Source organism: Bradyrhizobium sp. UFLA05-109 (assembly GCF_054185165.1).
The window spans coordinates 1-41,858 of sequence record NZ_JBBIAR010000081.1; the positions used below are offsets into that span (position 1 = coordinate 1).

General features: G+C 64.1%; 43 protein-coding genes and 1 riboswitch. Of the genes, 25 read left to right on the plus strand and 18 right to left on the minus strand.

Annotation, left to right across the window (positions count from 1 at the left end; genetic code table 11):
* The 9 genes from Q3C01_RS38340 to Q3C01_RS38380 form a co-directional block, all read left to right on the plus strand.
* The coding region (locus Q3C01_RS38340; RefSeq protein ID WP_458150492.1) for an SDR family NAD(P)-dependent oxidoreductase at positions 1-401 on the plus strand (401 nt) is incomplete at its 5' end.
* Positions 402-460: 59 nt separating this feature from the next.
* Positions 461-1,462, plus strand: coding sequence for an NAD(P)H-dependent flavin oxidoreductase (locus Q3C01_RS38345; protein WP_458150493.1), 1,002 nt, complete (start codon positions 461-463; stop codon positions 1,460-1,462).
* A 225-nt stretch (positions 1,463-1,687) separates the two neighbouring features.
* On the plus strand, positions 1,688-3,208 hold the full coding sequence (locus Q3C01_RS38350) for a flavin monoamine oxidase family protein (RefSeq protein ID WP_458150533.1): 1,521 nt from the start codon (positions 1,688-1,690) through the stop codon (positions 3,206-3,208).
* Positions 3,208-3,630 carry a c-type cytochrome gene (locus tag Q3C01_RS38355; protein WP_458150494.1) on the plus strand — a complete coding sequence of 141 codons (423 nt, stop codon included), beginning with the start codon at positions 3,208-3,210 and terminating at the stop codon, positions 3,628-3,630. The genes Q3C01_RS38350 and Q3C01_RS38355 overlap by 1 nt, the downstream gene beginning before the upstream one ends.
* Positions 3,631-3,654: 24 nt before the next feature.
* The gene (locus tag Q3C01_RS38360) at positions 3,655-4,149 is read left to right on the plus strand and encodes a RidA family protein (RefSeq protein ID WP_458150495.1); all 495 of its coding nucleotides are present in this window, start codon (positions 3,655-3,657) and stop codon (positions 4,147-4,149) included.
* A 95-nt stretch (positions 4,150-4,244) separates the two neighbouring features.
* Entirely contained in the window at positions 4,245-5,681 is a 1,437-nt protein-coding gene (locus tag Q3C01_RS38365) for a M20/M25/M40 family metallo-hydrolase (RefSeq protein WP_458150496.1), read from the plus strand.
* Between the two features lie 135 nt (positions 5,682-5,816).
* Positions 5,817-6,227: a hypothetical protein gene (locus Q3C01_RS38370; RefSeq protein WP_458150497.1), complete on the plus strand. Its 411-nt coding sequence runs from the start codon at positions 5,817-5,819 to the stop codon at positions 6,225-6,227.
* 210 nt (positions 6,228-6,437) lie between these two features.
* A complete protein-coding gene (locus Q3C01_RS38375; protein WP_458150498.1) occupies positions 6,438-8,012 on the plus strand; it encodes an alkaline phosphatase D family protein in 1,575 nt (524 codons plus the stop codon).
* A 155-nt stretch (positions 8,013-8,167) separates the two neighbouring features.
* Positions 8,168-8,986: an aldo/keto reductase gene (locus Q3C01_RS38380; RefSeq protein WP_458150499.1), complete on the plus strand. Its 819-nt coding sequence runs from the start codon at positions 8,168-8,170 to the stop codon at positions 8,984-8,986.
* 57 nt (positions 8,987-9,043) lie between these two features.
* On the opposite strand, the gene Q3C01_RS38385 is transcribed toward Q3C01_RS38380, so the two are convergent.
* Complete coding sequence (locus Q3C01_RS38385; protein ID WP_458150500.1) at positions 9,044-9,268, minus strand: hypothetical protein; 225 nt, start codon at positions 9,266-9,268, stop codon at positions 9,044-9,046.
* A 106-nt stretch (positions 9,269-9,374) separates the two neighbouring features.
* Complete coding sequence (locus tag Q3C01_RS38390) at positions 9,375-9,821, minus strand: hypothetical protein (protein WP_458150501.1); 447 nt, start codon at positions 9,819-9,821, stop codon at positions 9,375-9,377.
* 171 nt (positions 9,822-9,992) lie between these two features.
* Here Q3C01_RS38390 and Q3C01_RS38395 point away from each other — a divergent pair, with 171 nt between their 5' ends.
* Positions 9,993-11,273 carry an amidohydrolase family protein gene (locus Q3C01_RS38395; protein WP_458150502.1) on the plus strand — a complete coding sequence of 427 codons (1,281 nt, stop codon included), beginning with the start codon at positions 9,993-9,995 and terminating at the stop codon, positions 11,271-11,273.
* 88 nt (positions 11,274-11,361) lie between these two features.
* On the plus strand, positions 11,362-11,634 hold the full coding sequence (locus Q3C01_RS38400) for a helix-turn-helix domain-containing protein (RefSeq protein ID WP_458150503.1): 273 nt from the start codon (positions 11,362-11,364) through the stop codon (positions 11,632-11,634).
* Between the two features lie 8 nt (positions 11,635-11,642).
* On the opposite strand, the gene Q3C01_RS38405 is transcribed toward Q3C01_RS38400, so the two are convergent.
* Positions 11,643-12,878 carry an aminotransferase-like domain-containing protein gene (locus Q3C01_RS38405; RefSeq protein WP_458150504.1) on the minus strand — a complete coding sequence of 412 codons (1,236 nt, stop codon included), beginning with the start codon at positions 12,876-12,878 and terminating at the stop codon, positions 11,643-11,645.
* Positions 12,879-12,930: 52 nt separating this feature from the next.
* Positions 12,931-13,464: a DUF3124 domain-containing protein gene (locus tag Q3C01_RS38410; protein WP_458150505.1), complete on the minus strand. Its 534-nt coding sequence runs from the start codon at positions 13,462-13,464 to the stop codon at positions 12,931-12,933.
* 67 nt (positions 13,465-13,531) lie between these two features.
* Here Q3C01_RS38410 and Q3C01_RS38415 point away from each other — a divergent pair, with 67 nt between their 5' ends.
* From Q3C01_RS38415 to Q3C01_RS38430, 4 genes are all read left to right on the plus strand, one after another.
* Positions 13,532-15,256 (plus strand): cation:proton antiporter domain-containing protein, encoded by a 1,725-nt coding sequence (locus Q3C01_RS38415; RefSeq protein ID WP_458150506.1) that lies wholly within the window; start codon positions 13,532-13,534, stop codon positions 15,254-15,256.
* Positions 15,257-15,427: 171 nt separating this feature from the next.
* Positions 15,428-16,504 (plus strand): 3,4-dihydroxy-2-butanone-4-phosphate synthase, encoded by a 1,077-nt coding sequence (gene ribB, locus Q3C01_RS38420; RefSeq protein ID WP_458150507.1) that lies wholly within the window; start codon positions 15,428-15,430, stop codon positions 16,502-16,504.
* A gap of 128 nt (positions 16,505-16,632) precedes the next feature.
* Positions 16,633-17,847 carry an acyl-CoA dehydrogenase gene (locus Q3C01_RS38425; RefSeq protein ID WP_458150508.1) on the plus strand — a complete coding sequence of 405 codons (1,215 nt, stop codon included), beginning with the start codon at positions 16,633-16,635 and terminating at the stop codon, positions 17,845-17,847.
* A 140-nt stretch (positions 17,848-17,987) separates the two neighbouring features.
* Positions 17,988-18,911, plus strand: coding sequence for an MBL fold metallo-hydrolase (locus Q3C01_RS38430; protein WP_458150509.1), 924 nt, complete (start codon positions 17,988-17,990; stop codon positions 18,909-18,911).
* A gap of 28 nt (positions 18,912-18,939) precedes the next feature.
* On the opposite strand, the gene Q3C01_RS38435 is transcribed toward Q3C01_RS38430, so the two are convergent.
* Both Q3C01_RS38435 and Q3C01_RS38440 read right to left on the minus strand, forming a co-directional pair.
* Positions 18,940-19,794: a DUF1499 domain-containing protein gene (locus Q3C01_RS38435; protein WP_458150510.1), complete on the minus strand. Its 855-nt coding sequence runs from the start codon at positions 19,792-19,794 to the stop codon at positions 18,940-18,942.
* A 260-nt stretch (positions 19,795-20,054) separates the two neighbouring features.
* A complete protein-coding gene (locus Q3C01_RS38440; protein ID WP_458150511.1) occupies positions 20,055-21,683 on the minus strand; it encodes a fatty-acid--CoA ligase in 1,629 nt (542 codons plus the stop codon).
* 64 nt (positions 21,684-21,747) lie between these two features.
* Here Q3C01_RS38440 and Q3C01_RS38445 point away from each other — a divergent pair, with 64 nt between their 5' ends.
* Positions 21,748-22,842 (plus strand): extensin family protein, encoded by a 1,095-nt coding sequence (locus tag Q3C01_RS38445; RefSeq protein WP_458150512.1) that lies wholly within the window; start codon positions 21,748-21,750, stop codon positions 22,840-22,842.
* Positions 22,843-22,876: 34 nt separating this feature from the next.
* On the opposite strand, the gene Q3C01_RS38450 is transcribed toward Q3C01_RS38445, so the two are convergent.
* Positions 22,877-23,560, minus strand: a complete 684-nt coding sequence (locus Q3C01_RS38450; protein ID WP_458150513.1) for a L,D-transpeptidase — start codon at positions 23,558-23,560, stop codon at positions 22,877-22,879.
* 344 nt (positions 23,561-23,904) lie between these two features.
* Between Q3C01_RS38450 and Q3C01_RS38455 the strand changes: the two genes are divergently transcribed.
* On the plus strand, positions 23,905-24,882 hold the full coding sequence (locus Q3C01_RS38455; protein WP_458150514.1) for a magnesium transporter CorA family protein: 978 nt from the start codon (positions 23,905-23,907) through the stop codon (positions 24,880-24,882).
* Between the two features lie 188 nt (positions 24,883-25,070).
* Positions 25,071-25,289 (plus strand): hypothetical protein, encoded by a 219-nt coding sequence (locus tag Q3C01_RS38460; RefSeq protein WP_458150515.1) that lies wholly within the window; start codon positions 25,071-25,073, stop codon positions 25,287-25,289.
* Between the two features lie 122 nt (positions 25,290-25,411).
* On the opposite strand, the gene Q3C01_RS38465 is transcribed toward Q3C01_RS38460, so the two are convergent.
* From Q3C01_RS38465 to pdxH, 3 genes are read right to left on the minus strand one after another with little or no spacing between them, the layout of a single operon-like run.
* The gene (locus tag Q3C01_RS38465; RefSeq protein WP_458150516.1) at positions 25,412-26,182 is read right to left on the minus strand and encodes a class I SAM-dependent methyltransferase; all 771 of its coding nucleotides are present in this window, start codon (positions 26,180-26,182) and stop codon (positions 25,412-25,414) included.
* Between the two features lie 26 nt (positions 26,183-26,208).
* Positions 26,209-26,961 (minus strand): SDR family NAD(P)-dependent oxidoreductase, encoded by a 753-nt coding sequence (locus Q3C01_RS38470; protein ID WP_458150517.1) that lies wholly within the window; start codon positions 26,959-26,961, stop codon positions 26,209-26,211.
* A 14-nt stretch (positions 26,962-26,975) separates the two neighbouring features.
* Entirely contained in the window at positions 26,976-27,617 is a 642-nt protein-coding gene (gene pdxH / locus Q3C01_RS38475; RefSeq protein WP_458150518.1) for a pyridoxamine 5'-phosphate oxidase, read from the minus strand.
* A gap of 113 nt (positions 27,618-27,730) precedes the next feature.
* Here pdxH and Q3C01_RS38480 point away from each other — a divergent pair, with 113 nt between their 5' ends.
* Both Q3C01_RS38480 and Q3C01_RS38485 read left to right on the plus strand, forming a co-directional pair.
* Positions 27,731-28,141, plus strand: a complete 411-nt coding sequence (locus tag Q3C01_RS38480; protein ID WP_458150519.1) for an RT0821/Lpp0805 family surface protein — start codon at positions 27,731-27,733, stop codon at positions 28,139-28,141.
* A 112-nt stretch (positions 28,142-28,253) separates the two neighbouring features.
* Positions 28,254-29,207: a DnaJ C-terminal domain-containing protein gene (locus Q3C01_RS38485; protein ID WP_458150520.1), complete on the plus strand. Its 954-nt coding sequence runs from the start codon at positions 28,254-28,256 to the stop codon at positions 29,205-29,207.
* 343 nt (positions 29,208-29,550) lie between these two features.
* On the opposite strand, the gene Q3C01_RS38490 is transcribed toward Q3C01_RS38485, so the two are convergent.
* Both Q3C01_RS38490 and Q3C01_RS38495 read right to left on the minus strand, forming a co-directional pair.
* Positions 29,551-30,321 carry an anti-sigma factor family protein gene (locus Q3C01_RS38490; protein ID WP_458150521.1) on the minus strand — a complete coding sequence of 257 codons (771 nt, stop codon included), beginning with the start codon at positions 30,319-30,321 and terminating at the stop codon, positions 29,551-29,553.
* A 112-nt stretch (positions 30,322-30,433) separates the two neighbouring features.
* Positions 30,434-30,922 carry a sigma-70 family RNA polymerase sigma factor gene (locus Q3C01_RS38495; protein ID WP_449378652.1) on the minus strand — a complete coding sequence of 163 codons (489 nt, stop codon included), beginning with the start codon at positions 30,920-30,922 and terminating at the stop codon, positions 30,434-30,436.
* A 173-nt stretch (positions 30,923-31,095) separates the two neighbouring features.
* On the opposite strand from Q3C01_RS38495, the gene fabI reads away from it, so the two are divergent.
* From fabI to Q3C01_RS38520, 5 genes are all read left to right on the plus strand, one after another.
* Entirely contained in the window at positions 31,096-31,911 is an 816-nt protein-coding gene (gene fabI / locus Q3C01_RS38500; RefSeq protein WP_458150522.1) for an enoyl-ACP reductase FabI, read from the plus strand.
* A 13-nt stretch (positions 31,912-31,924) separates the two neighbouring features.
* Positions 31,925-32,524 (plus strand): histidine phosphatase family protein, encoded by a 600-nt coding sequence (locus Q3C01_RS38505; protein WP_458150523.1) that lies wholly within the window; start codon positions 31,925-31,927, stop codon positions 32,522-32,524.
* Between the two features lie 177 nt (positions 32,525-32,701).
* Positions 32,702-33,790 (plus strand): chorismate synthase, encoded by a 1,089-nt coding sequence (aroC, locus tag Q3C01_RS38510; protein WP_458150524.1) that lies wholly within the window; start codon positions 32,702-32,704, stop codon positions 33,788-33,790.
* Positions 33,791-33,854: 64 nt separating this feature from the next.
* The gene (locus Q3C01_RS38515) at positions 33,855-35,051 is read left to right on the plus strand and encodes an adenylate/guanylate cyclase domain-containing protein (RefSeq protein ID WP_458150525.1); all 1,197 of its coding nucleotides are present in this window, start codon (positions 33,855-33,857) and stop codon (positions 35,049-35,051) included.
* A gap of 444 nt (positions 35,052-35,495) precedes the next feature.
* The gene (locus Q3C01_RS38520) at positions 35,496-36,677 is read left to right on the plus strand and encodes a radical SAM protein (RefSeq protein WP_458150526.1); all 1,182 of its coding nucleotides are present in this window, start codon (positions 35,496-35,498) and stop codon (positions 36,675-36,677) included.
* Positions 36,678-36,757: 80 nt separating this feature from the next.
* Here Q3C01_RS38520 and Q3C01_RS38525 read toward each other — a convergent pair whose 3' ends face one another.
* The 6 genes from Q3C01_RS38525 to Q3C01_RS38550 form a co-directional block, all read right to left on the minus strand.
* On the minus strand, positions 36,758-38,236 hold the full coding sequence (locus tag Q3C01_RS38525) for an FAD-dependent monooxygenase (RefSeq protein WP_458150527.1): 1,479 nt from the start codon (positions 38,234-38,236) through the stop codon (positions 36,758-36,760).
* Positions 38,237-38,738: 502 nt separating this feature from the next.
* Positions 38,739-39,044 carry an ATP-dependent Clp protease adapter ClpS gene (clpS, locus tag Q3C01_RS38530; protein ID WP_458150528.1) on the minus strand — a complete coding sequence of 102 codons (306 nt, stop codon included), beginning with the start codon at positions 39,042-39,044 and terminating at the stop codon, positions 38,739-38,741.
* 39 nt (positions 39,045-39,083) lie between these two features.
* Positions 39,084-39,425 (minus strand): DUF190 domain-containing protein, encoded by a 342-nt coding sequence (locus Q3C01_RS38535; protein ID WP_458150529.1) that lies wholly within the window; start codon positions 39,423-39,425, stop codon positions 39,084-39,086.
* A 2-nt stretch (positions 39,426-39,427) separates the two neighbouring features.
* Positions 39,428-39,856 carry a fluoride efflux transporter CrcB gene (crcB, locus tag Q3C01_RS38540; protein ID WP_458150530.1) on the minus strand — a complete coding sequence of 143 codons (429 nt, stop codon included), beginning with the start codon at positions 39,854-39,856 and terminating at the stop codon, positions 39,428-39,430.
* 5 nt (positions 39,857-39,861) lie between these two features.
* A complete protein-coding gene (gene crcB, locus Q3C01_RS38545; RefSeq protein ID WP_458150531.1) occupies positions 39,862-40,251 on the minus strand; it encodes a fluoride efflux transporter CrcB in 390 nt (129 codons plus the stop codon).
* Positions 40,252-40,276: 25 nt separating this feature from the next.
* Complete coding sequence (locus Q3C01_RS38550; RefSeq protein WP_458150532.1) at positions 40,277-41,539, minus strand: MFS transporter; 1,263 nt, start codon at positions 41,537-41,539, stop codon at positions 40,277-40,279.
* Positions 41,540-41,575: 36 nt separating this feature from the next.
* A riboswitch (Fluoride riboswitch) is annotated at positions 41,576-41,652 on the minus strand.
* Positions 41,653-41,858 lie beyond the last annotated feature (206 nt).

The window sequence follows — 41,858 nt, forward strand, 5'->3', positions numbered from 1 at the left end:
GCTATTCCGGCTTCCTCGCGGGGCGCGAGGCGGCACGGTTGATGCTGCCGCGCGGCGGCGGCAACATTTTCTTCACCGGCGCAACCGCGTCGTTGCGCGGCGGCAGCGGCTATGCCGCGTTTGCCAGCGCCAAGTTCGGCCTGCGCGCGGTCGCCCAGGCGATGGCGCGCGAATTGGGACCGAAGAACATCCATGTCGCGCACCTCATCATCGATTCTGGTGTCGACACCGAATGGGTACGGCAGCGCCGCCTCGAGGCGCTCGGCCCCGGCGCGCTCGACAATCCCGATCTCCTGATGCCGCCGGCCTCGGTCGCGGAGTCCTATTGGCAGCTCTATCAGCAGCCCAAGAGCGCCTGGACCTTCGAGATGGAGATCCGTCCCTTCGGAGAGAAATGGTGACCGCGGCGCAGGACTACGGCTAAACTCGCGCCAGGCAAATCATCCCGGAGGACGTCTACGTGAAGACCGCGATCACCGAACTGTTCGGCATCGAGCATCCGATCATCCAGGGCGGCATGCATTTCGTCGGCTTTGCCGAACTCGCCTCCGCCGTCTCCAATGCCGGCGGGCTCGGCATCATCACCGGACTCACCCAGAGGACGCCGGAGCTGCTTGCCAAGGAGATCGCGCGCTGCCGCGAAATGACCGACAAGCCGTTCGGCGTGAATCTCACTTTCCTCCCGACTTTCTCGGCGCCGCCTTATCCGGAATACATCGCCGCGATCGTCGAGGGTGGTGTCAGAATCGTGGAGACCGCAGGCCGCAGCCCGGAACAATACATGCCGGCGCTGAAGGCAGCCGGCGTCAAGGTGATCCACAAATGCACCTCGGTGCGCCATTCCCTGAAGGCCGAGCGAATCGGCTGCGACGCGGTCAGCGTCGATGGCTTTGAATGCGGCGGACATCCCGGCGAAGACGACATCCCCAACATGATCCTGCTGCCGCGTGCGGCCGAGGAGCTGAAGATCCCCTTCGTTGCCTCCGGCGGCATGGCCGACGGCCGCAGCCTCGTCGCCGCGCTGTCGCTGGGTGCCAGCGGTATGAACATGGGCACGCGCTTCATCGCCACCAAGGAAGCCCCGGTGCACCAGAACGTGAAGAACGCGTTGGTCACTGCGACCGAGCTCGACACCCGTCTCATCATGCGCGCGCTGCGCAACACCGAACGCGTGCTGAAGAATGCCAATGTCGATCGTCTGCTCGAGATCGAGCGCGAAAAGGGAGGAAAGCTGAAAATCGACGACATCCACGACCAGGTTGCGGGCGTCTATCCCAGGATCATGATCGAGGGCGAGATGGATGCCGGCGCCTGGAGTTGCGGCATGGTCGCAGGCCTCATCCACGACATTCCTTCCTGCAAGGAACTCGTCGACCGCATCATGAGCGAGGCCGACGAGATCATTCGCGACAGGCTGATGGGCTTCCTCGACGGCAAGGCGGCAACGCGCAAGGTCGCGTGACGTCGAATCTGCGGCGCAAACGATGAGGACCGCGATCAGCGATTCTCATCGCGCCGCGCGAAGGCGCGCTGATCAACAACGCGTGTGTTGCCTCGCTACGCGGCGTGCTGTTTTCTGACGGCTCAGGACTGGGCCCTTTCCCGTAACGCCATGCGAAGCGAACCCGTGACCGTCAGGCGACGTGATCTTCTTGCGTTGATCGGCACGGTGGCCGGCAGCGCGGCCATGTACCATGCGATGACGAGCCTCGGGCTCGCATCGGAATCGCGGTACAAGGGGCCGATCCGACTGGAAGGCGATCCCAAGGGCGCCTCCGTGCTCGTACTCGGTGCGGGCCTTGCCGGCATGACCGCGGCGCTGGAGCTGCGCAAGGCGGGGTACAGTGTCCAGATCCTCGAATTCAACAGCCGCCCCGGCGGCCGCAATTGGACGCTGCGGGGCGGCGACGTCTTCACCGAGCTCGGCGGCCACAAGCAGGTGTGCGAGTTCGAGGACGGGCTCTATCTCAATCCGGGGCCGTGGCGCATTCCCTATCATCACCGCGCGCTGCTCGACTATTGCAGGCGGCTGGGCGTCGCGCTCGAGCCGTTCAACCAGCTCAATCACAACGCTCTCTTGCATTCGGTGCGCGCCTTCGGCGGCAAGCCCCAGCGTCTGCGCGCCGTAAAGGCTGATTTCCAAGGCCAGATCGCCGAGTTGCTTGCAAAAGTGACGCAGCAGGGCAAGCTGGATGAGAGCGTGTCGAAGGAAGATCAGGAGATCCTGCTCCAGGCGCTGCGCTCCTGGGGCGCGCTCGACAATGGCTATGGTTACAAGGCCAATCTGATCTCGGCGGAATTCCGCGGCTACACCAAGGATCCCGGCGGCGGATTGACGGCGATGCCGGAGCCGAGCGAGCCGGTTGGCCTGTCGGAAGTGCTGAAGTCGCGGCTCTGGCGCTATTTGCGCGGCTTTGCGCACTACAATTTCCAGACCACGATGTTCCAGCCGGTCGGCGGCATGGACATGATCGGCAAGGCCTTTGCGAAGGAGGTCGGCGATCTCATCCGCTACAACGCCAAGGTGACGCAGATCCAGCAGGACGCCCGCGGCGTCACCGTGAGCTATGTCGATGCCAAGAAGCCGGGCGCGGTGCAGCAGGTGCACGCCGACTGGTGCATCTGCACGATCCCGCTGACGATCCTGAGCCAGTTGCCGCTCGACGTCAGCGCCGCCATGAAATCGGCGATCGATGCTGTTCCCTATGCCGCGTCCGTGAAGATCGGCCTGCAATTCAAACGCCGGTTCTGGGAGGAGGACGAGGCGATTTATGGCGGCATCAGCTACACCGATCTGCCGATCCGACAGATCGCCTATCCGAACTACGACTACAACCGCGCAGGGCGCGGTGTGCTGCTCGGCGCCTATCTGTTCGACGGTCCGAACTCCTACGAATTCAGCGCGATGTCTCCGGCGGAGCGGGTCGCACGCGCCGTCGAGTTCGGCGCCGTCATTCACCCGCAATACAAGAGCGAATTCGAAAACGGCATCGCGGTCGCCTGGCACCGGGTGCCCTTCGTGCTCGGTTGCAGCGGCGACTGGAGCGATGAGGCGCGCGCCGCGCACTACGACAATCTCTGTCAGATCGACGGCCGCATCGTGCTCGCGGGCGAGCACGCCTCGGCGCTGCCGGCCTGGCAGGAGGGCGCGATCCTCTCCGCGCTCGACGCGATTGCGCGGCTGCATGACCGCGTGGTGAGAACGTGATGAGTAAGGGTTTTCGATGGGAGCGATGGCCGGTGCGGCTTGCCATGTCGGCACTCATGATGCTGTCGGCAACGGCGCGGGCGCATGACGGCCCCGAAAACCGCATCTTCAGCTCGGGCTTCAATTTCGCGGAGACGACGGGTGAGGAGCTGTTCGCCAATATCTGCCAGGGCTGCCACATGCCCGATGCCGGCGGGGCCTCCGGCGCCGGCGCCTATCCGTCGCTCGTCGCCGACAAGAATCTGGAAGCGCGCGGTTATCCCATCTATCTCGTGCTCAACGGCCGGCGCGCCATGCCGCCGTTCGGCGAGATGATGACCGACGCGCAGATCGCCGCCGTCGTGAATTATCTGCGCACGCACTTCGGCAATGCTTACGATGATGTGGTGACGGCGAACGAGGTGAGGGACGCGCGTCGCTGACGCACCGGCAAGAAGGGGGAACCAATGAATTTCAAAACCGGCGCCGTCATTGGCGCGTTGCTCGCGATTTCCCATGCGGGTACGGCTCACGCCGAGGTCATCCGGCATCCCATTCCGAACTCTACCTTTCCGATCGCGCAGGCCGTGCAGGTCACCGGCAATGCTACGACCTATTATGTCAGCGGCCAGGTGCCGCCGGTCGCCAACAAGGATGCCGATGCCCAGAGCCGAGAGGCCTATGGCGACACCAAGACTCAGACCGTCGGCGTCCTAAACCGCATCAAAGGCATTTTGGAGGGGCTCGGCCTCACCATGGGCGACGTCGTCAAGATGCAGGTCTTCCTGGTGCACAATGCGTCTGCACCGATGGACTTCAAGGCCTTCATGGAGGGCTACACCCAGTTCTTCGGCGGCAGCCAGCCCAACCTGCCGGCCCGCTCGGTGGTCGGGGTCGCCGCGCTCGCCAATCCAGGCTTCCTGGTCGAGATCGAGGTGATCGCGGTGAAGGACGCGAAATAGGCCGGGGGCCGTTGCAAAAACGGCAGAACGATCGCGCTTGCCAAAGCGCGCCTGCGCTGTCTGAATTCAGCGAGGCCGCATTCTGGGAGCACGAGATGAAGAAGACGATCACCAACGACGATTTCTCGTGCCGTAACGCGCTGCTCGCGGTGGCTTGCACGGCGCTGCTGCTCACCGGCGGGGCGGCCGCCGAAGGCCTGAGCCCGCAGCAACAGCTCTCCCACGACGTCTACAAGGAGCTCGTCGAGATCGATACCACCACCGCGACTGGCGACACTGCGCGCGCGGCCGAAGCGATGGCGGCGCGGCTGAAGGCGGCGGGCTTTCCCGATTCGGACGTGCACGTCTTCTCGCCCGCGCCGCACAAGGGCAATCTTGTCGCCCGCCTGCACGGCAGCGGCGCCCGCAAGCCGATCCTGCTGGTCGCGCATCTCGATGTCGTGCCCGCGCTGCGCGAGGATTGGTCGGTCGATCCGTTCAAGTTCACCGAGAAGAACGGCTACTACTACGGTCGCGGCACAGCCGACGACAAGCACATGGCGTCCGCCTTCATCACCAGCATGATCCGTTTCAAGCAGGAGGGCTACAAGCCCGACCGCGACATCATCGTTGCGCTGGAGACCGACGAGGAGATATTCGACCGGGACGGCCTCGGCATCCAGTGGCTGATACGGAACAAGCGCGACCTCATCGATGCCGAGTTCGCGCTCAACGAGGGCGCCGGCGTGGGCCTGAAGGACGGCAAGCCGATCCGCGTCGGCGTCCAGACCAGCGAAAAAATCCCCGTCAGCTTCCAGCTCGACGTCACCGATCCCGGCGGTCACAGCTCGGTGCCGCGCAAGAGCAACGCGATCTACAAGCTGGCCGAGGGCCTCGTGCGCCTGTCCAAGTTCAACTTCCCGCTCAAGCTGAACGCGACGACGCGCGGCTATTTTGAGAAGAGCGCGCAGTTCGAGAACGACCAGACCGCGGCCGACATGCGCGCCGTGATGTCGGATAAGCCTGATCCTGCGGCGCTATCCTTTGTCCGGCTCGCTGCGAACCCGGTCTACAATGCCCAGCTCCGCACGACCTGCGTTGCGACGATGCTCCAGGGCGGGCATGCCATCAACGCGCTGCCGCAGTCGGCGAGTGCCAAGGTCAATTGCCGCATCATGCCGGGCGAGCCGGTCGAGGAGGTCAAGGCGACGCTGGAGCAGGTGCTGGCGGATCCCGACATCAAGCTGACGCAGATCGATACGGCTGTGATCAGCGCGCCCAGCGAGCTGCACGAGGAGATCATGGGCGCGATCGAGAAGCTCTCGGGCGAATTCTTCCCCGGCGCCATCGTGCTCCCGGTCATGAGTTCCGGCGCCACGGACGGCAGCTACCTGCGCAATGCGGGCATCCCGACCTACGGCCATTCCGGCATGGCGATCGACATTGGGGAAAACCGCATCCATGGCAGGGACGAGCGTGTTCCCGTGACGTCGTTTTACAACGGACAGGAGTATCTCTACCGGCTGGTCAAGACGCTAGCCGGCGGTTCCTGAGCGTGCGAAAGGCCTGAGAATCCGAGGTCGGCTTCGCTGGCCAGTAACCCTGACCACAATCTGCCGCTGGAAATCCGGCTCACGCCTCCTAAATAAGGGTAAAATTGGCCCTTAATTGATTTCAGGAGGCATCTCTTGGTCCTGAAAGGCGTTTCTTTCGGTCTCGCCACCGCGCTCATGCTGGCATGCAGCAGCGCGGCGATGGCTGACGACTACAAGCCTGACGACTATCTCGGCCTCGATCTCTCCAAGGCGGTGCTGTCGCCGAAGCGGCTCGGCCCTGCGACGCAATTCGCGCCGGTCCGGGTGGAAGCAAGAAGTGACGCGGCGCGTGCCGTGCCTGACGTCACGCCGAAGATGGTCGCGACCGAGCGCGTGAAGGCGCCGGAGCCGTGGGTTGCTCACGCGAAGAGCGCGCAACCGCGTGGCGCTGCTCGTGCCAAGCTGGTGCATCGGCACACGAATCCGCTGGATGCGCAGGCGATGGACACGCGCGTCCAGACCTGGCCGTGCAGATCGGGCGGCATCTGCAACTGGAAACGCTGAGCGTGGTCCGGCCCGAAGGGCCGCGTTAGCGCAAAGTGTGAAACGGTTTTCCCTCGCGACAAACGCGGAACGCGTTTGCGCGGAGATCATGCTCAAATAATTAGGCGTCATCCGCCCGTCGCAAAACGGTAGGCGCGGAGTCAAAAAACCGTCGGTTTGGAGTCAAGGAGCTCAGGCACCTTTCGTCGCGATTCGGCGAAGGTTTTCTGAATGGCAACGCTCCGCGCCTCGCGCGCATGGACCCGGCGGCAGTTTCTGGTCCGCTCCACATCCTCCCTCGCGCTCGCCGGTCTCGGTTCTCTCGCCAAACCATATCTCAGCCGCGCCGCTGATCGACCGCTGATTGCAGGCGGCATGCAGTCGGGCGACGTGTCCGAAGGCTCTGCCGTCATCTGGGCGCGCGCCGATCGGCCTGCGCGGATGCAGGTCGAATGTGCCACCGCCGAAAGCTTCAAGACGATCCTGTGCACGGCGTCCATTGACGCGCTGCCGGATGCCGACCTCACCTCGAAGGTGCTGCTGCGCGACCTCCCGCCCGGACAGGACATCTTCTACCGCGTGCGCTTCGACGACATCGCGACCGGCGTTGCCGGCGAGACGCGCACCGGACATTTTCGCACCGCGCCGGCTGCCGGCAGGTCGATCTCGTTCGTGTGGTCTGGCGACACCGCCGGGCAGGGATGGGGCATCGATACGTCGCGCGGCGGCATGCGCAGCTATCGGACCATGCTCGACAATCGCCCGGATTTCTTCATTCATTCCGGCGACCACATCTATGCCGACTGCACCATTCCTGCCGAGTTGAAGCTGCCGAACGGCGAGATCTGGCGTAACCTCGTCACCGAAGAGAAATCGGAAGTCGCGCACACGCTGGCGCAGTTCCGCGGCAACTACAGATACAACCACCTCGACGAGAATTTCCGCGCCTTCCATGCGGAGGTGCCGATGTTCGCGCAATGGGACGACCACGAGGTTACTAACGACTGGTCGCCCTATGGCAGTGTCGACGAGACAGGATTTGACGCCGACGGCACCTCACGCCTCGTCGCGCGCGCGAGGCGTGCGTTTTTCGACTTCATGCCGGTCCTCGAGATTCCGCAGCAGCAAGGCCGTATCTATCGGAAGATCGCTTACGGATCGCTGCTGGACGTCTTCATGATCGACATGCGCAGCTACCGCGACGGCACCTGGAACAAGGGCGAGGACCACGACGGCTGGATCCTGGGCCGTGATCAGCTCGCCTGGCTGAAGCGGGAACTTGCCGCTTCGCGCGCGACCTGGAAGGTGATCGCGGCCGACCTGCCCATTGGCCTGATCAGCCTCGATGCCGTCGCGCTCGGCGACGGACCGCCCGACCGGCGCGAGCACGAGATCGCGGATCTGCTGTCCTTCATCAAGCGCGCCAGCGTGCGCAACATCGTCTGGCTCACGGCCGACATGCACTACACCGCGGCGCACTACTACGATCCCAACCGCGCGGTGTTCTCCGATTTCGAGCCGTTCTGGGAATTCGTCTCAGGTCCTCTCCATGCCGGCACCTGGGGGCCGGGTGAGCTCGACAACACCTTTGGACCGGTCGCGCTGTACCAGCATGGCTGCAATGCCGAGCAGGGCGAGAACCTTGCGCCTTGCTTCGGACTCCAGTTCTTCGGCCGCGTCGACATCGACGGCGGCACGGAGGTCATGACAGTGACGCTGAAGGACGTCGACAATCGCGACCTCTGGTCGGTCGACATCCACCCGCAGCCGCAAGGGCGATCTGCTGTGGTGGCACAGCATTCGTAAGAGGCTGGCGCCAACTAACCCGATCTTGATTGGCCGCGCGGTGGCCGCCCCGCTATAGTGGTCGTCCCGCCACCGCCCTCCATTACCGAAAAGTCTGTATGCGCGGCCTTTGTTGGTGCGCGTCCGGCGGCCTGGAATTCGTCAGGAGTGTTTCCATGGAAAGTCTGAAAACCCAGGGCATCGGCATGCCCAAGCTCGGCCTCGGCACGTTCCGCATGCAGGGCGATGTCTGCCGCGCCGCAGTCGAAAGCGCGCTGTCGCTCGGTTATCGCCATATCGATACCGCCGAGATGTACGCCAATGAAGAGCCGATCGGTGCGGCGATTGCCGGCGCCGGCGTGCCGCGCGGCGAGCTGCACGTCACGACGAAGGTCTGGCACGAGAACCTCGCGCCGGAGGCGATCCGCCGCGCCTTCGACGCCAGCCTGGACAAGTTACGGCTCGACCACGTCGACCTCTATCTCGTGCACTGGCCGTCGCGCAATGCGAACTGGCCGGCGGTTTTCGAGACGCTGATGAAGCTGAAGGAAGAGGGCCGCACCCGCGCCATCGGCGTCGCCAATTTCAATACTGCGCTGCTCAAGCTCGCCGTCGAGGAGATCAAGGCGCCGATTGCCTGCAACCAGATCGAATATCACGTGATGCTCGATCAATCGAAGGTCATCGACTATCTCGCCGCAAAGTCGATTCCGCTGGTCGCATACTGCCCGCTCGCGCAGGGACGCATCGCCTCCGATGCGGTCTTTGGCGAGATCGGCCGCAAGCACGAGGCGACCGCCGCGCAGGTCGCGCTGAAGTGGTTGCTCGATCAGAAAGGTGTCGCGGCGATTCCGAAGGCGTCGCGGCGAGAGAGCCAGCAGGCCAATCTCGACGCTCTGAAGATCACACTCGACGACGACGATCGCAGAAAAATCGCGGCGCTGCCAAAGGACAGGCGCTGCGTTAGTCCCGGCTTTGCGCCGGCGTGGGACTGATCTCACAATAAATGGACGCAAGGAAATGGCCCCGTCGGGGCCATTTCAGCGTGCGCATCAATAGTCGTAGTGGCGATGACCGCGCTTGATCACCACGACCCTGTCGGCGTGATGATGCCAGCCACGATGCATGCCGGAGTCGCGGTGCTCGCGGAATTCGGCGCGGGCGCCGTAGGGGCCGTGATGATGGTTCTTGATCACCACCGTCTCGGCGCTCGCCATCGTCGGCACCGCGATCGCAAGTGCACCGATGGCAGCGACGACATAGCCAAGCTTCCTCATAATATCCTCCTCCAATGAACGCCAATTTAAACCGCGCATGCGCGTGAACGTTCCGGAGGAACTGCAAGGAGAATTCTGAACGGCTGTTCAGCTTCGGCCTTCGCGCTCACGTGCTGTTGCCGCAGCGGTGCTGCGCAGGTGTCGGCACGCCGGTCTTCACGAACTTGCCGTCGCGGATGGTGTAGTCGCCGCGCTCGCCGCGATTGTACATCGCGCGCAGGTTACCGTCCTCCTGCAACGCGAGGCCGAACTCGCGCGCCTGATGCAGCGATGGGAAGAACACCATGATGTTGAGTTGGCCGTCTGCGTCGGTCGAAGCACCAACGACTTCGTTCTCGTCTGTGGCATCACCGAAGTTGCGGCGGTACATCACCCTGCCGTCCGGCCTGACCTCGTAGGTGAGCACTGCGCCCTTGTCGCGGCCGGGCGGGAGCGAGCAATCGATCGCCCAGGTGCCGAGCAGCCCCCAATTGATAATCGTTGCCGCCAGCGTCTCGGCACCGGCTGTGTGTATGAGCGCAAGCCAGACCAGCGCCGCGCTGGCCCCGCGCATCAAGAACAATCCCGTCACTTCTGAAAATCCCCGCTATTGCCTGCCGCAATGGCTTGAAGCCTAGCATTGTTATGCCGCACTGCAACTCGGCACGCTTATGCATGGTGCTTGCACCCGCACACCGCGGGGCGCATCATCTCCACAACAAACAGATGAAGGGGGAACGTCGCCATGACCGGGTTGTCGCGTCGCCAGCTTCTCATGTTCGCCGGATCGTCTGCAGCGGCGGCCCTCTCGGGCCGAGCCGAGGCGGCCATGGGGCCGGCCGACAAGTTCGATCTCGTTATCAAGAGCGGTGATGTGATCGATCCTAGCCAATCGTTTCGCGGCAAACGCGATATCGGCATCCGCTGGGGCGTGATCGAGGCGGTCGAGCCGGAGATTCCGGCGGAGCGTGCCCTGAAAAGCATCGACGCTTCCGGCAAGCTGGTAATGCCCGGACTCGTCGACTTGCATTGCCACGTCTATCCCTATGGCTCGGCGATCGGTATTCCCGCCGACGAGCTGGTGCAGTTTCAGGGTACCACCACCGTGGTGTCGGCCGGCGATGCCGGCGTCAACAATCTCGCGGCGCTGCGCCGCTACATCGTCGCGCAGTCACGGGCGCGCATCTACGCCTTCGTGCATATCGCCAACAACGGGTTATCGGCATTCCCGGTCGCCGAGCTCTACAACATCGACAATGCGCAAATGGAAGCGTGCGCGATGGCGCTGGCGGAAAATCCGGACTTTCTCATCGGCGTCAAGGTGCGGATGTCCGAGAACGTCATCTTCAAGCACGGGCTCGAACCGCTCAAGCGCGGCATCCAGGCCTGCGAGCTCTGTGGCTGGCCGGCCAAGATGATGGTCCATATCGGCGGCGTCGAGACCAAGGAGCTGATGTCCGACATCCTCAACCTGCTGCGCCCCGGGGACGTGCTGACGCATTCCTATTCCGGCGCGCCGAACATGTCGGGCGCTTTTACCAACATCGTGCAGGACGGCCGGCTGTTGCCGGCAGCGCTTGCCGCCAAGCAGCGCGGCGTGATCTTCGATGTCGGGCACGGCGGCGGCAGCTTCGATTTCACGGTCGCCGAGGTCGCGATTCCCGGCGGCTGCACGCCGGACACCATTTCGTCCGACATCCACGTCTTCTCCGGCAACTCGCCGGGGATACCGTTCCTCCCCAACGTCATGAGCAAGTTCATGACGCTCGGCTTTACGCTCGAGCAGGTGGTGTCTATGACGACCAGCGCGCCGGCGAAGATCATCAACCGGGCGCCCAAGCTCGGCACCCTTCAGCTCGGCGCCCCCGGCGACGTCGCGATCATGGAGCTGGTCGAGGGCCCCGTTACCTTCGTCGACACCCGCAACAACAAGCGCGACGGCAAGGCCTACCTGAAGCCGGTGCAGACCGTGATCAACGGCGTGCCGTTCGGCCGGCCCTACCAGGCGCCGTTCGCGGTGCGCTAGCCGATCGCTCCGCTATTTGATCCGCGTCAATGAGACGGCCCGAAGTCGCGCCATAATGCGCTTTCGGGAGGCGATCGTGGATAGATCAATGCTGGATGAAGTCACCGATTTTGCGGGCGAAGCGCTGCCGGGCGGTAACGCCGTCCCGCCTTACTCGGAAACCGAATTCTTGGCCGAGCTCGGCGAGCGAGTGCGCTCCTCGCGCATGCGCTGCGAGCTCTCGCGGCGGGAGCTTGCGCGCAAGTCGGGAATTTCCGAGCGCTACATCGCGCAGATCGAGGCGGGCAAGGGCAACGTCTCGATCGTGCTCTTGTTGCGGCTGGCGTCCGCGATCCACGGCAGTCAGGCGCAGGCCGCCTGACGCCTGTCTCAAGCGCGTGCCTTCTCGACATTCGCGATCCGCGCCGGCACGCCGAATTCCCTGCGGCAGATCTCGGCGAGCACGGCGACGCCCTCGCGGATTTGCTGGTGTGTGGGACTGGCAAAGCAGAGCCGCAGCCGCGCACCTGAATGGCTCTTGCTGGTCGACCATTCCGGACCCGGATTGATCGAGACGCCGGCCGCGAGCGCGGCCTGGTACAGTTTTAGCGTATCGACATGGTCCGGCAGCTTCACCCAGAGGAAGATGCCGCCCTTGGGCTCATCGAACTCGGCCGCGGTTCCGAACTGCTCGTTCAGTGCTTCCATCAACGTGTCGAGTTTTGTGCGCAGCGTACGGGTGAGTGCCGGCACGTGGGTCGAAAAGTGCCGCCGGCAATATTCGGCGAGCACCATCTGCTCCAGCGCGCCGGAGCCGGCGTCCGTCTTCAGCGCAAGCATCCGCGACATCACCTCCCAGGGCGCAACGATGAAGCCGACGCGGAGCGCTGGCGCGATCGATTTGGAGAATGATCCGATATGGATGACGCCGCCCGTATCGCTCATCGCGTGGATGGCGGGCGGCCGTTCTCCTGACCAGACGAGGTCGGCATAGCAATCATCCTCGAAGATCGGGACACCGTAGTCGGCCGCAAGCCGCAACAGCTCTGCGCGGCGGCTTTCCGGCATGATGCTGCCAGTCGGGTTCTGCACTGTCGGGATGGTATAGATGTATTTCGGCCGGATGCCGCGGCTTCTCAGGTCAGCAAGCGCAGACGCCAAAGCGTCCATACGCATGCCCTCGCCGTCGAGGGGAATGCCGACCGTATTGACGCCGAGCCGTGTCAGGCGGTTCAGCGCGCCCTGATAGGTTTCCTGCTCGACGATCACGGTATCGCCGCGCGCGAGCAGCGTGTGGTTGACGAGGTCGAGCGCCTGCAAGGAGCCCGAGACGATCAGGAGATCGTCGACCGTACAATTGATGCCGGCGTCGCGCTTCAGCTTCGCGCTCAGGAATTCGCGTAACGGCAGGTAACCCTGCGGACCATGCGCCAGTCCGTAAGTGGCGAGGCTGCGGCCCTCGCGCCGCAGCACCGCATCGACCGCCGCGATCAGGTCATCGACCGGCACCTGCTCGGAATCATTGTTGCCGCCGACGAAGCTGTATTTGGCAAGCCCGGTCCAGCGTGCAGAAGGAGCAGGCAGCCCCGGCGGGAACAGGGGCGCGAAGTCGAAGTGGGCAGTCATGGGCAGTTTCCTCTGTTCTTGTTGAGCCAGCCAGCATTGCGCCAGCTGGCTGTTACTTCTTGCCGACCGTCCGGGTCGGGCGGCCTTGGCTGATGAAAGCGTAGTGCGCATTGGCGACGCCGCCAACCATCAAGGCCTCGACCACGGGCTCGGCGATCTCGCCGGTGGCCGCCCAGTCGACGATGAAGTTGGCGCCGGTGCCGCCGCGCACGTCCTCGGTCGGGATGACGACGGAGATCGTCGCGAGCGGCTTCAGGGCGACCGGCGATTTCAGGTAGCTCTCGATCATCTTGCCGGCGGTGTCGAAATAGGCGATCCGCTTCAGCACCAGGGGCTGGGTCTCCGACGCATTGTGGACGCTCAACGTCACCGAGAAGTCGACGCGTAGCTTGCCCTGGCTCATCGCGACGCTGGAATAGGCCGGTACGTAGAAGCCGCCGAAGGCGACGAGTTCCTCCTTGGGCATCGCCGTCAGCGAATCTGCAAAAGCCTGTTCGATATTCGCCTTCGGCTGCGCCGCGGCAGGCAGCGCCATGCCGAGCAGGCCGCCTATCAATGCGAGCACGATTGGCAACACGATCGGCATGTGACGAATTGCTCGTTTGCCGCGCTGCGAGCCGCCTCTAGGGTGCGGCAAAAAGGACTGCTTTGAAATGCACGAACTCATTGGTGATATCACTCTTTGTATCTTGTTCGCTTGGATGCTCGGGCTTTTGGCCCATTTCTCCCGTCAGCCGCTGATCCTGGCCTACCTTATCGCCGGCTTCTGCATAGGTCCATTCGGCGCTGGCTGGGTCAAGTCGCAGGAATCGATCAGCATCATTTCCGAGCTCGGCTTGATCTTCATGCTGTTCATGATCGGGCTCGAGATCGATTTGAAGAAGATCGTGCGGGCGGGACGGGTGATCCTGTTCGCGGCCGGTGGCCAGCTCCTCGGCGGCTGCCTGCTTGGCATCCTGTTTTTCGCCGCCATCGGCTTGACGCTCGGCGGCGGTCATTTCGATGCGCTCTATCTCTGCGTCGCCTGCGCGCTCTCCAGCACGGTCATCATCGTCAAGGTGCTCTATGAGAAGCGCGAGCTGGACACGCTGCCCGGCCGCATCACCCTTGGCGTGCTGGTGCTCCAGGACATCTTCGCCATCCTGTTCCTCGCCGTGCAACCGAGCCTTGCCGATCTGCAGGCGAGCGTCATCCTGCTCTCGATCGTGCGCGTCGCAGTGCTGGTCACGGCCGCGCTCCTCGTCAGCCGTTTCGTGCTGCCGCGCCTGTTCCACCAGATCGCCCGCCGCCCCGAGCTGATCCTGCTCGGCGCGCTCGCCTGGTGCTTCCTGGTCGCCGAGACCGCAGAGCGGCTGTCGCTGTCGCGCGAGATGGGAGCGCTGATCGCCGGAGTCTCGCTTTCGACTTTCCCATATGCGCTCGACGTCACCGCCAAGGTCACCACCTTGCGCGATTTTTTCATCACGCTGTTCTTCGTCGCCCTGGGCATGACCATTCCCGTGCCGAACATGTCGGTGATCGGGCTTGCCCTGATGATCGCGGCCTTCACGGTGGTGAGCCGGCTGGCGACCACCTTCGTGCCGCTCTATCTGATGCAGCAGGGCCTGCGCGCCAGCCTATTGCCGGCGATCAACCTGGCGCAGATCAGCGAGTTCTCGCTGGTCGTGATCCAGACCGGGGTCGCCGACAACCACATCGCCCAGGAGACCGCCAACGCCGCCTCCTTCGCCTTCGTGGTGCTCGCGGTGCTCTCGACCTTCGTGATGGTGAGGAGCGACGAGATCACGCGCCGGGCGATCGGCCCCCTGAAGCGGTTCGGCCTGCGCGACCTCGATCACGCTGACGCCGAGGAGGGACACGAGGGCGGCCATGGCGAGGCGCGGCGCATCATCATTCTCGGCTTTTTCCGTGCGGCGAGCGCGCTGCTCGCGGAGATCGAGCGGCAGGCGCCGGTGCTGCTGGAGCAGATCACGGTCGTCGATTTCAACCCCAATGTGTACCAGACGCTGCTTTCGCGCGGCCTGCACGTCATCTACGGCGACATCAGCAATGTCGACACGCTTGTTCACGCCGGCGTCGGCAAGTCCGAGATGATCATCCTCAGCGTGCCCGACGCGCTGTTGAAGGGGGCTACCAACGAGAAGCTCGTCCGCCACGTCCGCGTGCTCAACCCGAAAGCACTGATCGTTGCAACCGCCGACCTGTTGTCCGACGTCGGCGAGCTCTACACGGCGGGCGCCAACTATGTCACCGTCACCCGCCTCGGGGATGCGCATGAGCTGTTCACGGTCATCGAGGCAGCTCAAGCTGGCCTTCTCGAGGACAAGCGGACCGAGCTTGACCTGCGATTGAGCGAGCGGCGCGAAGTGCTGCCATAGGCTCGCTCGGCGGCCTTCCAGGCGGCCGGGCTCGACCTATATCTCTGGTATTTCCGGTGCAAGCCTGGGTGCTGGCGGGACCTCCCGAAGGCATAAGCGGTTGCGTCCGGGACACTAGCGCGCGGATCGAAGTCCGGCTAAGCCTCCGGCCACCATAGCCAGAGATTGGACATGCCCGATACCGTACAGGAAGTCTTGCAGGCCTTTGCCAAGGGTGAGCTCGTCGTCGTCACCGATGACGAGGACCGGGAAGGCGAGGGCGATCTGATCGTCGCCGCTTCGCTCTGCACCGCCGAGAAGATGGCGTTCATCATCCGCCATACCTCGGGCATCGTCTGCGCGCCCGTCACCACAGAGGACGCGCGCCGTCTGCGGCTCGATCCGATGGTTGCCCACAACGACTCCGCCCACACCACGGCCTTCACGGTCTCGATCGACTACAAGCCCGACGGTGGCACCGGCATCTCCGCCGAGGAGCGGGCCTCATGCTGCCGCGCGCTCGCCAATCCCAATGTCGGCGCCGGCGATTTCGCCCGTCCCGGGCACATCTTTCCGCTGATCGCCAAGGATGGCGGCGTGCTGCTGCGCTCCGGCCATACCGAGGCCGCCGTCGACCTCTGCAAGCTCTCGGGCCTGCCGCCGGTCGGTGTCATCAGCGAGCTGATGAACGACGACGGCAGCGTGATGAAGGGCGAGCAGGTCGCGCAATTTGCCGCCCGGCACAAGCTCAAGCATGTCACGATTGCCGACCTGATCGCATACCGCCAGGCGCGCGAAAAGCTGATCGAGCGGGTCGCGACCTTCGTGACCGAAAGCCCGATCGGGCCGTTGCAGGGCTATGCCTACCGCTCGCCTTTCGATTCCATCGCCCATGTCGCCTTCGTCTACAACGGCGTCGGCGACGGCAAGAACGTACTGACGCGCTTCCACAAGCCGAACATCGTCAAGGACATCTTCACCGGGCACAAGCGCATGCAGCTCGTGCTCGATCATTTCAAGACGGCTGGTCGTGGCGTCCTGGTCTACTTGCGTGATGGCGCCGCCGGCGTTCCCGTGGAGCCCTTGCCGGATGAGTCGACGGCGGAGGCCGACCGCAACCGGCAGTGGCGCGAGGTCGGCGTCGGCGCGCAGATCCTGCGCGATCTCGGCGTCACGTCGATCCGGCATCTGACGTCGTCGGTGCATGACTACAAGGGCCTCTCCGGCTTCGGCATCGAGATCGTCGCCAACGAGCAGCTCGAGACCTGACGCGCGGTCATTCCGTGCGCGCGCCACGCGGCTCCGGAATGACCGAAACCAGGACGCAATTGCAACTGGCGCTGCGGCGCTTTAATTTAATGGTCAATTAGACGGAACCAGACGCGAAAGGACGTTTCATGAGCGTGCGCCCTCAGGCCAAGGACAAGCCGGCTGCGGCTTCTTTCCAGTGGGACGATCCGTTCCTGCTCGACGAGCAACTCACCGAAGACGAACGCATGGTGCGCGACACCGCGCGAGCCTACGCCCAGGACAAGCTGCTGCCGCGGGTCACCAAGGCTTATCTGGAAGAGAAGACCGATCGCGAGATCTTTAACGAGATGGGCGAGCTCGGCCTGATTGGCATCACGCTTCCGGAGGAATATGGCTGCGCCAATGCGGGCTACGTCGCCTATGGCCTCGTCGCCCGCGAGATCGAGCGGGTCGATTCCGGCTACCGTTCGATGAACTCGGTGCAGTCCTCGCTGGTGATGTATCCGATCTACGCCTATGGCGACGAGAGCCAGCGCAAGAAGTACCTGCCGAAGCTCGCCAGCGGCGAATGGGTCGGCTGCTTCGGCCTCACCGAGCCCGACGCCGGTTCCGATCCCGCCGGCATGAAGACCCGCGCCGAGAAGGTCTCGGACGGCTATCGCCTCACAGGCAGCAAGATGTGGATCTCGAATGCGCCGATCGCCGACGTGTTCGTGGTCTGGGCCAAGTCGGCCGAGCACGACAACCAGATCCGCGGCTTCGTGCTGGAGAAGGGCATGAAGGGCCTCTCCGCGCCGAAGATCGGCGGCAAGCTGTCGTTGCGCGCCTCCATCACCGGCGAGGTCGTGATGGATGGCGTCGTCGTTCCCGAGAGCGCGCTGCTGCCCAACGTGTCCGGCCTGAAGGGTCCGTTCGGCTGCCTCAACCGCGCCCGCTACGGCATTTCCTGGGGCGCGCTCGGCGCGGCCGAGGATTGCATGCACCGCGCCCGGCAGTACACGCTCGACCGCAAGCAGTTCGGCAAGCCGCTCGCCGCGACCCAACTCGTGCAGAAGAAGCTTGCGGACATGGAGACCGAGATCGCGCTGGGCCTCCAGGCAAGCTTGCGCGTCGGCCGCCTGATGGACGAAGGCAAGTTCGCGCCCGAGATGATCTCTATCGTCAAGCGCAACAATTGCGGCAAGGCGCTCGACATCGCCCGCGTCGCGCGCGACATGCACGGCGGCAACGGCATCCAGATCGAGTATCACGTGATGCGCCACGTCCATAACCTCGAGACGGTCAACACCTACGAGGGCACGCACGACGTCCACGCCCTGATCCTCGGCCGTGCGATTACGGGCATCCAGGCGTTTTTCTGAGCGCGCGCCTGCGTGCGGCGCCATAGAACTCTCCAAGCGTCATGGCCGGGCTGTGTCCCGGCCATCCACGTTCTAGCCCGCACGAAGAACGTGGATGCCCGGCACAAGGCCGGGCATGACGAAGTCAGCAAGGCACGAGCATGTCCGACAACGACGACGTCCCGTTCAACCGCAATTTTCCGCTGAAGCCCGGCGTCGTCGAGGAGGTCCGTCCCGGCGTGCGCCGCGTGCTTTGCAACAATCCGAGCCCGTTCACCTTCACCGGCACGGTCAGCTACATCGTCGGCCAGGGCAAGGTTGCGATCATCGATCCAGGTCCCGACAACGAGACCCATGCGGCGGCGCTGCTCGATGCCGTCAGCGGCGAGACCGTGACCCACATCCTGGTCACCCACACCCATCGCGACCATTCGCCGAACACTGGCCGCATCAAGGCGGCAACCGGCGCGACTGTCTATGCGGAAGGCCCGCATCGCGCCTCGCGCCCGCGTTTCGAGAGCGAGAAGCACAATCCGGAATCGGGCTCCGATCGTGACTTCGTGCCCGACGTAAGGGTAGGGCATGGCGACGTCATCGAAGGCTCGGGCTGGCGGCTCGAAGCCGTCGCCACACCGGGCCACACGGCCAACCACCTCGCCTTCGCCTGGCCCGAACGGAAATTCAGCTTCGTCGGCGATCACGTGATGGGCTGGTCGACCTCGATCGTGGCTCCGCCCGACGGCTCGATGATCGATTACATGGACTCGCTCAACCGGCTCGCTTCGCGCGAGGAGGATCTCTATTTCTCCGGCCACGGCGCCGAGATTCCTGAAGGGCCGCGCTATGTGCGCTTCCTGATCCGCCACCGCAAGGCGCGCGAAGCGTCGATCCTGCATCGCCTCGCCAAAGGCGAGGCCGACATCCCGACCATGGTGCGCGCGATTTATATCGGCATCGATCCGAGGCTCACGACCGCGGCCGGCTATTCCGTCCTGGCGCATCTGGAGGACCTCGTTGCGCGCGGCGTGGTGACGACGGACGGGGATCCCGTGATCACGGGGACGTACAGGATGGCAAGCGACTGATCGTGATGCCGGGAATGACGCTATCGCGTCATTTCTTCACCGTCTTCGCCGGCGGCTTGACCGGCACGACTGGCGTCTTCTTCGCCGGCTTGAGCGCGTCGGCGTCGGCTGCAGTGTTGAGATCGTCGATGAACTTGCTGACGCGCGCGGCGTTGCTGCCGAGGTCGCTGTCGAAGTAGCGCGAGGCGGAGCGGATATCGACGCGGGAATCGTCGCCGTCAGGCACGACGCGGATCGAGACATCCTCGCGAAAACCCATGATAGGCGTGCGGGCCACTGCCTCGATGCGGCCGATGCGGCGCGGCAGCTGCGGTGGACGCTCGTCGATGATCAGCCATTTGCGCTTGTTGGCGATCTGGAGCGACAGTGCATAGGCGCGGTCGACGGAAATCTCGAGCTCGATCGGCTCGATGTCAGGATAGAAATGGCGTTGCTGCTCGGCCGAATAGAGGCCGGCATAGACGGCCGGATTGGCGCCGTCGCCGGTGCGAAGTCGCGCCAGCGCCTCAAAGCGCGGCGGGTCGATCGGATCGGTCGTGATGTCGTGGATCGCCGGCAGCCTGCGGTATTGGAAGGCGAGATAGGCGGGATAGGCGAGGATCAGCGCGTTGATCAGGAAGGCGAACAGAATGCGCGCCATGCCGCGCGACCCGTTCTGCCAGATCGCCGCAAAGCCCGCGAGCCCGAACAGGATGGAGAGCCCTGCGATCGAAAGCCCGCCGAAGAAGGTCGCCAGCGCCGGCTTGATCTCCAGGAAGCCGAAGCGGACGACGAGGATCGAAACCAGGACCGCCACCACCGCGAACACGGCCAGATTGCGCGCCCAGCTGGCGAGCCCGGACACGGGCTCCGACTGGTAGGGAGCGGAAAACCTGCGGGCCATAATGTTCCATCACCGGTGTCAGTCGCCGGTTGCGGGGCACGGGCGACGGGAGCAAGCTGACCTAGCGCATTTTCCGCAGGGCTGTGAAGCGGTTTATCCCCGCCTTTATCCCCGTTCCGGCTCCCCTGTGGTGGTCGAACAAGCGGATGTTCTTCAGCCGGCCGGAGGCGGACTTTCGCTGCTCGCAATTGCAAGCGCTCGAAAATGGCGCGGCCCCTGCCGATGCCGTAGGGGCCCGCCGCCGATGCTCTTGCGATCCCCTACGCCACCGCGTTCGGGAAGCGGTAATCCCTGAACTGGTCGCGCAGCGCGGTTTTCAGGATTTTGCCGGTCGCGGTATGCGGGATGCCGTCGACAAAGGCGACGTCATCGGGCATCCACCATTTGGCGATCTTGCCGTCCATGAATTTCAGGATGTCCTCGCGTGTGGCCTGCTGGCCCTGCTTGAGCTGCACGATCAGCAGCGGGCGCTCGTCCCATTTGGGATGGAAGACGCCGATCACGGCCGCTTCCGCCACCGCGGGGTGGCCGACCGCGAGGTTTTCCAGATCGATCGAGGAAATCCACTCGCCGCCCGACTTGATCACGTCCTTGGAGCGGTCGGTGATCCGCATGTAGCCGTCCTGGTCGATGGTGGCGACGTCGCCGGTGTCGAAGAAGCCCTCTTCATCAAGGATGTTGGCGTCGACGCGGTAATAAGCCTTGGCAACCGCGGGCCCCGACACCTTCAGGCGGCCGAACGTCGTGCCGTCCCAAGGCAGTTCCTTTCCGGCGTCGTCGGTGATCTTCATCTGCACGGCGAACGGCGCATAGCCCTGCATTTGGAGCACATCGAGCCGCTGCTCGCCCGTCGCGTTGGCAAACGGCGGCTTCAGCGCCGATACGCTGCCGATCGGGCTCATCTCGGTCATGCCCCAGGCGTGGCGCACGCTCGAGCCCATGTCGAGGAATGCCTTGATCATCGAGCGCGGCATCGCCGAGCCGCCGCAGATCACCATCTTCAGATGCGGCAGCTTCAGATTGTTGGCGGTCATGTGTTGCAGCAGCATCAGCCACACGGTCGGAACGCCTGCGGTGTGCGTCACCTTCTCGGTCTCGAGCAGCTCGTAGACCGACGCGCCATCGAGCTTGGCGCCGGGCATTACGAGCTTGGTGCCCTGCGAAGGCGCGGAGAAGGCGATGCCCCAGCTGTTGGCATGGAACAGCGGCACCACCGGCAGCATTGTCTCGGAGGCGCTGGTGCCGAGCGCGTCGACATTGTTGGCCATCAGGGCGTGCAACACGTTGGAGCGATGCGAATACAACACGCCCTTGGGATCGCCCGTCGTGCCGGAGGTGTAGCACATGGCGGCGGCCGTGTTCTCGTCAAAATCCTTCCATGCGAACTTGCCGTCGGCCCTCGCGATCCACTCCTCATAGGCGACCGCGTTCTTCAGCGTGGTCTGCGGCATATGCGCCTTGTCGGTGAGGACGACGTAGCGCTCCACGCTTCCGAGCTTGTCGGCGATCTTCTCCAGGATGGGCACGAAGGTGATGTCGGTCATCACGATGCGGTCCTGCGCATGGTTGATGATCCAGGCGATCTGCTCGGGGAAAAGGCGGGGATTGACGGTATGGCAGATGGCGCCGATGCCCATGATGCCGTACCAGACCTCGAGGTGGCGCCAGGTATTCCAGGCGATGGTCGCGACGCGGTCGCCGAGCTTGATGCCGTCGCGCTCCAGCATCTGCGAAACCTTCAGGGCGCGCGCGTGGATTTCGGCATAGTTGGTGCGATGGATCGGCCCTTCGACCGAGCGTGTGACGACCTCCTGCTTGCCATGAATCCTGGCGGCATGTTCGATGATCCGGTGGCAGAGCAGGGGCCAATCTTGCATCAAACCAAGCATTCCGACGTTCCTCCGAGTAGGGCTGGACTTGTTATCGCTGTCAGCTCTGGGCCAAATAATTGTCATGAATTTTAGCCTGCCGGACTTTTGCCGCAAATGGTCTTGTCGCGGCTATATGTCCGCCGCCGCAGCAATGGTTACCGCCGCGCTGGTGTTGTCGCTTGCGCCTGCCGAGGCGCGGAAATATGCCGCGCCGCTCGACCTGTTCGGCTTCGGCTGGCCGCGATCTCGCGGCACCGTTCATCCGGCCAAGATTCCGGCCAAAATTCCCTTGCCGAGACCGCGTTCGGATGATGCGCCCAAGGAAGTGGCCAAGCCCGCAACGCAGCAGCCGGCGGTCGAAGGAAGACCTGCGGCCGACAAGCCGGCCGAACCTGCGGCACCGCCAGAAAAGCAAGCCTCGGCCTGCCGCCTCGCCCTGACCGAGGAGATTGCGATTGCGCCCTCGATTCCCGACATTCATGGCCCAGGCGGCTGCGGGGGCGTGGATCTGGTGCGGCTCGAGGCGATCGTGCTGCCGGACAAGCGCAAGGTGCAGGTCAAGCCGGCCGCGATCCTTCGATGCAGCATGGCATCGGCCATTGCCGACTGGGTTCGCTCGGACATGGCGCCGCTTGCGGCGAACCTCGGGAGCACCATCAGCGATCTCGACAATTTCGATTCCTTCGAGTGCCGTGGCCGCAATCGCATCGTCGGCGCCATGCTGTCCGAGCATGGCCACGCCAATGCGCTCGACGTGCGCGCGTTCAAGCTTGCCAACGGACAGTCGATCGGGCTGACCGACCGCAGCGTGCCACGGGAGTTGCGCGAGCGCGTCCTGCATTCGGTCTGCGCACGCTTTTCAACCGTGTTGGGGCCGGGATCGGACTGGTATCACGAGGACCACATCCATCTTGATCTGATGCAGCGCCGCAATGACTACCGGATCTGCCAGTGGAACGTCTGGGATCCGCTGCCGCAGGTCGCCCCGCTGCTGCCGGCCGAGCGGCCGGAGGAAGCCCCGCCGCGGGAGGTGGCGGCCAAATCGGATGCAAAGCCGGAGGAGACCAAGGATGGCGCGGAGCAGGGCGATGCGGCGAAGTCCGGCGCGCCACAGCCGGACGAGCCTGCCGGCGCCGCCCAGGCGCCCCGAAAGTCGGCAACAAAAAAGCGCCGGTAGCGAGCCGGCGCCTTTTCGAAAGCCTCAGGAAAGCTCAGTACTGTGAAGTGCTGTTGCCGCCACCACGCAGGGCGAGCTGCGAATTGTACGGGGAGTCGCCGTGCTTCGGCTCGAGCACGACAACGATGGTGCCGACCTTGACGCGGTTGTAGAGGTCGATCGCGTCCTCGTTGGTCAGGCGGATGCAGCCCGAGGAGATCGAGGCACCGATATATTCAGGCTGGTTCGTACCGTGGATGCGGAACAGCGTGTCCTTGCCGCCCGAGTAGAGATACATCGCGCGCGAGCCCATCGGATTGTCCGGACCCGGCGCCACATAGGTCGGCACGCCCAGACGCGAGATTTCGCCGGGGGTCGGATGCCAGGCCGGCCATTCGGTCATGCTGCCGATCTTGGCGATGCCCGACCAAGCCATTGCTTCTTCGCCGACGGTAATTCCGTAGCGAATCGCCTTGCCGCCATCCATCACGTAGTAGAGGTAATGATTGTCGGAATCGACCACGATCGAGCCCGGCGATTCCTTGCGGTGGTAATCGACGATGGCGCGGCGAAACGGTTCGGCGACGGGGGTGTTTTCATACCGAATTTTGGCAAGGAGTTCCTTGTCCTTCGGCTTGAAGGCCTTGGTATCGGTCGCCTCGTAATGCGTGGCCTGCATGCAGCCCGACAGCATCAGGCCGGCGGCCAAAATTCCCAACTTAACTTTCAGCGACGACATTGGCAGGTTCCAATCGAAACAAATACCCATGCGCAGACCCTGAGCTTACCGCCCAAGTTCCACGATTCCGATGGAGCTATTATCGGTTGAAACCTGCCACAATTCCAGCTTTTAGGGCTTTATCCCGCGCTGCAAGGCCCAAGCTGTGGCTTTTTTGCCGCAAGTTTTGAGGCCCTGCGGTCATTTTTGGGCAAGAAATGCCCTGCTCTCGGTTCCGCGCCATGGTTACGCCACCGGCCGGCCACAAATGCAAACACCTCGTTAATGTGATTGTCATCCTGCACCTGTCAGAATCGCGCTAAGGGCCGTAAATCGGCCTTTTCGGTCCCCCGCTGGAGTTGTTCATGTTTTCGGTGTTCGTTCCCTCCGAGTCCTCCCTGAAGAAGGCCGTCGTCGAAGATCTCGCGGTGCTGCCGGAGAACGCGGTGTGGATCGACCTATTCAATCCCACCGCCGCCGAGGACAAGGCGGTGGAACGGCTCGCAGGTATCGCGATCCCGACCCGGGAGGACATGCAGGAGATCGAGATCTCCAGCCGCCTCTATATCGAGAACAGCGCGCGCTACATGACGGCGACGCTGATGTGCCACTCCGATACCGACATGCCGCGGACCACGGCGGTCACCTTCATTCTCGGCGATCATCGCCTGGTGACGGTACGCTACGATCTGCCGAAGCCCTTCGCGCTGGTCGAGGCCAAGCTGGCCCGCTCCTGTACCCCCGCCATCACCGGCGAGATGGTGCTGATGGAACTTCTGGATGCCGTGATCGACCGCTGCGCCGACATTCTGGAACGCTGCGGCGCCGACATCGACCAAGTCTCGCACGACATCTTCGAGCCCGAGAGCGAGCGCCACGGTCACGCCAAGCAATATTCCCAGATTCTGATCGCGATCGGCCGCAAGGGCGACCTGACCTCGAAGGTTCGCGAAAGCCTGGTGTCGATCGGCCGCGTCGTCACGTTCCTCTCGGCCATCGTGGAGGGCGTGAAATGGTCCAAGGACATGCGCGAGCAGCTCAAGACAATGCAGCGCGACGTGGCTTCATTGACCGACCACGCTTCGTATCTCTCCAACAAGATCACCTTCGTGCTCGACGCCATGCTCGGCGTCGTCAATCTCGAGCAGAACAACATCATCAAGCTGTTCTCGGTGATGGCCGTGGTCCTGATGCCACCGACATTGATCGCGTCGATTTACGGCATGAACTTCAAGGCGATGCCGGAGCTCGAATGGGCGCACGGCTATCCGATGGCGCTGGTGATGATGATCGCTGCGGCGATTGTTCCGTACTGGATATTCAAGTGGAAGAAGTGGCTGTGAGATAGCTACCGAACTGTTACGCCGCTCACGGAGAGACGGTGAACGCGCGTTGTGAAATGTGGCGCTACGTAGACCGTAGCTGGGTCACATTCTCTGCCTCATTTCCTCAGCTAAAATTTGAGCGTTGGGCTGAACGTTTGGGCGAAACTTGTCTGCGATAAGCAGCGCGTAAGCCGCGAGGAACAGCCATGGTTGAAAAACGCATAACGACGCCCCGCAACGTCATCGATCTGGCGAGCTATCGCCAGGTCCTGGCGAACGGCAAGGCGTCGTCGATGTCGGCACGGCTGTGCCGGCACTGTGGTGCTCCGCTGCTCGATGGTGAGAACGACGACGACTGCTCGACCGCATTCAATGCAGCCGCTCCGCGGCTGCGCGAGACATCGCGTCGGATTCGTGCCGATTGAGAAACGGGAGGGGTTAAGGCAATCCGGGTCTTGCGGCGGCTTTGTCTGGATTGCCTTGCTTCCGTCCCCAAACACGGATCATTCTGGGAAGCCCGCCGCATCGCCGTGCAATTCCAGCGCCCTTAGCGCCTCACGATCTCGGCCACGGCTAGCAGCGTTTCGGTAATCACACCGTCGCGGCAGAATGGCCTAAGACGCTCCTCGACATCGCGCAGCATCGCCTCGACGTTGTCACCCAATGCTCCGGGCGATGACGAGGAAAAGGTGAGCACACGCCGCGCCAGGTCACTTACGCTGATCTCGTGCCTCGTCTCGACCCTGATCACATCCGCTACCGTGAATGCGCTGCCACGGAAGAACGTCGGCAGGTCGCGGTGTGTTCGCTCGCCGCGGCCAGCATCCTCCCAGAGGCCTGCCGGCGACCAGTTGCGGCGCACTGCATTGTAATCGTCGAGCCACGGATTGCGGCCATCGGGGGTTGAAAACGATGCGCAGATGGCGATCGCGCCGTCCTGCGCGACCAGCCGCTCGAACACTGCAAGGATAGGCGTACGATCCATCCAATGCAGGGCGCGCCCGATCGTCACGAGGTCGAAGAGGCCGATGTCGGCGGGAAGCATCTCGGCTTTGCCCTCGATCAGCCCGAGATCCTGGCCGGCGCGCGCGGCCGCACGCCGTGCGGCATCGAGCATGTCCGGTTCCGGGTCGACGCCGACAATGCGGCCGACATAAGGCGCGAAGCCGAGCGCGAGCAATCCGGGCCCGGTACCGAGGTCGATCAGCGCGGATCGCTCGGTGAGGGCGAGCCTCTGCGCGACGCTCCGAAAGAATTCCGGCGGATAGGGCGGCCGCAGGTTCTCGTAGAGCGCCGCCGTAGTCGCAAACCGACCCATTGCTTCGCCCGCAGTCCTTTCCTCACCTACACGTGCTGGCCGCCGTTGATGTGAATCTCGGCGCCGTTCACGTAGGACGACGTCTCCGTGCATAACACGTAGATGATCTTGGCAACCTCGTCGGGGGTGCCGAGGCGGTGCATCGGGATTTGCTGGTCGACGATCTTTTCGGTGCCCGGCGACAAGATCGAGGTGTCGATCTCGCCCGGCGCGATCGCGTTGACGCGCACGCCGACGCGGCCGAAGTCGGAGGCCATCTCGCGCGTCAGCGCGGCGAGCGCGGCCTTCGAGGTGGCGTAGGCCGCCCCCGCAAAGGGATGCACGCGCGAGCCGGCGATCGAGGTGACGTTCACCACCGATCCCCTCGCCGCCTTCAACTCCTCGATCAGCCCGCGCGCCATCATGATCGGCGCGAAGAAGTTGACGTGGAAGACATGCGTCCAGGTGTCGAGATCGGTATCGACCGAGCCCAGCCTGGAGCCGCCGGGGCCCTTCGGCGAGATTGCGGCGTTGTTGACGAGCGCATGCAGCGTGCCGTCTTCGAGCCGGCGCCGGATTTCGTTGATTGCGCGCGCCGTGTCCTCGGGATCGGCAAGGTCGACCTGGATGTGATCCTCAGGGCCGGCGTCCCATGGGCAGTCTTCCGGAAACGGATGCCGCGAGCAGGTGATGACGCGCCAGCCCGCCGAGGAGAAGCGGATCACGGTGGCGTGGCCGATGCCGCGACTCGCCCCGGTCAGGAGCAACGTGCGGCGTGGCGCATTGGACGAATGCGGCATGGAGGTCTTTCGGCTCAGGGATACATCCGCGTCTTGGACCATGGCTGGCCCGCCGCGTCACGTCGAAATTCGATGCGATCATGCAAGCGGAATGGGCGGTCGTGCCAGAACTCGATACGCAAGGGCGCGATGCGCCAGCCGCTCCAGCCCGGAGGCCGCGGCACCTCGCCGATGACGTATTTGGCAGCGAACTTCGCGATCGCCTGCTCGAAGGCGAACCGGCTCTCCAGCGCCTCGGACTGCTTGCTGGCCCAGGTGCCGATCTGCGCCTGCTTGGGGCGGGTGGCAAAATAGGCGTCCGCTTCGGCGTCGGTCACCGGCGTCACGTTGCCGCGGATGCGCACCTGACGACGCAGCGACTTCCAGTGAAAAAGTAACGCGGCTTTAGGATTTGCGGCGAGTTCGCGGCCCTTCTGGCTCGCGATGTGGCTGTAGAAGACAAATCCGTTGGAATCGAAGCCTTTCATCAGCACCATGCGCACGTCGGGGAGGCCCTCCGCGTCGACGGTCGAGAGCGCCATGGCGTTCGGATCGTTCGGCTCGCTCTTGATCGCCTCGTTCAGCCAGGCCTCGAACAGCGCGAACGGCTCGTCGGCGGCGGTGAAATCACCGGATGTTAAGGGTGTCTGGTGTTTCATCGAGGTCGTATCGGTCATGTCTGGAGTCCGAGTTGCGTTCCGCGGCCCAAAACGCGTTGTCGTCCGCTTCTGCCCTATATAGGGCATGGGGCAGCGTTGGCCTATCGGCGATCCGGCCCTCCAGCCTCGTCATGACAATGATTCTAATCGGGCTCGGCACGGGCGGCTGTAGTTTCTCCCGCAATGACGGGGGCATCCTTGCCAAGGGGCCGTTCGCCAAGATGGACGAGAGCGACGTTACCGGCTCGATCACCTCTCGGGCGCCGACCGAGAGCGATCTCGCCTTCGCCCGCAACGCTGCCTCCGACGTGCTGAGCCAGGGCGACAAGGATGCCAGCCAGCACTGGGAAAATCCGGAGACCGGCGCACGCGGCTCGGTGACTCCGATCGCGCAGTCCTACGCTGCCGAGGACGGTCGGAAATGCCGGGATTTCCTGGCCAGCTACGTCAACGGCCGGACTGAAAGCTGGCTCCAGGGCGCCGGTTGCCAGAGCGGCCATGGCCGTTGGGAGATTCATACGCTAAAGCCATGGCGGAGCTAGGATTCGCTCCGCGACCTAGTTGCAAAAATGCCACGGGCACCCCAGATGATCCTCAGACGGGGGCGGGGAGCCCTTTTGACACTATCGATTTCCGTGAAGGGAGACGTGACGGATGCGCGACCCCTATGAGGTCTTGGGGGTGCCGCGGAGCGCCAACGCTGCCGCGATCAAGAGCGCCTATCGCAAGCTCGCCAAGAAGCATCATCCCGACAGCAACAAGAACGACCCGAAGGCAGCCGAGCGCTTCGCCGAGATCAACACTGCGAACGAGATTCTCGGCGACGAGGACAAGCGCAAGCAGTTCGATCGCGGTGAGATCGACGCCGAGGGCAAGCCGCGCTTCCAGGGCTTTCCGGGCGGCGGGGGCGCGCGCGGGCGCGCTGGCCCGGGCGGCTTCGAATATTCGTTCCGCTCGGGCGGCGGTGGTCCGGGTGGAGGTGCGTTCGAGGACATCCTCAACAGCATGTTCGGCGGCGCGGCGCGCGGTGCGCGGGCCGGTGGCGGCGGACCCCAGTTCGAGTTCGACACCGGCGGGGTCGGGGTCGATCTCGACCTCAACGTCGCCATGACGGTGTCGCTTGAGGAGGCGGTCAATGGCGGGGACAAGCGCGTCCGGCTGCCGACCGGCAAGGAGCTCAACGTCAAGATTCCGGCCGGGGTCACCAGTGGCCAGCAGATCCGGCTGAAGGGGCAGGGCGAGACTGCGCCAGGCCATCCGCCGGGCGATCTGCTCATCACCGTCACCATTGGCCCGCACCCGTTCTTCAAGGTTGATGGCGCCGATTTGCGGATCGATCTGCCGGTCACGCTCTATGAAGCGGTGCTCGGCGGCAAGGTCCGCGTGCCGACGCTCGGCAATGCGGTGGAGCTGACGATCCCGAAAAACACCTCGAGCGGCCGGACTTTCCGGCTGAAGGGCAAGGGCCTGCCGAAATCAGGCGGAACCGGCGACCTCTTCGTCACCACCCGCATCATGCTGCCGGACGGGAACGATGCCGAGCTTGAAGCATTGATGCAGAAGTGGCGGGACCAGCACCCCTACAATCCGCGTAGTGGGCTCGGCTAACGCATGGATCGGGACGAGCGGGGCGCGCTTGTCGAAACGGATCATGCGCTCGCAGAGAGCATTCTTTCAGCAGGTAATGCTCCAATAGACGCATGGAGCGCGGTAGCGCTTCGACGCTATCGTGTCCGGCGTGCCGGCTGCCGCAATGCAGCCGCGAAAAGAGTGCGGCCTCGAGAGGGGGACCAGCGCGGTACCAAAAACCCCAATCGAGGCCGCCTGCGCCGATCGGCGGATCGAACGCTGCTCATTTTCGCGTGATCATCCGGTGCGATAATGAGACGTGTCGATGTCTTCATTCCAAATTTTCAATGACCGAATTTTGGCGAATGCGCCTTTGCGTTGCTCAGGTGCCGTTCTTCTCCGCCTGGTCGTAGACGGCGCGCGCCACCTTGGTGAGCCGGTCGCGGTCGCCACCGCCGCTGACGACATAGCCGACGCCGCGGTCGGCCCAGAATAGCGCGCCGTCCCTGTCCATGGTGGTGTAGCGCATCTGCGTCTCGCCGGCCTTGGTCTTGGCGGTGTAGATCGTGAACCGCTCCCCAGAGGCTCCCTCATACATCAGGAAGGAGGCCGGGCCGTTCGGTCCCGGCAGCAGCCGGCCGCCGACGAGCTTGAGCCCGCTCGCCTCGAGGTTCGGCGCGAACACCGTCCAGCCGCAGCGCTTGGTCAGCCAGGCCTGGAGATGGTCGCGCTCGTTGCCGGGGACCTCGACGGGGTGGCGGACCTCGACGACATAGAGGCGGTGGGCGTCGAGCGCGTCCTCGGTGAAGCTCTGGAAGGTCGAAGGTGTATTGGCGGCGCCGTGCGCTACCCAGCCGGCCGCGCCGCCGGCCATGAAGGCCAGCAGGGCCGCTGCCGCGGCGCCATAGAGCCATTGCTTGGGGCGGCGCTCCAGCCGTTCGAGCTCCAGGCGCGTCGGCACCGGCTCCTGCGCGACGGCGTCATAGCGGGCGTGCAGCAACTCGGCCATCGCGCGCCAGGAGTTGACCCGCTCGGCTTCCTCGGGATTGGCGGCAAGCCAGGCCTCGACGTCGGCGCGGCGCTCGGCCGGCAGTTCGCCGTCGACATAGGCGTGCAATTCGTCCTCGGTCACGGAAATCCTGCGCTCGGTCATATCGCTCGTCTCTGACTCGGACCCGTCAGCCCGGAATATCGTTCGTCGTTCAAATCCGTTCGTCCCCGCTGTGTGCACAGGGCGCGAAAATTCCGATGTATGGACCCTGCCATCATTTCACCCGCCTCAGCGCCGGCCGCTCGCCGTCCAGCGCCGCCTTGATGTGGGCCCGGGCGCGCGCAAGGCGCGACATCACCGTGCCGATCGGCACGCCCTGGATGTCCGCGACTTCGCGGTAGCTCAGGCCTTCCAGCATCACTAGCAGCAGTACCGAGCGCTGCTCCTCCACCAGCGTCGCCAGCGCCTTTTCTATGTCTCGCCCTTCGGCTTCCGTCCCGCTGGCGTCGGGATTGTTCTCGGAGAGCTGCATGAACTGCGGTCGCCTCGCGAGCGAGCGACGGCGGTTCTTGTTGAGGTTGGTCAGGATCGTGTAGAGCCAGCTCCTGACGTCGCCCCCGAGAAACAGCCGCTCCGAGCGCAGCGCCCGCACCAGCGTGTCCTGCACCAGATCGTCGGCGATGTCGGCGTCGCGTGCGAGCGCACGAGCATAGCGCCGAAGCGCCGGGATCATGGCTTCAACACTCTGGCGAAACGCGCTCATGCCCCTCGATTGTCCTTCACCTTCGGCGCGAGCGCCTTCACTGATCATAACACCCGAATGGAACGGCTATTCCGGCAACCGAAACAGCGTTAACGCGGCGGATTAGGACTGTACCGCAAGGAGGCGCTGGTGTACCTCCAGACCTCAAGAACCAGCTCGATTGGATGACAGGCATGGCGCAGAATTCGGGTCTGATGCAGGGCAAGCGCGGGGTGATCCTCGGCGTTGCCAACAACCGCTCGATCGCCTGGGGCATCGCCAAGGCATGCCACGCTGCCGGCGCCGAGCTCGCATTCACCTATCAGGGCGACGCGCTGAAGAAGCGGGTCGAGCCGCTCGCCGCCGAGATCGGCGGCCTCGTGCTCGGCCATTGCGACGTCACGGACGCTGCGACCATCGACGCGGCGTTCGCGGTCGTGCAGGGGAAATGGGGCAAGATCGATTTCGTGGTGCACGCGATCGCCTATGGCGAGCAGCTCGACGGCCGCTATGTCGACACCACGCAAGAGAACTTCACCAAGTCCATGCTGATCTCCTGCTACTCGCTGACCGCGATCGCGCAGCGCGCCGAGAAGCTGATGACCGACGGCGGCTCGATCATCACGCTGTCCTATTACGGCGCCGAGAAGTGGATGCCGCATTACAACGTCATGGGCGTGGCGAAGGCCGCGCTGGAGGCCAGCGTGCGCTATCTCGCCGCCGATCTCGGCGAGAAGAACATCCGCGTCAACGCGATCTCGGCGGGACCGATCAAGACGCTCGCCGCCTCCGGCATCGGCGATTTCCGCTACATCCTGAAATGGAATGAGGTCAACGCGCCGATGCGGCGCAACGTGACGACCGAGGACGTCGGCGGCAGTGCGCTCTATCTCCTGTCCGACCTGTCGCGCGGCGTCACCGGCGAGGTGCATCACGTCGATTCCGGCTACCACGTGCTCGGCATGAAGCGGCCGGATGCGCCGGACATGGCGCTGGGCGGGAAGGACTAACTACCGTCCGACAATGCCCGCGCCCACGATCTACTACCTTCGCCACGGCGAAACCGAGTGGAACGCGCTCGGGCGCCTTCAAGGCACACAGGACATTCCCCTGAACGCGCGCGGCCGTCGCCAGGCCGTGCAGGCCGCCGGCATCCTCGCCGATCTCTTTGCGCGCGAGGGTCGCGACAAGGCTTTGCTGCCCTATGTCTCGAGCCCGCTCGGGCGCGCGCGCATGACCATGGAGCTCGCGCGCGGCAAGCTCGGCCTGCCGGTTGCCGACTATTCGCTCGACGACCGCCTGCGCGAGATCGGCTACGGCGCCTGGGAGGGACTGACGCTGCCGGAGAGCGAGGCTGCCGATCCGGACGTCTACGCGCGGCGCCTGGTCGACAAGTGGACGGTGGCGCCCTCGAACGGCGAGACCTATGCCGACGTCCAAGCCCGCATGCGCGAATGGTACGACCAGCTCCGGACCGACACGGTCGCAGTCGCCCATGGCGGCACCGCGCGTGCCCTGATGGTGACGCTCGGGCTGGAGACGCCCGCGAGCGCCGCCGAGCTCTATGTCGAGCAGGGCGTCGTTTACGTGTTCCGAGACGGCCGCCTCGAGAAGCATGGTTAACCTGGGATACCCACCCCCGGCGGGCATTTCGGGTTCCGGCAAAAAAGCCGCAAAACAACCCCATGCAAAGTAGCCAATGGGCGGGTTGTGACCGCCCCGCGGCGCGGTCGCGAGGCGCCATTTGACCCTCCTTCGAGGGCGCGTTACCACTCGCCGGAACCGATCCAGCGAGCAGCGATGTCCTTCAACACCTTCGGCCATATGTTCCGTGTCACCACCTTCGGCGAGAGCCATGGGGTGGCGATCGGCTGCGTGGTCGACGGCTGTCCGCCGCTCATCCCGCTCGTCGAGGCCGACATCCAGCGCGACCTTGATCGCCGCCGGCCCGGCCAGTCGCGCTTCACGACCCAGCGCCAGGAGCCGGACCAGGTGAAAATCCTCTCCGGCGTGATGGCGCATCCGGAGACCGGCGAACAGGTGACCACGGGGACGCCGATCGGACTTCTGATCGAGAACACCGACCAGCGCTCGAAGGACTATTCCGAGATCAAGGACAAGTTTCGCCCCGGCCACGCCGACTTCACCTACGAGGCCAAATACGGCCTGCGCGACTATCGCGGCGGCGGGCGCTCCTCGGCGCGCGAGACCGCGATGCGCGTCGCCGCCGGCGCCATCGCGCGAAAAGTGCTGCCCGACGTGACCGTGCGCGGCGCGCTGGTGCAGATCGGTCCGCACAAGATCGATCGCGCCAAATGGGACTGGGACGAGATCGCCAAGAATCCGTTCTTCTGTCCGGACAAGGACAAGGCGGCGTTCTTCGAGAGCTATCTCGACGGCATCCGCAAGAGCGGCTCCTCGATCGGTGCCGTCATCGAGGTGGTAGCCGAGGGCGTGCCGGCAGGATTGGGCGCGCCCATCTACGCAAAGCTCGATTCCGATCTCGCGGCCGCGATGATGACGATCAACGCGGTGAAGGGCGTCGAGATCGGCGCAGGCTTCGGCGCGGCCGAGCTCTCCGGCGAAGAGAATGCCGACGAGATGCGCACCGGCAATGACGGCACGCGCTTTTTGTCCAACCACGCTGGCGGCGTGCTCGGCGGCATCTCCACCGGACAGCCGGTGGTGGTGCGTTTCGCGGTGAAGCCGACCTCGTCGATCCTGCAGCCGCGCCTGACCGTCGATCGCAAGGGCGCCGACACCGAGATCTTCACGAAGGGCCGCCACGATCCATGCGTCGGCATCCGCGCGGTTCCGGTCGGCGAGGCCATGATGGCCTGCGTGCTTGCCGACCACTTCCTGCGCGACCGCGGGCAAGTCGGACGTTAACGTCCGACGCCAGCCGCCCGCGCGGCTTGACGGGGCGCAAGGTTCGCCCGCAAATTGTGGCGCCATGGATGCAAGCGAAATCAACGCCATCACCGACTGGCTGATCGACGGCGCGCGCTCGGCGCCGATGCCGAGTCAGATGATGGCACAGGCTTGCGAGCGCATGGTCGCAGCCGGCCTGCCACTGTGGCGGGTCGGCGTTTTCATCCGCACGCTGCACCCCGAAATCTTCGGTCGCAATTTCATCTGGCGGCAAGGCGCTGCCGAGGTTGAGGTCGGCACGGTGGATTTCGAGATCCAGGAGACGCCGGAGTTCAAGAAGAGCCCGCTCAGCCTCGTCTTCAACCAGGGCCTCGAGGTGCGTGGCAATCCCGACAGCCCCGGCGACGTCGAGCGCTTTCCGTTTCTCGGGGATCTCAAGCAGGAGGGCGCCACAGACTACGTCGCGATGCCACTGCGCTTCCTCGACGGTACCGTCCACGCGATGACCTTGACCACCAAGCAACCCGGCGGCTTCAGCGATGCGCAGGTTGCGGCGCTGCGCGCGCTGACGAAACCTCTGACGCGCATCACCGAGATCATCACGCTGCGCCGCACCGCCACGACGTTGCTCGATACCTATGTCGGTAACCGCGCCGGCGAGCGCATCATGGGCGGCCAGATCCGCCGTGGCCACACTGACACCATGCAGGCCGTGATCTGGCTGTCGGACCTGCGCGGCTTCACCGCGCTGTCGGACCGTCTGCCGGCCGAGACCGTGGTCGAGATCCTCAACCAGTATTTCGACTGCCAGGTCGCCTCGATCCGCGCCCATGGCGGCGAGGTGCTGAAGTTCATGGGTGACGGCCTGCTCGCGGTGTTTCCAATCGACGAATACATCGGCGACGCGAACCACGTCTGCGCGCGCGTGCTCGAGGCCGCGCGTGAGTCCCGCTGCAGCGTCGATGCGCTGGCATTTCCGGTCGGCGAGGCGATCGAGCGCTTCCGCTTCGGCGTTGCGCTGCATGTCGGCAACATCCTCTACGGCAACATCGGCGGCGGCAACCGTCTCGACTTCACCTGCATCGGTCCCGCCGTGAATCTCGCGGCGCGGCTGGAGAAGATCGCCGGCCGCGTGGGGCGGACGGTGGTGGCCTCCGAGAATTTCGTCCGCGCCTGCGGCGCCGCGTGGTACGAGCTTGGCGAATTTCCGATCGCGGGGTTCTCCAAGGCGCAGCTTGTGTATGGGCTCGCTGACGAAGCGCCGGTGGTGATGGCGTAGGCGTGTCCTGCGGACTGGGCCCGACACATTGCCGCTACAATGGAAAGGGTATACTATTCGTCATTGCTCAGCCGGTACGACACACCGGCCTTTCGTTCGATCCTGCATTGCGTCGCGAAAACAGGAGCATCACCATGCCGATTACGACGCTGAAGGTCTTGGCGAGCCTCATACAGCTGCATGGCCCAGGCGCAACAATTCAGAGCGACCATCAGGGTATCGACGCATTGCTGAACGATCTGCGTGGGCAGGGTGCGGAACAAGGCGTTGCCGCCGGCGACCCCGTAGTGACTCAGGCCGCTTTCCGACGAGGGGCTTTTGCCAAAGGGCCGAACGCTGGCGCCTTTCGCAGAGGGGGATACGCTCCCGGCGTGGGCGCGTTCCGCCGAGGGGGATTTGTTCGAGGATACTAGGTAGGTCCTTCAACCCCGTCTCGGTGTCGGCATGTCGGCTGACGGTTCAGATTTAACCGCCTTCGAGGATCAGCCGATCACGCAGTTGCTGGTCAAGGTCGCAACGCGATGTAACATCGACTGCTCCTATTGTTACTGGTTCCGCGACGCATCCGTTTATAGCAAGCCCAAGCTGATGAGCCCTGATGTGCAGCAAAAGTTGCTGCAACGCATCGAGGAGCACGTCGTCAGATACTCCCTCGGCGATTTTCCCATCATTCTGCACGGCGGTGAGCCGTTGCTGTGGGGCGTCGAGAACTTCCACCGCTTTGCCGAGGCCTGCGAAGGCATTTCATCACGGACTGGCTGCGACATACCCATTGCGGTCACGACCAACGGCGTGTTGATCGATGACGAATGGCTCGCCTGCTTCGAGGCCCGCAACATTTCGGTTGCGATCAGCCTGGACGGGCCGGCACATATTCACGACCTCCATCGCAGGACGTTTCAGGGTACGGGCACCCATGCCGGCGTGGAGCGTGCCGCGCGCATGCTGGTATCGCGCGACATTGGCGTCATTGCCCTGGCAGTCTGCAATCCCGCTTACGCGCCGCAGCAATATGCCGATTTTTTCGCCGCGTGCGGAATCTCCAACTACGACATCATGATCCCTGACGCGACGGTGGACGAGAAGCCGCCATCCATTGCCGCATTCTACGAGGGTCTGTTCGACCTGTGGCTGAAATCGAATCGCGAGGCGCCGACGACCAATATCCGTATCATTTCCGACATGATCACGGCCCTGCTTGGCAACGATTCACCGACCGAGGGCGTGGGCCACAAACCCGTCGAACTTTGCACCGTCATGACGGATGGCACCGTGGAGGCCCACGATGTGCTGCGGATTGCGGGCGACGGCTTCACGAACACCAAGTTCAACATCTTCGATCATGCGATCGACGAGGTCAGGAACGAGCCTCGCTGGAAGGCCGCGCGCGATGCTTCAATCAATCTTTGCGCGAAATGTCGCCAGTGCAAGTTCATGAATGCCTGCGGGGGAGGCTACCTTCCGCATCGTTTCTCCAAAAGGAACGGCTACGACAATCCGTCGGTCTATTGCGACGATCTCTATTCGATGTTCGAGACCATGCAGTCCGTGCTGGCGAGCCATCTCTATGTCAGCAAGCCAGGCGGCGAGCGCGTCAATCTGCCCGATACGTTGGCTGGCGCCTAGCGGACCGCGCGAGCCGTGGGAGCAAAGTTGGAAATGCCTCAGGCCTCTGGTCATCGCGCTTTGGGACACGGAAGCCCACGCTAGGTCGCAACGGGCGGTCCAAACCATGTGCTGAGCGCGTCGGCGAGCCCCGACCGCGTCCGGTCGCCTACCCACGCCACATGTCCGTCGGGCCGAACCAGCGTGGCGTCGGGCGCCGCTACTGCGCCGATCACCGGAAGCTCCCAAGTCGCGGCGCACCTTGCATCGATCATCTGAACTCGATCCTGCCACGGCGCGATGTCGAGGCCGACGGGCTCACCAAAGTTGAGCAGGACCGGTCGTGCATCGTGCAGAAGACTGAAGACTCGCAGCGAGCCGTTCGCTGTGACGAGATCGAGATCGGGCATGCGGCGTCCGAGCAGCGGATGTCCCGCGCCGAGATCGTAGCGAATGTCGAGACCCGACATCATCGCCGCGACCCGCTTGCGCGGCTCGTCCATACCGAGCAGCTCGGCTACGGCCTCGCGCAAGGCCTCGACGCGGTCGTCGTATCGAAGCAGCGCGGTCTGCGCCATCGTGTTGCGCAGGACGCGCGCGGCGACCGGGTGGCGCTCGGAATGGTAGGTATCGAGGAGCGTTTCCGGCGAGGTGCCCTTCACCACCTGCGCAAGTTTCCATCCCAGATTCACCGCGTCTTGCACGCCGATCTGGAGGCCCTGTCCCCCCATCGGCGGATGCAAATGTGCAGCGTCGCCGGCCAGCAGGACTCGTCCGCTCCGGTAGGACGCTGCCTGCCGCGTCATGTCCGTGAATCTGGAGATCGAGGTGGGGCTGTGGATCCCGTAATCGGTTCCATAGACCGCGATGAGCGCCTCGCTGAGATCGCGCAGCGTGGGCTCGACGGTGTGCCGCGTGTGCCGTTCGGTTACCATGACGCGTACCGGGCCGTTCTCGAGGCGAGAGAAGGCATGGATGCCGCTGTCATCGCGGCGAAGACCCCATTGCGGCTCCTTGGCCGTCTCGATCTCGGCGAGCAGGCAACTGATCGTCGGATCCCAGCCGGGGAAGTCGATATTGGCACCTTTCCGGACTGCGCTGCGTCCGCCGTCGCACCCGACGAGATAGTCCGCCCGCAGCGAATGGCCATCGGCAAGTGCGATGTCGACGCCGGTCTCGTCTCGCGCGATACCGGTTACCTCGCGCCCACGATAGATCGCCACTCCCAATTCATCGACCCAGCTGGCGAGGATGCGCTCGATCTGGTTCTGCCGCATCGCGAGCCCATAGGGGTGCCGGGTGGGAAAGTCGCTGATGTCGAGACGGATCCAGGCGAAGCCCGCGACCTGCGCCACCTGACCCTGTGCAAGGAACCGGTCGGCCAGTCCACGTTGATCGAGGACCTCGATGGTGCGCGCATGCAGTCCGCCCGCGCGCGAGCCAATGAGATCCTGGTTGACGCGCCGCTCGACGATGGCGACGTCGACGCCCGCCAGCGCCAGCTCGCCTGCCAGCATCAATCCCGTCGGACCTGCTCCGACGATCACCACCGCATGCCTGGTCGACAGCAATTCAGTCATTCCGCGCTCCCGTAGGTTCTGGCTTGGGCCGGCGGTTCTACGGGATGGTCGGGGTCTTGAAGCAAGCCCCTTGCGCGCTACATATTTGAGTGGGAGGTAACAGTGTTGCCGTCCTCCGTCCGTCCGCGACAGAGCGGAATTTCACCAGATCAGTTTATCGTAGCGTCTTTCTGTCCCTCGGCCGTCAGGCCTGGGTCCGGGCGCTAATCGGTGCGCTTCAGATTATCGCGCAGCTTCAACTGGGCTCTGCAACTAACTGCGATCCCTATGGATATACGACTGCGTCAAGCCGTGCGTCAGGATCGTCAGGGTGATCCATAGCCGCAACATGGCGAAGCTGAAGATGAAGACGAAATAGATCAGGTTCTGGATGAACTGGCTCGCGAGTGCACCAGTGCGGCGATCAATGCGCTCCAGAAGCGTCCGATATGGGTGAACTGGTCAAAGGCCATGCCGTCCAGCCCGGCCATCGACGCAAACGCGTGCGGCAGACTGGCACGCTCTATTCCTCAGGCTCGGTCGTGAACAATAGCGGATAGCCCTTGGCGCGGCCGGCGTCGGTGGCGCGCGTCGCCTTGGTCTCGGCGACGTCCCTGGTGAAGACGGCGACGACGCAGGCCCCGAGCTTGTGCGCGGTGATCATGACCTTGTAGGCCTGATCGGCCGTCATGCGAAATTCGGCCTTCAGCACCAGGGTGACGAAATCGCGCGGCGTGAAGTCGTCGTTGAGCAGGATCACCTTGTGCAGCCGCGGCCGCTCGACCTTGGTCTTCGTCTTGGGCTTAGGCTTGGTGACGGTGTCGTTCATTCCGCCTCCGAAACACGCCTCGGGTTCCAGCCGCGGCGCTTAAGGCGCGGCCTTCGCACCATATTGCAGGACCTGCACCTTCTCCAAGGTGACCAACCCGCTCGACATCATGCCATCCAGGATGGGCAGGAATGCGTTGATGTTGTCCTCGCTGTCGACGATCTCGATCACCAGCGGCAAGTCCTCCGACAGCCGCAGGATTTTCGAGGTGTGCAGCCGGCTCGATTTGCCAAAACCCATCGGCCCGCGCAGCACGGTGGCGCCGGCAAGGTGGCGCTCGCGCGCGCTGATCACGATCGCTTCATAGAGCGGCTTGCCGTCGAAATGGTCGTTCTCGCCGATGAAGATGCGGAGCAGGACGGCCTGACGGGGAATCTGCATGATCAGCTCCTTTTCAAGCGGTTGTAGCGGCTCGCCATCATATGACCGAGCCACACCGACGCCAGCCAGCAGATGAGGGAGGCGGCGATATAGGCCAGCGCGGTGTATTTCATGCCGCCATGGAACAGGCGGAAGGTCTCGAGGCTAAAGGTCGAGAAGGTGGTGTAGCCGCCGCAAAAGCCGGTCATGACGAACTGCCGGTGCTCGGGCCGCGCCAGCACGCGACCGTCGGGGCCGGTGAGCGTCGCATAGAAGCCGATGATGAGGGATCCCGTGGCGTTGATGAACAGAGTCGCGAAGGGAAAGCCGGGACCGGTGTCGAGCAAGAGCCCGACGAGCCAGCGCGCCAGCCCGCCGATGATGCTGCCGGCCGCGACCCAGGTATAAAGCAGCGCAGTGCGCCAGCGGTCCTTGGAGGTGAGGGTGGTCATCGCCTCTAGCCTCCGAGCCTGTCAGCAAGCAGGAAGCCGCAGGTCACCGCGGTGAGGCACAGGCCGACCGAGAACACGATGTTGCCGAGCGCGTGAAGCTGCTCGCCATTGCGCGCGAGGGTCAGGGTCTGGAGGCTGAAAGAGGACACGGTGGTGTAGCAGCCGAGGAAGCCGGTCACCGCGAACAGCCATGGCGTCGGCGCGGCGAAGATCGAGCCCGGATGGGTCGCCAGCGCACCGAAAATGCCGATCAGGAAAGCGCCGGTGACGTTGATGGTCATGGTGCCCCAGGGAAACGTCTCGCCGAAGCGCCGCGCGATCGCGCCGGATAGGAAATAGCGCGCACAGCCGCCGAGCACGCTGCCGATTACGATTGCAAGAACACCGCTTACCACGTCGAATGATCCCCCAGTTTTTCCATCAATGCCCCGCCGGTCTCGCGAAGCTCAGCCCGATCGCAAGCAGTCCCGCAAGCGAGATCAGCGCAAAGCCGAGCCCGGCGAGGAAGGTGCCGGCCGGCCCATAGACGTCCCATAGCGCGCCCGCGAGTATGCTGGCCGCCAGCGTCGCCAGCCCCGTGAACAGATTGAAGTAGCCGAATGCGGTGCCGCGTAAGCTTGACGGCGCGGTATCGGTGACGAGCGCCGCGAACAACCCCTGCGTCAGTCCCATGTGCAGGCCCCACAGCACGACGCCGAGCGCGAGGCCCGCAAGGCTCGGCAGCAGCGCAAGCGCGAGATCAGCGGCGGCGAGACAGACGAGCCCAAGCGCCAGCAGTCCGGTGCGGTCGATGCGGTCGGACAAGACGCCGGCCGGATAGGCCGAGAGCGCATAGGCGATGTTCATCAGCACCAGCACCGCCGGGACCCACATCGCGTTGAGCCCGATATTCTGCGCCCGCAGGATCAGAAAGGCTTCGCTGAAGCGCGCCAGCGTGAACACGATGCCGACCGCCACGACGCGCCAATAAGCCGTACCGAGCTGCCGCATCGCCGCGGTGTTGAGCGGGTTTCGCGACGGCGCGCGAACCCCGTCGGGCTCGGGTTCGCCGACGGCGAACGCGATCAGGGCAAAGGAGAGGAACGCCGGCAGCACCGCGACCCAGAACACGGCCGTGAAATTGTCCGCCGTCCACCACATCAACCCGATCGCCGCAAGCGGCCCGACGAAGGCGCCGATGGTGTCGAGCGACTGGCGCAGGCCAAAGCTCGCGCCACGCAAATGCTCCGGCGCGATGTCGGCGATCAGCGCATCGCGCGGCGCCCCGCGGATGCCCTTGCCGACACGGTCGATGAAGCGCGCCGCAACCAGCCATTCGGCGCTGGGCGCGAGCGGAAACAGCGGCTTGGTGCACGCGGCGAGCCCATAGCCGAGCGCTGCGAGCAGCTTGCGCCGGCCGAGCCAGTCCGACAGCGCGCCGGAGAAGATCTTCGTGATCGAGGCAGTCGCCTCCGCGATGCCCTCGATGATGCCGACCGTCATGGTGGAGGTGCCGAGCACCGTGACCAGATAGACCGGCAGCAGCGCGTGGATCATCTCGGAGGAGACATCCATCAGCAACGAGACGAAGCCGAGCACCCAGACTCCTCTGGGGATCGCAGTCAGGGCTGAATTTGGCGCTGTCGTCACGTCTTGCCCTTCGCGTTCAGGCAACAAAAAACCCGCCACCGGCGGGTTGTCCATGCTCCCGCCGAAGGCGAGGCTTTTCAGAATGCCTCACCTTAAGCAGGAATCATCAGCCCATACAATCTGACATCGTCGAGCGGGTATCGGGGGACTCCATCCCCATCTTTGCGACGAGCCTAGCATGGAAATCGCGCCGCACAATAGGGTGCGGCCTTTGCTTCCACGTCCACTGTCATTCCGGGTTCAGCTCTGCGAGCCGCCCCCGGAAAAAAGAGTGCTCGGGATGCGCGAAGCGGCGCGACCATGGCGGAGCTGCGGCAGCTTTGCGCTAGAGCATGCATCCCTAACTCGAATGTGAAGCGAGGGCGATCTTCGC

What these genes read in the sequence shown, in the direction of transcription:
- Q3C01_RS38380 (WP_458150499.1), top strand. Translation starts at nt 8,168, where the DNA reads ATGGAAAGTCTGAAAACCCAGGGCATCGGCATGCCCAAGCTCGGCCTC.
- Q3C01_RS38460 (WP_458150515.1), top strand. Translation starts at nt 25,071, where the DNA reads ATGGTTGAAAAACGCATAACGACGCCCCGCAACGTCATCGATCTGGCG.
- Q3C01_RS38455 (WP_458150514.1), top strand. Translation starts at nt 23,905, where the DNA reads ATGTTTTCGGTGTTCGTTCCCTCCGAGTCCTCCCTGAAGAAGGCCGTC.
- Q3C01_RS38505 (WP_458150523.1), top strand. Translation starts at nt 31,925, where the DNA reads ATGCCCGCGCCCACGATCTACTACCTTCGCCACGGCGAAACCGAGTGG.
- Q3C01_RS38490 (WP_458150521.1), bottom strand. Translation starts at nt 30,321, where the DNA reads ATGACCGAGCGCAGGATTTCCGTGACCGAGGACGAATTGCACGCCTAT.
- Q3C01_RS38350 (WP_458150533.1), top strand. Translation starts at nt 1,688, where the DNA reads ATGTACCATGCGATGACGAGCCTCGGGCTCGCATCGGAATCGCGGTAC.
- Q3C01_RS38385 (WP_458150500.1), bottom strand. Translation starts at nt 9,268, where the DNA reads ATGAGGAAGCTTGGCTATGTCGTCGCTGCCATCGGTGCACTTGCGATC.
- Q3C01_RS38495 (WP_449378652.1), bottom strand. Translation starts at nt 30,922, where the DNA reads ATGAGCGCGTTTCGCCAGAGTGTTGAAGCCATGATCCCGGCGCTTCGG.
- Q3C01_RS38550 (WP_458150532.1), bottom strand. Translation starts at nt 41,539, where the DNA reads ATGGACAACCCGCCGGTGGCGGGTTTTTTGTTGCCTGAACGCGAAGGG.
- Q3C01_RS38360 (WP_458150495.1), top strand. Translation starts at nt 3,655, where the DNA reads ATGAATTTCAAAACCGGCGCCGTCATTGGCGCGTTGCTCGCGATTTCC.
- Q3C01_RS38445 (WP_458150512.1), top strand. Translation starts at nt 21,748, where the DNA reads ATGAATTTTAGCCTGCCGGACTTTTGCCGCAAATGGTCTTGTCGCGGC.
- Q3C01_RS38485 (WP_458150520.1), top strand. Translation starts at nt 28,254, where the DNA reads ATGCGCGACCCCTATGAGGTCTTGGGGGTGCCGCGGAGCGCCAACGCT.
- crcB (WP_458150530.1), bottom strand. Translation starts at nt 39,856, where the DNA reads ATGACCACCCTCACCTCCAAGGACCGCTGGCGCACTGCGCTGCTTTAT.
- Q3C01_RS38405 (WP_458150504.1), bottom strand. Translation starts at nt 12,878, where the DNA reads ATGACTGCCCACTTCGACTTCGCGCCCCTGTTCCCGCCGGGGCTGCCT.
- Q3C01_RS38435 (WP_458150510.1), bottom strand. Translation starts at nt 19,794, where the DNA reads ATGGCCCGCAGGTTTTCCGCTCCCTACCAGTCGGAGCCCGTGTCCGGG.
- Q3C01_RS38390 (WP_458150501.1), bottom strand. Translation starts at nt 9,821, where the DNA reads ATGCGCGGGGCCAGCGCGGCGCTGGTCTGGCTTGCGCTCATACACACA.
- Q3C01_RS38440 (WP_458150511.1), bottom strand. Translation starts at nt 21,683, where the DNA reads ATGCTTGGTTTGATGCAAGATTGGCCCCTGCTCTGCCACCGGATCATC.
- Q3C01_RS38465 (WP_458150516.1), bottom strand. Translation starts at nt 26,182, where the DNA reads ATGGGTCGGTTTGCGACTACGGCGGCGCTCTACGAGAACCTGCGGCCG.
- pdxH (WP_458150518.1), bottom strand. Translation starts at nt 27,617, where the DNA reads ATGACCGATACGACCTCGATGAAACACCAGACACCCTTAACATCCGGT.
- Q3C01_RS38480 (WP_458150519.1), top strand. Translation starts at nt 27,731, where the DNA reads ATGACAATGATTCTAATCGGGCTCGGCACGGGCGGCTGTAGTTTCTCC.
- fabI (WP_458150522.1), top strand. Translation starts at nt 31,096, where the DNA reads ATGGCGCAGAATTCGGGTCTGATGCAGGGCAAGCGCGGGGTGATCCTC.
- Q3C01_RS38525 (WP_458150527.1), bottom strand. Translation starts at nt 38,236, where the DNA reads ATGACTGAATTGCTGTCGACCAGGCATGCGGTGGTGATCGTCGGAGCA.
- Q3C01_RS38365 (WP_458150496.1), top strand. Translation starts at nt 4,245, where the DNA reads ATGAAGAAGACGATCACCAACGACGATTTCTCGTGCCGTAACGCGCTG.
- clpS (WP_458150528.1), bottom strand. Translation starts at nt 39,044, where the DNA reads ATGAACGACACCGTCACCAAGCCTAAGCCCAAGACGAAGACCAAGGTC.
- Q3C01_RS38430 (WP_458150509.1), top strand. Translation starts at nt 17,988, where the DNA reads ATGTCCGACAACGACGACGTCCCGTTCAACCGCAATTTTCCGCTGAAG.
- Q3C01_RS38415 (WP_458150506.1), top strand. Translation starts at nt 13,532, where the DNA reads ATGCACGAACTCATTGGTGATATCACTCTTTGTATCTTGTTCGCTTGG.
- Q3C01_RS38395 (WP_458150502.1), top strand. Translation starts at nt 9,993, where the DNA reads ATGACCGGGTTGTCGCGTCGCCAGCTTCTCATGTTCGCCGGATCGTCT.
- ribB (WP_458150507.1), top strand. Translation starts at nt 15,428, where the DNA reads ATGCCCGATACCGTACAGGAAGTCTTGCAGGCCTTTGCCAAGGGTGAG.
- Q3C01_RS38470 (WP_458150517.1), bottom strand. Translation starts at nt 26,961, where the DNA reads ATGCCGCATTCGTCCAATGCGCCACGCCGCACGTTGCTCCTGACCGGG.
- Q3C01_RS38400 (WP_458150503.1), top strand. Translation starts at nt 11,362, where the DNA reads ATGCTGGATGAAGTCACCGATTTTGCGGGCGAAGCGCTGCCGGGCGGT.
- Q3C01_RS38425 (WP_458150508.1), top strand. Translation starts at nt 16,633, where the DNA reads ATGAGCGTGCGCCCTCAGGCCAAGGACAAGCCGGCTGCGGCTTCTTTC.
- Q3C01_RS38520 (WP_458150526.1), top strand. Translation starts at nt 35,496, where the DNA reads ATGTCGGCTGACGGTTCAGATTTAACCGCCTTCGAGGATCAGCCGATC.
- Q3C01_RS38375 (WP_458150498.1), top strand. Translation starts at nt 6,438, where the DNA reads ATGGCAACGCTCCGCGCCTCGCGCGCATGGACCCGGCGGCAGTTTCTG.
- Q3C01_RS38450 (WP_458150513.1), bottom strand. Translation starts at nt 23,560, where the DNA reads ATGTCGTCGCTGAAAGTTAAGTTGGGAATTTTGGCCGCCGGCCTGATG.
- Q3C01_RS38355 (WP_458150494.1), top strand. Translation starts at nt 3,208, where the DNA reads ATGAGTAAGGGTTTTCGATGGGAGCGATGGCCGGTGCGGCTTGCCATG.
- aroC (WP_458150524.1), top strand. Translation starts at nt 32,702, where the DNA reads ATGTCCTTCAACACCTTCGGCCATATGTTCCGTGTCACCACCTTCGGC.
- Q3C01_RS38410 (WP_458150505.1), bottom strand. Translation starts at nt 13,464, where the DNA reads ATGCCGATCGTGTTGCCAATCGTGCTCGCATTGATAGGCGGCCTGCTC.
- Q3C01_RS38515 (WP_458150525.1), top strand. Translation starts at nt 33,855, where the DNA reads ATGGATGCAAGCGAAATCAACGCCATCACCGACTGGCTGATCGACGGC.
- Q3C01_RS38535 (WP_458150529.1), bottom strand. Translation starts at nt 39,425, where the DNA reads ATGCAGATTCCCCGTCAGGCCGTCCTGCTCCGCATCTTCATCGGCGAG.